Below are 57,671 nucleotides of genomic sequence, written 5' to 3'. Positions count from 1 at the left end.
AGTTGAGAATTCGTCATAGTGAAAAATTTGTAGATAAGCATATCGGCTAATTAAGACTAATAAGCAGATAGTCACGATCCCTACGGCAAAAAAGATACGACCTCGATAAATGCGCTTTTCTTGCTGGATATCTTTTAAAGGAAAGTGCTGCTTCATAAGGATCGACTTAATGACATAGGGGAAGAAAAATAGCTTCTTATTCTAACGCAAGAGCATTTAAAATATTGCATAATTTTCAAAGTTTCATTGCATTTTAATAAGATACTTTTTGACTTTGCAGACAACAAAATTGTAGATACTTGTATATAAGAAGCAAAATAATTCTGTTAAAGTCTCTCATTCAATAGAATAGGGTTGTTCTCACCATACGATTAGGGAAAATGGAGAAAATAATGAGAAAAATTTATCCCTTACTTGCAGTTTTGACAGTAAGTAGTTGGGCACATGCTCAAGACTACTCGTTTCTTCCGGAAGCAAAATTAGCAGGACATAATGCATCTACTTGGAATGTGGGTGCCGGAGTTACTCAAAAATTATTACATCTTAATGGTGAGTGGGTAAATCCGTATGGTATTGCCTATGCCAAAGCCGGCGCATTTTTGAATGGTGATAAAACAGCTGGCGGACAAGTTGGCTTCCGCTATCCTTATTATCTTACCGGCACAGACAAAAATGGTTACTATATCGGTTTCTATGCTGGGCATCTTGATAGTAAAGAGGTTGATGGTGATTTTAAATCCCGTTTAGGTGCGGGTGTTGATTTGGCCTATGTGTGGTTAAATTCAGAAAGAATTAGCACTTTTAGTGTGGGTATTGGTGCGGCTGAAAAATTAACTGACCAGAACGGAAATGTTGCTGCAGATACTAAACCACAAATTCAATTTTCTTATTCTCTAAGTTTTGGTTTATAAAACAAAGCAGTTTATCGTTAACTCGCCATAAGCAGAGCACAAATAAATACGAGAGTCTTACATGTTAGAGTACGTCAGTGGATTGTGGCAGACCTTTTTACACAGACCTGATTTTTGGGCCGTTTTGAGTATTATTCCCGTAACGGCTTTTGTCACATGGGCACATGTGTGGATGGCTTTAAAAATGGTATTTTACCCAATTAAGTTTTGGGGGTTCCATTTAGGACCATTGCCAGTAGGTTGGCAAGGTATCGTGCCACGTAAAGCTGGGCGTATCTCTGGGATTATTACCGATAATACTTTATCTAAATTAGGTTCATTGCGGGAATTCTTAGAAGCAATGGATCCTGAAGATATGGCGCGTATTATTGGCGAACAAGTCGGTTTTGAACTTGAACATCTTATTGATGAAGTCATGATCGACCGTAATGCAGTACTTTGGGAAAATCTCCCTTACTCGATTAAACGCCGTATTTATGCTCAAGCGCATAAGCAATTGCCAGGTGTGCTAAAAGAATTAGTGACTGAGTTGACCATGAATGTAGAGTCACTGGTTAACATGCGTGAAATGGTCGTGAGCCAGATGGAAGGTGATCGCCGTTTAATGGTACGTATGTTCTTAAAGGTGGGTCAAAAAGAAATTAACTTTATTTGGCATATTAGTGCACTGATTGGCATGTTCTTTGGTATTTTCCAAATGGTGGTTTGGTTTGTCGTACCATGGCACTGGACAGTACCATTTTGGGCTGCAATTTGGGGCTTTTTAACCAACTGGATCGCAATCTGGATGGTATTTAACCCAGTTGAACCGCATTATATTCGTTATCCACAGATTTTTAGATTAACAAAAGATCGTAAGTTTCCTTGGATTGTACCAGTTCTTCGAATTGGGACCTATAATGTCCAAGGTGCTTTTATGAAGCGTCAAGAGGAAGTCTCTGATGTGTTTTCGAGCGTAGTCACAGAAGATCTGATCACGTTAAAATCGATTATGACCGAAATGATGTACGGGCCGCGTAAAGATAAAACCCGTCGTATTGTTAAGCGTCATATTAACGAAATCATGGAAACCCCGTTAGTTCGCACCTCTTTACAGCTTTCTTTAGGGCCAAGAGAGTACGCAAGATTAAAGACGGACTTGATTGATCGTTCAATTGAAATTACGATGGGACCCGTATGTGACCCAGCACTGAACGCAAGCCGGGCACAGAAGATTTTTCAAATGTTTAAAGAGCGTATTCGCGAACTGACACCAAAAGAATTTCAGAATTTATTGCGTCCTGCATTTCAGGAGGATGAATGGATTCTTATTGTACTAGGTGGGGTAACCGGATTTATTGCTGGTACAATACATTTGTTTGTGGCTTTCTTATAATTCGATGTCAGGCAGGATCTATTGAAGATTAACGAGACTTTTTCTGCCGGACTTCATATTCATTGTTTTAAATGAGGATGTTTTTTATGCGCATTATTTTACTCGGACCACCTGGAGCAGGCAAAGGGACTCAGGCTCAGTTGATCTGTAAGCGCTACAATGTCCCACAAATTTCAACCGGTGATATGCTCCGTGCTGCGATTCGTGAAGGTACTGAATTAGGTCTAAAAGCTAAAAGTGTAATGGAATCTGGTGGTTTGGTTTCAGATGAACTTATTATCGGTTTAGTAAAAGAACGTATTGCTCAACCTGACTGTGCAAATGGCTGCATTTTCGATGGTTTCCCGCGTACTATTCCACAAGCTGAAGCTCTGGAAAAAGAAGGGATTAGCATCGATCACGTGATTGAAATTGATGTTCCTGATGAAGAAATCGTAAAACGTCTTTCTGGTCGTCGTCAGCATCCAGCTTCTGGCCGTGTTTATCACACTGTATACAATCCACCTAAAGTGGAAGGTAAAGATGATGAAACTGGTGAAGACCTTGTTCAACGTCCAGATGACCAAGAAGAAACTATTCGTAAGCGTTTAGCGTCTTATCACACTGAAACAGAGCAATTAGTTGGTTTCTACCAAGGTCGTGCTGCTTCTGGTGAAAATGCGCCAACTTATGACAAGCTTGATGGCTTGCGTACAATTGAAGATGTACAAAAAGATTTGTTCAACATCTTAGACAAATAATTTAATATTGTTTGTGATAATGAGCCCTCTTTGTGAGGGCTCTTTTCTTTCATTAGGTGCAGGAGAACAATATGAAAATCATATTGATTTTGGTGGTATTGCTTAGTCTAGCACTATTAATATTTTTGGCTTTTCAAAGCTACAAAATGCTAAGACAGGTACAAAAACAAGCAAAAGAAGAGCGTAATGAGAAAAAGCGTCTAAAGTAAGTTTGATTGGGTATGATCCCTATACCCAACCATATTTTTAAGCTTCAATATTTTTAATGGCAATTTGCTTTTGTGCGCCAAATTCAAAGCGATCAGGCCAGTTACAGACATCTGCGACTACACATTCCGCACATTTAGGTTTACGGGCGATACAACAATAACGACCGTGTAATATGAGCCAGTGATGTGAATCTAAAATAAATTCTTTAGGAATGACCTTAATTAAGCGGTGCTCAACCTCAAGAACATTTTTACCTACTGCTAAACCAGTTCGATTTCCTACTCGGAAAATATGAGTATCGACAGCCATGGTGGGTTGTCCGAAAGCCGTATTTAAAACTACATTGGCTGTTTTACGCCCGACACCCGGTAAAGCTTCTAAATCTTTTCTGTTGCTTGGCACTTCGCCGTTAAATTGTTCCATTAAAATCTTACAGGTCTTAATGACATTTTCGGCTTTTGCGTTATAGAGACCAATGGTCTTGATATATTCCTTTAACCCATCTACGCCCAAGTTATAGATTTTTTCAGCTGTATTTGCTACAGGGTAGAGCTTATCTGTTGCTTTATTAACACTTACGTCGGTCGCTTGAGCTGACAACATAACTGCAATAAGTAACTCAAATGGAGAGGAATATTTTAACTCGGTTTGAGGTGAAGGTCGTTGTTCGCGAAGGCGTTCAAAGAAAATTTGAATCTGCTTTTTCGTCATATTCTTGACGGCCATTCAGACCTCCTGTAATTGCATGAGTTGCTGTTGCAGTTCTTCAAGCTGAAGACGCTTTTTAGCATCTTCACGAACACTGAGCTGTTTTTCCAGTTTCTTAATTTGTGTACGAATTTTCGCTAACTCAATTGTAGTTTTCGCATCTGTTGACACAACTTCTTTGGGTTTCTCAATGAGCTCAATTGAAGGTACTTCATCAAGTGCCTGAGAGAACTGTGCAAACAGTTGAGTATCAATTTCAGCGCGTACTACAGGCCCTTTACGGTGAGTACGACGCTTTTCTTCGCGCTGAATGTGAGCGTAATAACGTTGTCTTAAATCATTTTGTTCAGCAAGACGCTGTTGCTCATTTGGTAATGCTTGGTTGTCTTCGACCAAATCAATGCAATCTACCGGACAAGGTGGAATGCATAACTCACAACCCGTACATAAGTCAGTCAAGATGGTATGCATGAGCTTACCACTTCCAATAATAGCATCTACGGGGCAAGCACTAATACATTTGGTGCAGCCAATACATTCATCCTCACGAATAATTGCTTTCATTCGCTGTGGGCGGCCATCGGCTTGTACAGGCCATACGCTAGTTTCAGCGGTTAACACAGGACGATTTAATAGATTTGCGAGTGCATCAGCTACAGGTTGGCCACCTGGAACACATTTATTTGCTTCTTCACCTTCAGCAATCGACTTTGCGTAGGGTAGACATCCATCACGATGTCCACATAGACCACATTGTGTTTGTGGTAATAACGCATCAATCTCGCGTATGAGAGAAATAGATGAATTCATAGTGGGCAAATAGCTTGGTTAAAACGATGCGATAATGAAGAAAAACCTAAGTAAGGTCAATGGATTTTAACGAATTTATCGGGTTTTTAATTGACCTAAAATGTCGCTAATTATGCACAATAATAGATCAATAAAAGTGAAAAGTTAAATGACTATTTCTGATCTTTAAGTAGTTTTCCTAAAAATAAGTTTTTGATAATTAAGGTTAATAAAATAATTTAAAATAACTATTGTTAAAATTGATGGAAAGGGATTTAATATTTTGCTGCTAAATGATGCATTTAATAATGTATTGCACCAATTTAATTCATTACTATGCTGAGGACCGTGCATTGAAATACAACAATCTGAATGAATTCCTGAATTACGTGCAAGCGCGTGATCCGCATCAACCTGAGTTCTTGCAAGCTGTCGAAGAAGTGATGACAAGTTTGTGGCCATTTATTGAAAAAAATCCGGAATATGCAGAGCAGGGTTTGTTAGAACGCTTAGTTGAACCTGAGCGTGTGATTCAATTTCGTGTTTCATGGATGGATGATCAAGGTCAGACTCAAGTTAACCGAGCTTTCCGTGTTCAATACAATTCAGCAATTGGTCCATTCAAAGGGGGAATGCGTTTCCATCCATCGGTCAATCTATCAATTTTAAAATTTTTAGGTTTTGAACAGACTTTTAAAAACTCACTTACCACTTTACCAATGGGTGGAGGAAAAGGTGGTTCAGATTTCGATCCTAAAGGTAAATCTGATGCTGAAATTATGCGATTCTGTCAGGCATTAATCATTGAGCTTTATCGCCATTTAGGACCAAATACGGATATTCCTGCGGGTGATATTGGCGTGGGTGCACGTGAAGTCGGTTATATGGCAGGCATGATGAAAAAGCTGAGTAACGACACCGCTTGTGTCTTTACCGGTAAGGGAATTTCATTTGGTGGTAGCTTGATGCGTCCTGAAGCAACTGGTTATGGTACGGTTTATTTTGCAGAAGAAATGCTAAAAGTCCGTGGACAATCTTTTGCTGGTAAAACTGTTTCAGTTTCAGGTTCTGGTAACGTTGCTCAATATGCAGCAGAGAAAGCCATGTTCTTAGGGGCAAAAGTGGTTACCTTGTCGGACTCAAATGGCACAGTTTATGTAAAAAATGGTTTTACAGATGAGTTACTTGCCGAAGTAATGGAACTGAAAAACGTTAAACGTGGTCGTATTTCCGAGTTTGCTTCTAAACATGGTTTTGAATATTTTGAGGGAAAAACGCCTTGGCATATTCCTGTTGATATTGCTTTGCCATGTGCTACACAAAATGAATTAACAGGTGAAGACGCGAAAATACTTATTTCTAACGGTGTCATTTGTGTAGCTGAAGGCGCTAATATGCCATCTACACTTGAAGCAGTTGAACACTTTATCGAAGCTAAAATTTTGTATGCGCCAGGAAAAGCCTCTAATGCGGGTGGTGTTGCAACATCTGGTTTAGAAATGTCTCAAAATGCAATTCGTTTAAGCTGGACCCATGCTGAAGTCGATGAACGCTTACATGCAATTATGAAAGACATTCATGCCAACTGTGTACGATATGGAACTAAGGAAGACGGGACTGTGAATTATGTAGACGGTGCCAATATTGCAGGCTTCGTAAAAGTTGCTGATGCAATGCTTGCTCAAGGTATTTACTAAAATAGAAACAAAAAATCCGATGCTTATGCATCGGATTTTTTTAGTCTAAAAACTTATTTTTTAGGTTTTTTAACTAACTCTTGCTCTACAACCATATCTAATACATCTGCTTGACTAGATTGGTCTGCAGCTGGGTTTTTCACTTCAAAACGTTTTACACGTAAAATTACGCGTTGGTCTGGCTTATGTTCAAAACCTTCGATTTGGCCGTAATATAATGACCAGTTTTTGTCAGCGTAAGTTTTAACGCCTTTGTCATCATATTTAATTTCACGAACTTGCATACAAGTTTGTGGGGCAACACCAGTACACGATTTAGTTTCTGGAGCTACTTCAAGGAAAACAGTTTTTCCTTCAGATTGATATTTTGCTTCAGGTGTCATTTTACCTGTGAAAGTATATTTCTGGCCTTGAGCATCAGATACTGTCAATGTGGGTTGATCAACATTTGTAGTATTGAGTTCAAACGGAATTGCACGTTTTTGGAAGAGAGTGCTAGAGAACTGTTCCTGTTTCATTAAAGCAGGTTCACATGCCATCATCGTCGACATTACGTCTGCAGTTACGATGGTATTGTTTTCAACTTTCCAAGTTGTTCCTTGGCGGTTACAACCTGTTGCGATAGATAAACGATCATTTGTAAAGTTAAGAACGATTGGTTTTTTAGTATTTTCAGGCTGATATGACCAAGAGTAGTCTGTTAAAGCTTGAGTATTCACTGCTTTTTGGCCTTGGAAAATGTGTTTTTGACCAGTTTTATCTGTCACGGTTAAAATCACCTGACCATTAGTGTTGCTAATTTCGATTGGTAATTTTGCTTCATTAAAGATGCTATTCGACAATTGTTCTTGTTTCATTAAATCATCTTGGCAAGCCATCATAGTTGAAACAAGATTCGAAGTAACAAGTTGGTTGTCTTCAACTTTCCAAGTACCGCCTTGGCCATTACAACCTGTATTAATGGCTAATTTACCATCTGCATTAAAGTTAAGAATAAGTGGTTTAGAAGCTTTTACATTTTGATAAGTCCATGCATATTCACCTAAAGTGGTTGCAAGGTTTTGTTGTTGCTCAGATACAATTGGAGCAGGAGTATTAGTAACTGTTTGACACGCCATCAAAGAAAAAGGTAATAACGCAAGAATTAAATATTTAATTTTCATTTAAAAACTTCAAGTAAAAAAACAACAGTAATAAGCTTAAAACATTCTTAAAAAAAGAAAATGTAAACATTTGATTGTTTCGGTTTTTAAAATGTATAAGTTTGTAAATTATTCTAATTTTCAACAAAAATAATGGTATACCCCGCAAAACGGGGTATTTCCTAATAATCAATCAAAACGATAAATGTCCATTCCTAATGAGCCCATTGTGAAGCTACTGTGAACAATCGTAAAGCGATTGCCCGTACCCATTGCAAAAAACAAAGGTGCAAAATGTTCAAGAGTAGGGTGGTTGCGTTTTACGTAAGGCAGTGATTGCCAGTCTAAAACCCCATCATAATCTTGATGGAAAAGCTTATTCACAACAGTATTTCTAAACGTTGAAGCCCATTCAGGAACTTTAGAGTTGTCTCCTTGCCAAGATAACTCTGCAAGATTATGAGTAATACTTCCCGAACCAATCAGTAAAATTTGTTTATCACGTAAAGGTGCGAGTGTTTGTCCTATCCGATAAATTTCTTGAGCGCTTAAATTTGATGGCAATGAGATTTCAACCACGGGAATGTCTGCATCTGGATACATATGCAATAAAGGCATCCATACACCATGGTCACGAGGACGTGTACTATTGGCATGTGCAACAAAGTGAGCATCGGCCAATAATTTTAAGATTTCTTCTGCGAGTTCTGGTTCGCCAGGCGCACTGTAGCGAATTTCATATAACTCTTTAGGAAATCCACGGAAGTCATGCCACGTTTCAGGACGAGTTGAAATGCTCACTTCAAGTGCTTTGCTTTCCCAGTGCGCAGACATCACAATGATTGCCTTTGGGATAGGCAGATTTGTACCTAGACGGTGTAGAGCAGGTCCCACTTGTTCCGGGTCAAGTGCAAGCATGGGTGAACCATGTGAAATAAACAGTCCGGGAAGGGTTTGTAGTTCCATTTCATTACACCTGAGTTGAAAAGCAGAATAATAAGTATTATGCCAAAATCAGGACATGTTAAAAGTATCCAGATTTCAACGGATTGTTCTTAAAATGAAACGTTTGTTCCTTTTATGCACGGTGATACGGATGATTGTGATTAATACTCATAGCTCGATATAGTTGCTCGATTAATAAAACACGTACCAAAGGATGAGGCATTGTCAGTTTTGAGAGAGACCAATGCCATGCGGCAGCTTTACGTACCTGATCTGATAAACCATCAGGACCGCCAATAGCAAGTGCTACATCATTTCCTTCAAGCATCCATTGTTTCATGGTGTCAGCTAATTTTTCTGTACTTAGTTCTCGACCACCAACTTCTAGTGCAATTAAAGTTTCATTCGGTTTTAAAGCATTTAAAATACTTTCGCCTTCAATTTGACAATATTTTAAAATATCCGCTTCTGAATCATTCTTACCACGTTTGGCCATAGGCAGTTCAATAACTTGGGTTTGAACAAAAGGTTGGATACGTTTGAAATAATCTTCAAAACCAGTAAGAACCCAAGCAGGCATTTTTTGACCAATGGTCAGAATACGAATTTTCATATTATCTATTCATTCAAAAACAGCAGGCGCATTATACCTGAGGAATGAAAGCATCTGATGATCTAAAAGACGGGCATAAAAAACGCAGTCCAAAAAACGGTGTTGGACTGCGATCAAATGATCATCTGTCTGGAGTTCAGATGATCATAGAGAATAAAAACAAGGCTATCTATGAATTAGATAGATAAGAGTACTCATTTATTTAAATACCCTTATTACCTATTATGAGGATGGTTGGATATTTTTCAATCAAATTGTGTAACAAAAAAAAGAGAGCCGAAGCTCTCTCTTTTTTACTTTTTAATTAGTGACGTGCTGCTTTTGAGCCTTCCACCGGTTTTACAATCGGTGTTTTAGGTAAAGGCTTTGGCATCGAAACTAATGCTAAAGGCAAGATGTCATCAATACTTTTCACAGCTTTGATTTCCAAACCTTCTTTAACATTTGCAGGAATTTCTGCTAAGTCTCGAACGTTGTCTTGAGGAATAAAGACAAGCTTGATTCCACCGCGGTGTGCTGCAAGAAGTTTTTCTTTTAAGCCACCAATACGCATTGCACGACCACCTAAGCTTGTTTCACCAGTCATTGCAATATCAGGACGAATTGCAATACCTGTAAATGCTGACACAAGCGCAGTTGTTAACGCTAAACCAGCAGACGGACCATCTTTTGGTGTTGCACCTTCAGGTAAGTGAACATGTACATCAGTTTCTTCAAAACGCGAAGCTTCTATACCCAACTCATCGGCACGTGTACGTACTAAAGTCATTGCTGTGGTAATAGACTCTTTCATAACGTCACCGAGTGAACCGGTCGTAATGAATTTACCTTTACCTTTAACAGCTGCAACTTCGATAGTAAGTAACTCACCACCAACAGATGTCCAAGCTAGACCATTTACACGTCCTACTTGTGCTTCATCTTCTGCAATACCAAAGTCAAACTTATGTGGACCTAAGTATTCTGGAAGATTGGCAGAAGTAATATCAAGCTGTAAGTTTTTAGACTTTTTACTTACTGCTTCTTTTACCACTTTACGTGCAATTTTAGACACTTCACGTTCTAAATTACGTACGCCAGCTTCACGTGTATAACGTTGAACAATGTCACGAATCGCTTCTTCATGAATTGTTAACTCTTTTGCACGTAGACCATTGTTCTTAATTGCTTTCGGAACAAGATAACGTTCAGCAATGTTAACTTTTTCATCTTCGGTATAACCAGGTAGACGAATAACTTCCATACGGTCAAGCAATGCTTCTGGAATATTCATACTGTTTGCAGTACAGATGAACATCACTTCAGATAGGTCAAGATCAAGATCTAAATAGTGATCGTTGAACTTACTATTTTGTGATGGATCTAGTACTTCAAGCAATGCAGAAGCAGGGTCGCCACGGTAGTCTTGCGCCATCTTGTCAATTTCGTCGAGTAAGAACAATGGGTTCTTCACGCCAACTTTTGTTAAAGATTGCACGATTTTACCTGGCATCGCACCAATATAAGTACGACGGTGACCACGAATTTCAGCTTCGTCACGTACACCACCGAGTGCCATACGAACAAATTCACGACCTGTTGCTTTCGCGACAGACTCACCAAGTGAAGTTTTACCTACACCAGGAGGGCCTACTAAACATAGAATCGGACCTTTGAGCTTTTTAACACGTGACTGAACAGCTAAGTATTCAACAATACGGTCTTTAACGTCATCTAAGCCGTAGTGATCTGTATCGAGAATTTCCTGTGCTTTCGCAAGGTTAATACTCACTTTGCTCGCTTTATTCCACGGTGTATCTAAAATTACTTCTAGATAGTTACGTACAACAGCCGCTTCACTAGACGCTGGTTGCATTGCTTTAAGCTTACGGAACTCAGCTTCAGCTTTTTTACGTACGTGTTCAGGTAAATCAGCTTCAGCAAGACGTTTCTCTATTTCAGCAACGTCATCTTCAGCACCGCCATTCATGTCAGAAAGTTCACGTTGAATGACTTTCATTTTTTCATTTAGAAAGTATTCACGTTGGTTTTTTTCCATTTGGCGTTTTACGCTGTCATGCAAAGTTTGTTCAATTTGCTGTTCAGCAGATTGATTTACCAAGTAGCTCATAAGCTCTTGTAAATGTGCTTCAAACTCATCGTGCTCTAAAAACTTCTGTTTAATTTCAATATTTAGAGGCACACGTGTTGCTACGAAAAACATAAGTTGTAGCAAGTCTTCAATTTTATTAGCCGCAGCAACGAGTTCGCGTGCATTACGTAATTTTGCTTCAGCATATTGAGCAAATAAAGTACGTAACTCTTGCAAACGAGTTTCCTGAGTAGCTTTATCTACGTTAATTGTCATTGGACTTAAGCTGTGCTCAGCAGTCAAATGACTATCTTCATCGATAATCTTTTCAAGTTTAGAGCGATGTAAGCCTTCAATAAGTACTTTAATGCAGTTTTCATCATTTTCATGATTTACGACTTGAACAATCTTAGCGACAGTTCCGTACTGATAAAGGTTATCGTGATCAATTTCTTCTGTAAGCGAATCTTTTTGCGCAACTACAAATACTAAATTGTCACTGTTACGAGCCACATCAACTGCATTGATCGATTTTTCACGACCCACGAATAACGCAATTTGCATGTGTGGATAAACCACGACATCACGCAACGCTAAAAGTGGTAATACACTTGGAACCTGAGGCTCTAAGTCAGTTTTTTCATTCATAATAAGTTCAGACATGGGCACTCCTAATGAGTGACAACGAGGTTGCCATGTTTTTTATAGTGATGTGTATTTTAAAAATTACAAGGGCCTTACTAGAGAAAATGTGGAAAAAAGGACTAATTTAGTCAACTTTTTTTTAAAAATGTTATGAATCAAGAGATTAATTCTTAAGAAGAATAAAATTTTGTAGAAAGGATAGGTAATTTAGCTTAATAATTATGAAATATGCATATAGTAGAAAAGACGTTTGGGTGGAAAAATAACCATTTTCTCATGCCATTTATCGGCATTGTATAATTAACAATAATGCAAAACTTATTTAATATTGAACATTAAATAGACGTGTTACTATAAGTTGGTAAATCGGTCTGTCACGTAGAAGTAACCATCCTTAGGGTGGTTACTTTTATGATTTTAGGGGCATTAAAAACTTAAGACTAATTTTAATTTTCATATAAATATTATCTTTTAAAATAATAAATATGTTGAGGGGTGAGTAAAGCATCTAAGGGTTGATCCCAACTTTGGCGTTTTAAAGTATGTTCAATAAATTGAAATTGATGAGCTATTCCCAAGCGATAAGGCTTATATTTTGCACTAGCCAATGTACGGTCATAATAGCCACCTCCCATACCAATACGCGTACCATAGTGATCACAAACTAAAAGTGGCATCAATAGTAAATCAAGTTTTGATACATGTTTTGCTCGGGTTGCCATGGGTTCTTTCATACCTAATGGATGATGAGAAAAACGTCGGTTTATATATTGATTTCTAGATATTTTTACCCAAACTAAACGTTGATTCATAGAACAAATCATCGGTAAATAAACGTGTTTATTTTTTTGAAAACATAACTTTATGAGAAGATCTGTGTGAACTTCTCCAAAGGCATGCAAATATAAACCAATTTTTTTGGAAGATTGGAAAATAGGGAGAGTATTTAGATGATGGAGAACATTAAGCTGAGCTTGTTTTTGCTCAAATGAACTTAGAGAACGTCTTTTAGATCTTAAATTTTTTCTAATAAAGCTGAGTTCATTCATGTATAAATCTAACGAAAATTAGAGATCAGTCGTGCAAAATTATACCTATTTTCGACAGCTTTATGGATATAGGAGAGTAATTTAGAAAAGAAGCCTAAATTTATTGACCAATAGCCATAAAGCGTTCCGATATATTCTATTTAAAGTTAAAAGTTTCTATTTCTTTACGTATTACCAGTACTTCTTTACATTTAATAAGGTTAAGTATATTTAAAAGATTGATACAGCATTCTTAAGCTTATGAAGTTAAAAATTCTAACCCTTACTATCAGTAGTTTAATGCTACTTGGTGGCTGCACAAAACAAGCAGAACCTGAAGCCGCGGAAGTTGATTATAAAGTCCAATTTGAAGAGTCAGATCGTAAAATCGGAGAGTTTTTAGATCAGTTGGATAACCCGAATACACCTCAAGAAGTTAAAGTCAAAATCTTATGTCATGATTATCCTGAAGTTTATAAAACTCAATACATGCCCGCATTAATAAAAATTTCGCCTAAACCGTATACCGAAGAAAAATTACTTTCCGATTTAAAAAGTGCAACTGATTACTATAAGGATGCTTTTGCCATTAGATGCAATCAATAAGTCGATATTGTTTTTAGTCTCAAAAAATCCGATAAATGTGAATTGATTGGCATTATTGAGTTGTGGTAAATTTTCTTTTGTCTTTATAAACCGTAGTTTGGGGATTTGGATATGGAAATCTTAAAGTTCTTACAGAGTTTTAATACAGTCGGTACCTATTTAACGATTGCTTCAACTGTTTTAGTAGGGCTTGTTATTTACTTTTATGTGATTAATCCCGCATAAAATCTTTTAAAAGAAATAGTGACTTGATCACTATTTCTTTTTCGTTAATAAGATTCTCTAATTAATTTAAAGCTATAAAAATAAGGTAGGTATATGAAGTTTAAATTATTTTTTCTTAGTTTTTTAGCTTTTGGCTGTTATGCCGAAGAAAGTGTAAGTGATCCCGAAATTTGTAATGTAGTGAAGAAAGTTTCTTATACTGTCATGGAAGCGCGTCAACAAAAAGTCCCATCTGAAGACTTGCAGCATATAGCGAATAGCCTTGAAGATCCAAAAGCAAAACAACTTTATCAAGATTTAATTAATTCTGCTTACTCAACGAAAGTATTCAAGACCAGTTTCTTTAAAAGAAAAGCGATAGAAGATTTTCAAACAGCTTGGTATCAGGAATGCCTGAGTAGAAAAGAAAAGTAATTTTGAATGCAGAGACTATTCATCTATAAAATAATAATGTCATGCTTGAAAAAAGATCGTAAACGTAGATGTATATTGGAAGGCTAATTAAAATAAATATTTGGAATTTTATTATTAAAAATAAATGCTCCGAAGATGCCGCTGCATGTGTCGTTACCCTGAACCCGATGAGTTCAAGGTGGACGCGACGTATACTTGCTGGGTTTCCTACTCGAAGGTAGGCATACACTCTAAATATACAGAACGCAATCCATAAGTTTAAGTATCGGCAGGGGAATAGACCCGCTGGCGAACATCCCAGAGATAGCTTAAGTATAACCGATATGACCCTGTTGGCAATCACTTGAGCTTATCGAACTGTAAACTTAGTTTGCGTTTGATGAAGCTTTGTACATTAGAGAGCGGAAAATAATATTCAACTGGAGTGTTGCCTTCAATAAAAATGCCCTGCATCTATGTTTTAGAGTACAAGGCATGCTTTTATTAATTGAGGTTTTTTAAACAATTTGTTCCACATCTTCTAAAATCGTTTGCAGTAGGCGTTCACAGTGAGTGTATTCCTGCAAAGATTTATTAAGGCTCAGCACTTCTTGAGTTAACTGTAGAGCGACCATAATGACAAGTTTATTGTGTTCAACACGTGGTGCACTACGGCGCATATCATTAAACTTCTCATTAAGAAGCTGTGCTGCACGTTCAAGTTCATCTTTTTTATCTGCGGTAGTCGCGAGTCTAAAAGTCTGCTCAATCAGCCTAAGCTCTACCATGACTTGTTCACTCATGATTGGGTCTCCTCACCAGTTTCAGCATTAGGATGGGCAAGCTGCTGGATTTCTTGCGCATGTTGGTCTTGAGCTGTACCTAAAATTCCTAAACGTTGAATAATGGCTTCAACTTTTGATTTGGCAAGCTCATTTTTTTGTAACAAACGGTCACGATCTTGTTGTAAATCATGCAGCTCTTGCTGGGTTTGGCGCTGGTGGGCTTGTAACTTTTCTTTTGCAACACGTAATTCATTTCGTTCTGCAAGAATTTCTTGAAAACGATTTTTTAAATCAGTCGTACTTTTTTCTAATCGGCTATAACGTTCTGCAAGTGTGTTAGCATCTTGATTCAATTGTTGAAATTGACCTTTTAACTGAGAAAGTTGCTCAGTTACCGTCTCAATTTCCTCTTGTTTTTTAGTGATAATACTATTTTTTTGCACAACTTGTGCGTGATGCTCTGTTTCAGCCAGTTCTTTAGCTTCTGAGAGTGCCGCATGTTCACTCTCTAAATGATGTAAGCGTGTTTTTAAAACGCTAATATGCGCTTGTAGCCGCTGTAATTGTTCTAACATAACGAGGTCGCACAGAATTGCAATCAAAGGTAATATATACAAAGTATAGAGATTGGATAAACGAATGCAAGACGATATTTCAGGCTGGACAGATTGGAACGCTCATTTTGAAGGAATTGAAGAAATTTCAAGCCCTAGTGAGTTACATGGTCTATTAACAGGTATTGTTTGTGTGACAGAAGCGCCTACGCGTGAAGAATGGTCACAAATTTTAACAACCCTTAATGTGCCAGAGTTAAGTGGCGATGCTTTAACGCTTTTAACTGACGAAGCAGAAGATGTAGTTCATGCTTTATCGGAAGACGAATTAGATTATCTACCAATGCTTCCAGACGATGAACATCTACTTCAAGAACGTGTGCAAGCATTATCTGATTGGTGTGCGGGTGTTGTATTAGGTTTCGGTTTAGCATCTGGTCATGTGCGCGGTGATGAACGTGAACTCATTGAACATCTTCAGGATGTTGCAGCAGTCGAATTTGAAGATTCTGACAATGATGAGGAAGGTGAAAGCAGTTACGAAGAATTGTATGAATTTGTACGCTTAATCCCTGTAAGCTTGTCTATTGGCAGAAAAAAAATCACTGTAGCTGAAAGTTCTTTATTAAAAAACTTTCATGCAAAAAGTAAAACTGCTGCTCTAGGTACAGATCAGAATATTGTAGAAATGTTCACACCACATCGCCCAAGCTAATTGAGGCGATGTGTTATTGGTTGTATTTTATTTTTTGACTTTAAAATTCTAAATCAAGTAGATCATTATGAAATTGCCTCAAGCTGATTTTCAACATCGTAGAGACCGTCTGGCAGAAAAAATGGGTCCGAACAGTATTGCAATTATTGCAACGCGTGAGGAGATGTACCGTAATCGTGATGCGGATTATAAATTTCGTGCCGATAGTAGTTTTTTCTATTTGACGGGCTTTGCTGAGCCTGAAGCAGTTGCAGTTATTGAAACCTTTGAGGATGTAACTGACTATAGTTATAGTCTTTTCTGCCGTGAACGTAACCGCGAGATGGAAATCTGGAATGGTTACCGTGCCGGAATTGACGGTGCAATCGAAGACTATGATGCAGATGAAGCCTATGCAATTGATCTGCTTGATGAAGAAATTATTGAAAAGTTATTAAATAAAGAACGCCTTTATTATCGGATTGGGCAAAATGCTGCGTTTGATGCACGGGTGATCCAGTGGATTAAAAAAGCAGATGCTGAGCACCGACATCAAGGTGCTCCCGCTCAACTGGTACAGCTCGACCGTATTGTTGATGAAATGCGTTTAATCAAGTCACCACAAGAACTTGAGCTTATGCAAACTGCTTCAAAAATTAGTGCTCAGGCACATACCCGTGCAATGCAAATGGTGCGTCCAGGTATGATGGAATATGCGCTTGAAGCCGAACTCAATTATATATTTGGGCAAAACGGTTGTGTACCGTCTTATAACAGTATTGTCGGTGGTGGGGCTAATGCCTGCATTTTGCACTATGTTGAAAATAACCAACCTCTTAAAGACGGTGATTTAGTCTTAATTGATGCTGCATGCGAATATGAGTTCTATGCATCAGATATTACCCGTACTTTTCCAATAAATGGGAAGTTTAGTGCTGAACAAAAAGCATTATATGAAGTTGTATTGGCTTCCCAATACGCTGCCATTGATGCAGTTCGTATCGGTAACTCTTACCGTGAGCCTCATGAAGTAGCTGTTAAAATTTTAACCGAAGGCTTAGTTGATTTAGGTTTGCTCAATGGGGATGTGAGCGAACTTATCGAAACCGAAGCATACCGTCAATTTTATATGCATGGTACAGGTCATTGGTTAGGTATGGATGTACATGATGTCGGGTCTTACAAAAAAGGTGAAGACTGGCGTCAATATGAAGAAGGTATGGTCGTTACCGTTGAACCAGGCCTATATATCGCATCAAACGATGAAACTGTAGATAAAAAATGGCGTGGTATTGGTATTCGTATTGAAGATGATGTAGTCGCAACATCGAAAGGGCCACGAGTTTTAACTGCTGATGTAGTTAAAAGTATTGCAGATATTGAACATTTAATGGCACAAGCTAAATCATAATTAAACGTATTCGCCAAAGGAGCACAACTCGATGCAACAACAAGTGATTATTGTAGGTGGGGGAATGGTTGGACTTAGCCTTTCACTCATGCTGGCGAAGGCTAATATTGCAGTAAAGCTGTTAGAGGCTGTGAAATACCCAAACTATGATGATCAAAATGTTGCCCCTTATCATTCCAGTTTTGATGCGCGTAATACGGCTTTATCGCGTCGTAGCGTCCAGATTTATCAGAAGCTGGGGTTATGGGATGCATTACAGCAACATGCGACTCCAATTCTACAAGTTCACATTACTGAACAAGGCAGTTTTGGTAAGGCGCGCTTAATTGCAGAACAAGAAAAAGTCGAAAGCTTTGGGCAAGTGATTGAAAATGCTTGGCTTGGCCGTGTTCTATTGACTCAAGTACGTCAGCAGCCTTTGATTGAGCTGATTGATGGCGTACAGGTGACTGCTTTAACTCAAGATGCTGAACAAGTACATATTGAAGCCAAGCGTGGTGAAGAAGTCTTAAAACTTGAGTCAAAACTACTAATCGCAGCAGATGGACGTGACTCTTTTTGTCGTCAGGCAATTGGCGTCGGTGTTGATGTTCATGATTATGATCAGGTTGCAATTGTCACGACCGTACAGACCTCAAAACCTCATGAACAAGTAGGTTTTGAGCGTTTTAGTGCATTAGGCCCTTTAGCTTTATTGCCTTTACCGGGTGAATATCGCCGTTCGGTTGTATGGCCTGTAAAAAAAGGCACTGAAGATGAATGGTTAGGCGATGAAAATGATCAGCACTTCTTAAATGCTTTACAACAAACTTACGGTGACCGAGCGGGTAAATTTGAAAAAACCGGCAAACGTTTTAGTTATCCACTTTCGCAAGTGCTTGCACATAAACAAGCTGTAGGTCGCGTTATTTTAATGGGTAATGCAGCGCATACTATCCATCCTGTTGCTGGACAGGGCTTTAACCTATGCCTACGTGATGCGGATGTTTTGGTGCGTTATTTAGTGAACCAGCTAACCGCTTCTGATGATATTGGTAATCCTGATAATTTACTTGCCTATGAACAAGCTCGTTTGTCAGACCAACAGCGAGTGATTAAGTTCTGTGATACTGTCGTTCGTGGTTTTAGTAACCAAAATCCATTATTAAAATTAATTCGTAATACCGGATTAATTGCATTTGATGTCATTCCAGGTGTTAAGCCACTAGTAGCGAACTATGCAATGGGGCTAAAAGCATGAGTGAAATATTAGATGTTGTCATTATTGGTGGTGGACTGGTTGGTGGTTTAACAGCTTTATTGCTTGCCCAAGGCGGTGTACAGCCTACTGTGCTTGATGCTGCTCCTGTACTGGATGTTGAAAAGACACTGGGTGTGATGAACCCACGTGTTTTAGCACTCAGCCAAGCGACCATTCATTTACTTAAAACTGTCAATGTTTGGGATGATCTAGCACGTCAAATGCCATATACAGGCATGCAAGTGTGGAATCTGAATGGCTATGGTGAAATTAATTTCGGCCATGAGTCCATACAAAGACCAATGCCAGAACAGTCCTTAGGTTCTATGGTTGAGCCAAGTGTATTGAATGTTGCTATTCAACAAAAAATGCTTGAGCAGTTAACAGATTATCGCACTCAAGTTCGCGTGACTCGCATTGAGCAGGGAGTTGGGTGTTGGCATATTCAATTGGCAGATGGTACGACACTTAAAACAAAACTGCTGATTGGGGCAGATGGTGCCAATTCATTTGTACGAGAACAGGCTTTTATTGATCTAGACGTATTAGATTACAAGCAAGCAGCGATTAGCTGTGCCATTAAAACATCTAAACCCCACAATTATGTGGCTCGGCAAATTTTCTTACCTACAGGGCCTTTAGCTTATTTGCCGATGGCTAGTCTTGAAGAAGGTGAAAATGGCTACTGGCAGTCAATTGTCTGGACACTACCTGATGATTATACCGATGAATATTCTGCTTTAACCGATCATGAGTTTATGCAGCTTTTAACCCGAGAAAGCCAACATATGTTGGGTGAAGTGTTAGATGTACGCTCAAGAGCACAATTCCCGCTCAAAGCGCGCGCCGCAAAACAATACGTTAAAGCTGGTTTAGCTTTAATTGGAGATGCAGCACATGTTATTCATCCACTTGCTGGACAAGGGGTAAATATTGGCTGTCTAGATGCAGCTGTACTCTGTGATGCACTGTTACATGACTTAGCACGTGGTATATGGGCAAATGAACAGACATTGTTGCGTTATGAACATCGCCGTAAAGGCCAGAATGATGCAATGATGCATAGCATGTCAGCAATTGGCTGGTTGGAAAGTAGTGAGCTATTTCCATTTATTTGGGTTCGAAATATGGGACTCAAGCAAGTTGAACAAATTTCGTTCCTAAAAGAGCGTTTTATGCAACAAGCAAATGGTTTAGGGGCTTTACAAAACACCCAGTATAGTCGTTAAAATAATTATGTAGTTTATGCTCTACTGGTCTAAAAAAATATCAGTAGATATTTTTTAAACAATCATTTATATATCATTACCAATTCGGTCAAAAAAACTACGGATTTGACCATTTTGGCTCTTTGCTAAATGCAAAGAGATTGCTAAATTTCTGAGGTCTTGGGACCATAGCGATGATGCAATAAAAGTCATTGTGGGGAGTGTGAAATGTCAGATATCAATGATTATGAAGATGCAGAAGATTCTGCTGTAGATGAAGATGAAGCGAAAGCGGCCGAAAGCGGTGCAGCTGATGAAGAAGCAAGCAGTATTAATGATACTGACATTGCGGAGGCAGAAACGCTGACTGTGACTGCTAAACAAAAACAGCGCCAAGCGTTGGAAGATGAAGTTGCCGCATTTCTAGCTCGAGGGGGGAGAATTACCGAAGTTCCCCCAGATGAACATAGCGACCATTAATTCTAAAAAGCATCACAAGAGTGATGCTTTTTTTATTTTTAAGGGGCGCTTTGAAGTTCTTTCAAAATCCCGCACTCATCTACTGTTCGATTGGTAGAGCAGTGCAGTTTTAAATCAATTAAAGATTCTTTTAAAAGTAATAATCGTTCGATTTTTTCAGATACTTCAATCAAGTATTTATTCACCAAATTATCAACTTCCGTACACGCCTGTTTCGGCTGAGCTTTCATTCCTTTTAGCGTTTTAATGTCATTGAGAGAAATATCTAACTCACGGCAATGTTTAATAAACAAAAGGTCTGCAAGAGTTTGCTCTGTATAAACACGATAATTATTTTCTGAGCGCTGAATACGGTCCAGCACACCTACTTTTTCGTAATAACGGATCGTATCAATTGGAATATTCGCTTTTTTTGATAATTGACCAATAGAAAGACTCATAAGACTTGACTCTGGAGTTACTCAAGGGTTTTTAATCACTATAAAAGAGTTTTTGAGGAAATAAAATGGCTGGATGTGGTTGTGCTTCAACATGCTCTCCTACCAAGAAAGTAAGCCCGCGCTTTAGAAAAGCGTTATGGATTGCACTTGTGATCAATGCCTTAATGTTCGTAGTAGAAATATTGGGAGGTTATAAAGCCCAATCTGTTTCACTTTGGGCCGATGCATTAGATTTTGCCGGAGATGCAGCAAACTATGCATTATCTTTAGTCGTTCTTTCGATGAGTTTATATTGGCGTGCAACAGCTGCATTACTTAAAGGAATAACGATGGCGGCTTTCGGTGTTTTTGTCATTGCGAAAGTGGTCTGGTCGTATTTCTATGGAGTTCCACCGGAACCAATGGTCATGGGGGCAATTGGCGTAATAGCCTTAATTGCTAACGTTTCAGTCGCGCTTATGCTTTATGCATTTCGTGATGGTGATGCCAATATGCGTTCTGTTTGGTTGTGTAGTCGAAATGACTCGATTGCCAATATTGCTGTAATTTTAGCGGCGGTTGGAGTATTTGGAACAGGCAGCGTATTTCCCGATTTATTGGTTGCCTTTGTCATTGCTTACTTAGGTGTATCTTCTGGCTACGTTGTTATAAAACAGTCACAGCAAGAAAGAAAACAGGCAAGAGTTGTGCTTGGAAGTGAGGCCTAATATTAATGAGTAATAAAAAAGGATCTTTTAGATGATCCTTTTTTAGTTTTTAAGCCGTTAAAACAAGAGCGTTATAGCAATACTCCACATAACGCAACCAATAATGAAATCTAAAATTTTCCAAGCTTTAGGATTGGTAAATAGTGGCTTTAATAATCTTGCACCATAGCCCAGACTAAAAAAGAAAACCCAAGAGGCAAGAATGCTGCCCAAAGCAAAACTCACTTTATCTTCAAGCTGAGTTGCAACTGAACCAATCAGAACAATAGTGTCTAAATAGACATGAGGATTAAGCCAAGTAAAGGCAAGACAGGTCACTAATGCTTGAGTTAATGTTTGTTTTTGACTGCTATCAAGGTCCATACTTTGGGTAGTCTTAAATGCAGCATAAAATGCTTTGGCACCATAAATGAATAAAAACGTTGCCCCTAAATATTTAGCCACGGTAATTAAGATAGGTGATGCCGTCATGATTTCTGCAAAACCTAATACACCACATGCAATTAAAATTGAGTCGGACAGTGCGCAGATTAAACACAACCAGAATACATATTGCTGTTTAAGCCCTTGTTTGAGGACAAAAGCATTTTGAGCTCCAATTGCTACGATAAGCCCGCTACCAATACCGAAACCTTTAAAAAATATACTAAGAGAGAACATAACAATAAGGTGAAAAAAATCAGATATGGGAATTATCTGACTTTTTATTAAGAAATAAGTAAAATTAAGAATATTTAGGTTTGGCTAAAAAAAAATTAGGTTTGATATGTTAGATAGCAAACAATGTGAAGCCTTTCTTGCAGTCGCAGAATTGGGAAGTTTTGATGCGGCAGGGGAGCATTTATATATTACACCCTCGGCAGTGTCCTTACGCATACAGGCTTTAGAAAAGTATTTAGGACAAATTCTAATTATACGAGGTCGCCCTTGTGTGCTCACTCAAGCGGGGCAAACTTTATTGCAACATTTACGTCATACGAGATTAATGGAGCAAAATTTATTACAAGGTTTGATGGGAAAATCATCTGAATCCGAATTTTATAAAATTGCTCTAGCTTCAAATGCAGATTCATTAGCTACTTGGCTTTTACCAAATATTCAGCAAACACTTTTTAAAGAAAAAATAGTATTAGAACTAAAAATTGATGATCAATCTCACACGCACACTTTATTGGAGACAGGACAAGTCAATGCCTGTATTTCGGCAGAAGAGCAGGTCATGTCAGGTTGTTTAGCTCAACCACTAGGAAAAATGCGTTATAAAATGTTGGCCTCTGCTGAATTTGTAAACCGGTGGTTTAGTTGTGGAATTAACCGAGAAGCTTTAAGAAATGCACCAGCTGTAATTTTTAACCATAAAGATCTCATGCATTCAGAGGTATTGCTGAAATATTATGGTTTACCTTTACAAAGTTATCCCTATAGTTTTGTTCCTGCTACAGATGCTTTCGTCAAAGCAATTCAATTAGGTTTAGGTTATGGCATGGTGCCCGAGCTACAGGTTCAACCATTACTCGAAAATGGAACACTTGTTGATATTATGCCTGAGGCTCAACTTGATATTCCTTTATATTGGCATCATTGGAAAAGGCAGTCGAAGCAACTTGATGCACTGACTGAAACAATTGTTCAGTCAGCAAAACAGATATTGAGATAAGTTTAAGATTGGGTTAACTCAAGCGCACGTTGATAAGCAGTTTTCTTCTTAATACCTGTTAGATCTGCAGCAAGTTGAGATGCTGCTTTAACTGATAAGTCTTGAAGTAAGCGTTTTAAAAGCTCATCTAGTTTTTCTTGTTCCAAATCTGTTTTTTCTGGTGCGCCGCCAACTACAAGAACAATTTCGCCTTTTTCTTGGTTATGGTCGTTTTCAATAAAACTGACCAAGTCTTTTAAGGTCATTTTTTTTATGGTTTCAAAGGTTTTAGTGATTTCACGTGCGAAACCAACTGGGCGATTTTCACCAAATACCTCTGCCATATTTTTTACACATTCTAAAATACGGTGTGGTGCTTCATAGAAAATTAAGGTTTGAGTTTCATTTTTGAGTTTTTCTAATTGAGAAATACGTTGAGAAGCTTTTGATGGTAAAAAGCCTTCAAAACTAAAACGGTCACTTGGTAAACCAACTGCACTTAAAGCAGCAATTGCCGCACAGGCACCAGGCACAGGCACAACTCTAATGCCATGTTCTTGAGCAGCGCGAACTAATTTGAAACCAGGGTCGCTAATAAGCGGCGTACCTGCATCACTAATTAAAGCAATGTTATCGCCCGCAAGTAATCTTTGAACTAACTGCTCAATTTTATTGCTTTCGTTATGATCATGACATGCAGTAAGTTGAGTCGATATATTATAGTGCTTAAATAGTTGGGCTGATTGACGCGTATCTTCTGCAGCTACAATAGAAACTGATTTTAAAATATCAATTGCACGGAAAGTCATATCATCTAAGTGCCCGATTGGGGTGGCTACAACGAATAACTGAGCACTCATTTGGTTTTACTCCGTACAGATAAACAATTTTAATCGGGTAGTTTACCCGAAATTATGTTTTGGGCGTGAACAATGTCTGTCAACCTTTGCTTTTATAAATGATCTGATTTTCATTTGTTCAATTTAAATTAGAAATACGGTTGGATTGAACGAAATAATTTAAGCATAAAAAATGTAGTGCTACTTTTAATTTGGGGAAGGTAATAATGATATTAGCGCAGCAATTGGGTAAATGGGCAGAGCAAACGGCTTTAAACCTGTTACAAAAGCAAAACTATGTATGGGTGACCAGTAATTACCATTCACGCCGTGGTGAAGTGGATTTGATTGTTAAAAGAGGGCAAGAGCTGGTTTTTGTTGAGGTAAAGGCGCGTACTATAGGAAATTATGGACAGGCTTGCGAAATGGTAACAAGAATAAAGCAGAAGAAAATTATCAAAACCGCGATGCGTTTTTTACAGCGCTACCCATCTTATCAGGATTTTTATTGTCGTTTTGATGTGATTTGTTTTGATTTTCCACAGAAAATTGCAAAAACAGTACAGCAAGACTTTTCAAATTTCCATTATGATCTGCAATGGATCGAAAATGCATTTACTTTGGATTAAGAGTTCATTACTCTTTTGAGCAAATTTAAGTCTGATGCTTTATGATCAAGCCAAGAAGAGATTGATAGGAGTCTGGTGGAGTGTTGAAACGTATTGCTGTAACAGCGCTTTGTGTCGCAAGTTTGTCAGGTTGCGCAAGTTTTATTTCTGGTGGAACAGGTACAGCTCCAGTCGGAACAGATAGTGGTGTACGTAGCTTAGGTCAGGTATTCATTGATTCCTCAATTAAACGTACAGCGAATATTAACCTCTATAAGCTTGATCAGCGTTTTAAACAATCACGTATTAATATCGAAAGCTTCCATAGTACTGTTTTATTAACAGGACAAGTGCCAGATCCATACTTGAAACAATTGGCAGAAGACAATCTTAAAGCCATGAGCGATGTTAAAGCTGTACATAACTACATTACTGTAGGTAACAAGGTCAGCTACAACACGATTATGCAAGATGCGGGTGTAACAGCCAATACACGTGCGCTTTTAATGAAGGCACCTGTAGTTTCTGATAGTAAGGTTCTAGTACATACTGAAGACGGCGTACTTTATGTCATGGGACGTTTAAATACTGCTGAAATTAATGATTTGAATAGCGTCTTACAAAATGTGGGTAACGTGACCAAAATTGTTACTTTAATCGATAATGTTGATTTAGCGCCTGCACCAGCAGCAAGTACTGCGAGTGCAACGACTACACCGATGATTAATAACGTCATAGCTCAACCAACAGTTCAAACTCCTGTTGCAATTGATCCTGACCAAACAGATCCAGCTTCGAATGCACAGTAATATATGAATCTGATTGAACAACTACAAAGTAAAATTGAACAGGCGCGAACTCTTTATAAAGAGTTCCGCCTTTATGATTTGGGGAGTTTTGCTTTAAACCGTTTTACGCCAAAAGATGGTTTTGAACAGGTCGCAAATGTACGTTATGGTTTAAAGCCACGTCACCGTTTGGATGTTTATCGATCTGTTAAAAAACTAGCACATGAGCCGCTTATTGTTTTTGTACATGGTGGTGCTTGGCAACATGGTAATAAGCGAGATTATCTTTTTATTGGTGAAACATTTGCTAAAGAAGGTTATGACGTTGCGGTTATTAACTATCAATTAGCACCTAAAAATATTTTTCCAAGTTTTGTTGATGACCTGACTCAGGCATTGAATTATTTACATCAAAACCAAGAAAAACTGGAAATCTCTACAGAAAATGTTGTGCTTATGGGACATTCGGCAGGGGCATTTAATGTCATGTCTGCTGTTTATCATCCAAAACCAAACCCTATTCAGTGTTTAGGCAATATTAAGGCAATTTTTGGTTTAGCTGGACCTTATCATTTTGACTACAAAGGTGATCCACTTGCTGAAGATGCTTTTGACCAAAGTATTTCTTACCAAGAGGTGATGCCATACTATTTCGTCAATCAAAATAGTATTAAACATTACTTGCTCATGGCTGAAAATGATCAGCTTGTTGGCAAAGAGAATACGTTGGATTTGGATCGGGCTTTAAGACAGAGTGGAAATCACAGTCATATCGCTGTGATTCCCAAAACAGGACATATTACAATTTTGGCCAGTCTTTCTAGCTTTATTAGCCACTATTTCAGAACGAAAAGAACGATCTTACATTTTCTTGAAGAAGTGTTTTAAACGATACTCTCGTTTAAAACACGGCAGATTACCCAGCTTGGGTAATCTGCATAATCATTGAATGCGCAATACTTCCTTTAAATGGAATTTCAGGTAATTGATCAATTTTGAAGAATTGTGCATCTGCAATTTCTTCTTCTTGCAGCTTAATTTCACCCGACTCATATTCTGCCCGAAATGCAACCATAAGGTTGCTTGGGAATGGCCAAGGCTGACTTGACATATATTGAATATTTTTGAGTTTTAAGCCTACTTCTTCAAAGGCCTCTCGTTGTACTGCCTCTTCAAGTGTTTCGCCCACCTCAACAAAACCTGCAATTAAACCATACATATTGGTTTTATTGTGAACTGACTTCGCTAGCAAAATTTCATCATCCCCTCGAGTAATGACGGTAATAATACAAGGGTTTACACGAGGATATTGGTGGTAGCGACAAGAAGGGCATACCATTGCATATTCGGTTGGATGAACTTCTGTCGGATGTCCACAGTGGCTACAAAACTTATGGTTACGTCGCCATTCAAGTAATTGAACAGCACGACTCGCTTGCAAAAACTGTTCTTTCGACCAGCTGGTAATAAGCTGCCGAATTGGGACAAGTTGTAAGCCTTCGGGAATAGGTTCTTCAGCAAGCAAGTCACGTGCAATGACTTGCTCATCATGAGTGAAAAGTAAATCACTTGCTAACTTTTCGACTTTAGGTAGTTGGAGATTCTGGTCAACCAGTAATTGTTGATGATGGAAAATATAAGCAAGTGATAATTCAGACATTAAGCTGCCTTTTTTTGAAGTTGTTGACTACTCGACAATGCTACATTAAACATGGATTGTAGAACAGGTTGTTTATTTTTTAAATTGTCAACTAACATGTCAATGCCTGCCAATACGTTAAAAATACAGTGAATTTGGTCTGTATTAAAAGGCTGGTTTTGCTCAAGTTGCTCTTGAACAAATTGGGCAGTTTGGAGTAAAGCATGTTGTTGAATCGTACTTCCTAAAAATTCGGCTGCACCCGCTAACTCTTTTAATGAACCTGCAATAGCTTCAATATTTTGTGTCTGGTCATTGGCATACAAAGTAAGACTCTGACAGATAAAATCAATTAAATTTTTTGTTTCGGTAAGCAAAGCTTGATGAGCTTCATCAAGACGATCTAAAGAAATAGCCGTATTATTCACGCTAAGTTGTAGACGATTTGACGTGTAATTGCGTACCAAAATACCAATTGAATTCATTGCAGATAAAATGCTGTTCATCAGTTGTTGAGCATAGTTTTCATCACTTAAAATGTTAAGTTGACTTAAACTGCTGGCTTGTTGAGAAAGAGCAGATGCGGCTTCTTCAAGATTAAGAAGTTTAAAAGTATAAGCTAACTGTAAAAGGCTTGTTTGTAGCTGCTGTGCTTTTTCAGGCGACATATTTTGGTAGTTGTATTCAATATCGTTGCGTACCTTATTCATTTCATCCAAGATTAATTGGCTGACGGTGTGCATCGTGTCAAAGTCAGGACCAAAGAGATGGCGACTTAAAACGAGTAATTGAGTATCAGTTGGTGTTTCATCACCAATATGAAGTTGGTTACGAATATGGTGAGCAATCTCATCTTCTTGAGCGATGACAATACTTAAAATATCTGCGAATGCTGCTAAATTAGGTTCAAAACTTTCAGGTGCTGCCAAGAATAGAGCAATATAACTTTCAATATTGATGAGTACACGTAAGCGTGAGTCATTTAAAAGTAGGTCGTCAATATGGTTAAAAGCGTAATTGACGAGCTGCCAATATTTTTGGCTTGGCTGAGTGTTCGCCATACTGACCAAATAGGTTGCAATAAGTTTAAAGGCTTGAAAATTCTGAGCTGATGCTGTCTTTTTTAAAAATTGGTGTAGAGATAGTTTGTAGAGTTGATGGATAAACTGAGTTTTTTCACTCATTAATATTTCAGGCAAGGGCAGTTCAAGTGAAGTATTCGCAAGTAAAGGAACAATAGCTTGTCCGGATGTAGTCAGTGGCTTATTTAAAGCTAATTCTAAATTATTTAATGTCGTAAGAAGAAATTGTGGAACTTGTATTTCACGCAAACAGATAAATTCAATATAACGCTTTACCATGGTCGTGCCTTCGCTTAGGGCAACCACATCATCAGTATTAATTTGGGCTGGATTGGCAATAATTTTTTGCATCAACTCAGTTGAATATTGAGTTATTTTTGCAAGATAGGGGATATCAATTAAGCGTAGAACTTGAGTGCATTGTTTAAATTGCTCTAATGCATCATCAATACCAAAAGGGAGAGTTTGTTCTTCAATTAAGGTACTTACCGCACCTTCAACCAGTTTTATTGAACGATCAATTTCATGTTTAATGATGAGTAAAGCTGTTGGATCGAAATGAATCGACGTATGCTCAGACATAAACGTTCCCCTTTGCAAAAAATCAATTGTTATATTCGTAGTGCTCAATAATTTGAGCTAAAAATCTATGCGACTAATATAACTTAACTTACAAAGGGGAAAAGCTAAAAACACTAAAGAATCAAAAATTTATTTTGCAAAAAGGCAAGGTTCTCCGTGTTTTTCTTCATATTCTTTGACCCAAGTCTCATGTGTATTTAACTCTTCAACTGAAGGTTCAATTACAGGAAGGTCAATTTGAACTCTACTTCGATTAGTTGTTTGTTGGCTATTTTCACTCTGAGATAAGGCATCTATATCAAAAGAAACCTGTCCACCAGTCATTGCCAAGTAGACATCAGCAAGAATTTCAGCATCGAGTAATGCGCCGTGGAAAGTACGGTCACGAGCTGGAATTTCATAACGTCTTACAAGCGCATCAAGGGAGTTTTTTTGTCCCGGATGTTTGTTTTTCGCTAAAGCTAAAGTATCCGTTACCTCACATACTTCTGAAAGTGCAGGAAGCCCTACGCGTTTAAACTCCATATCAAGGAAGTTCATATCGAAGGTTGCGTTGTGGGCAATAATCTCTGCACCTTTGAGATAGTCAAATAAGGTGTCAGCAATGTCTGCATAAAGCGGTTTATCTTTTAAGAAATCATCACTGATACCGTGGATGTTTTCTGAATCTCCCACTGGTTTTTGTGGGTTAATATAAATATGAATCGAGCTACCCGTAAGCTTACGGTTAATCATCTCAATCGCACCCACCTCAATAATGCGGTCGCCATCTTGGAAATAAAAACCAGTGGTTTCCGTATCGAGAATCAGTTGTCGAGGACCTTGTAATTTTAATTTGGCTTCGGTTACAACAATTTGAGGGTGAATGTTATTGGTTGGCTGCTTACTTTCTTGTTCGGCAGTTTCAACTTCAATGATTTCTTCGTCCACAATAATCATCTCGACTTCTTCAGGTGCTTCAAGATGAATATTTTCTTCTTCACTTGTGTCAGCCAGATCAAACCCGAAAGGGTCATCTAGCAACCAGTCCTGTTCAGGCTTTTTTATATCTTGCGATACAGCGGCAGACTGTGGTTGCTTGAGTTCTTTAGCAGTTTTGTCTGCACCTAAATTCGCCAGCTGGTCTGCCATTTCATTGCCAGGTTGTCCTGCATGGCCTTTAATCCAGTTCCATTCAATATTTCTACCTGCACAGACAGCATCTAATTTCTGCCAAAGGTCAGGATTTTTTACATCTTTCCAGTTTTTCTTTTTCCAGCCATGAATCCACTCAGTAATACCTTGCTTCACATAATTTGAATCTGTCCAGATAATCAAATGTGCTTCGGCTGGGCAAAATGAAACACCTTCAATGGCAGCAGTGAGTTCCATACGGTTATTAGTCGTATCAGGTTCACCGCCAAATAATTTATGTTCACCCTGCTCAGTAATGACATATGCGCCCCAACCACCTAAACCCGGATTGCCACGACATGCACCATCAACATACAGTGTGATTGTTTGAGACATAAATCGAAACCTAAACTAAAAGAAAAAGAACTGAATATGGTGTATTGTATACGCAAAAAGTTCGGTTCCATCGTATCAAAGCAAGGTTTTTTTAATTTCTTGTAACATTTCCATGCAAATGACATTAAATTATTGCCTTGTCTATCTTGCATGCTTTACTACAATGGCATCGAAGACCTAGGGTTTGTGGGCAGACCCCAAAAAAATATTACGCGAGTTGTTTGGAAGTTTTTATGTATAAACCAACCACATTTGTGTGGCAGCCATCTGCAGCATCATTGTTTAAAATTACCGTACTTAGCTCTGCGTTAGCTGCGTTGGGTATTACAACAGGCTGTTCATCGACTCCGCAATCTGTAAAAACCTCAAAATCAAAACAGGTCAGTGGTGCAGGTTATTTAGATGCGAGTAGTCTTGATTCGTTAGAAGACTTACTTTCAGCAACTGATATGCGAGCTGTAGAAGGTGACCGTCTGCTTATTTTAAAGCACGGTGATGTCTGGAAGCGTATGTCCGTTGGTTTCAAAATGGATTTAAACCATTGGGATTCACGTATTGAAGCTCAGCGTAGTTGGTTTATTTCTCGTCAACCTTATCTTGATCGTTTAAGTGCCCGTGCAAGTCGTTATTTGTACCATACAGTTAAAGAAGCTGAACGCCGTGGTTTGCCGACAGAACTTGCGTTATTACCTGTGATTGAAAGTTCATATGACCCAGCTGCAACAAGTAGTGCAGCCGCAGCAGGTTTATGGCAGTTTATTCCGAGTACTGGCCGTATTTATGGCTTAAAACAAACAGGCATGTATGATGGCCGTCGAGATGTTGTTGAGTCGACTCGTGCTGCCTATGAGTTTTTAGGAAGCTTATATAACCAATTCGGTTCGTGGGAGCTTGCTTTAGCAGCCTATAACGCTGGACCAGGACGTATTCAACAAGCGATTAACCGAAATCAGGCAGCAGGTCTACCAACTGATTATTGGTCTTTAAAATTACCTCAAGAAACCATGAACTATGTTCCACGTTTCTTGGCCGTTGCCCAAATTATTAAAAATCCAAAAGCTTACGGTATCTCTTTACCTCCTATTGCAAATAGACCCCATTTCCGTGAAGTGACTTTATCTGCACCTTTATCTTTAAATGAAATTGCTTCTGTGGCGGGATTAAGCCGTTCGGAACTCTATGCATTGAACCCGGGATATCGTGGTGAAATGGTAGATCCTGCAAGTCCAATGCGTATCTTGATTCCGGCAGATTTAAGTCCTTCAATTGATAATAAATTGAAAGGTATGAAGTCTGGTGGTGGTTCAGGTTGGTGGGCAAGTGTAACTTCACCATCTAAGCCAGATGCAAGTGCTTCAACATCGGTGACAATTAAAACAACACCTGCAAATCAGGTTCAACCAGTTAAACCGTCAACTCCTGCTAAAACAACCAGTAGCTCTAGCACGGTAAAAGGTTCAACACCTCGTGGATCTGACGCTTTAGCTGCGTTTGCTGCTTCGGCTGATGTACCAAGTGCTCCACGTATTCCTGTCGCTGTGACACCTGCGGCAAATATTAAGCAAGTGAAGACAGAGCCGCCAATCTCTGCTGCAGAGCGTGAAAAGATTTTAGCGGCAGTTCGAGCTGAAGGTCAGAAAGAAACAGTTCAACAAGCTTTAGAGCCACAACCAACACAGGCTGAAAAAGATCAGGTGGTTGCTGAGTTGAAAGCTCTTGCCCCACAAGGAACGGAAATTGTTGATCCTTATGACGGCAAAATTAAGTTAACTGCGATTCAAACGAGCCAATCGGTTGCAGAGCAACAAGGTAAAGAAGTAAGTAAAGGTTTTGCATATCCAAAAACTTTAGCTGAAGACGTGACTGTAGCTAACTCTGAAGATGGGCAGCGTAATAAAGACAAGCCTTACATTAAAACTGATACAGATGTAGTGGTTGTACAGCCTAAAGGTAAACGTAGTACTTATACGGTTTTACCGGGTGATACTTTAGCCGTTATTGCGATGAAAAACGGCGTAAACTGGCGCGATGTTGCTAAGTGGAACCAGATTGACCCAGAAAAGACGTTATATGTTGGTTCAACGCTTTACCTTTATGATGCTAAGCCTCAAGAAACTCAAACGGCTTCAAAAAGCACAGCTAAACCAGATGTATATGTCGTTCAGGCTAACGATAGCTTAAGCGGTGTGGCAAACCAGTTTAATTTGTCAGTAAGACAATTGGCTGAATATAACGATTTATCAGTGACTGATGGCCTATTTGTTGGGCAAAAACTTCAGTTAAAAGAACCAAAGAATAGTCGCTCAAGTGCTAAAGCAGAACCGAAAGCAGTTCAGGCAAGTGCAAAGCGTATAGCAACTAAAAGCTATACTGTGAAGCGCGGTGAATACCTTAAATTAATTGCAGATCGTTACGCCCTATCTAATCAGGAACTTGCTGAATTAACTCCGGGGTTAACTGCGGCTAGTAACTTGATGGTAGGCCAAAAAATTAATGTGCCTACACAAGATATTTCTGTAGATGAAGTTGCAGAAACTAAGGTTTCTACTAAATCTGAGAAGGCGTCAGCAAATGTTTCTTATAAAACAGAAGGCTATAAAGTACAACGTGGTGATACTTTATCGAGTATTGCAACCAAATCAAAAATTAGCCTAGCTGAGTTAGCCGAGTTAAATAACTTAAAAGCAAATAGCCATGTACAGCTTGGTCAAACTTTAAAAGTACCGGCAGGGTTAAGTGTTCCAGAACAATACGTTGTACAGTCGGGCGATAGTTTAAATGCTATTGCGAGTAAATATAACCTGCAAACAAGTTATTTGGCTGACCTAAACGGTTTGTCTCGTACAGCTGGCTTACGTGCTGGTCAACGCTTAAAACTCACAGGTACAGTTGAGGAAACTTCAACTAAATCTTCTAAAAATACGAAAGAAGAAACACCAGAAACTTATACGGTTAAGTCTGGTGATAGCTTAGGTAATATCGCTAACCGTTACCACTTACAATTGGACTATCTTGCTTCACTAAATGGCCTTTCACGCAGCAGTAGTGTTCGTGTAGGTCAGCGCTTAAAACTAACGGGTGATGTACCTACCGTTGAAACAGCTAAAGTAGATACCAAGACTTCAACTAAAACAGTTGCTGCTGGTAAAAACACTGAAAGATATACTGTGAAATCTGGTGAGTCTTTAAATAGTATTGCGAGCCGTGCGGGTATTTCAGTGCGTGAACTGGCTGAAATGAATGCATTAAAAGCAAATGCTAATTTACAGCGCGGTCAGAATATTGTGATTCCAAAAACTGTGGTGGAATACAAAGTGAAGCGTGGTGATACTTTAATTGGCCTTGCGAGTAAATATGGTTTAGAAACCAATTTCTTGGCTGAGCTGAATAATTTGACACCTTCTACTCAGCTTCGCATTGGTGATGTGATTAAAGTGCCTAATTTGTAAAATAATTAGTCACTTATGCATAAATTAAATTTTCAACTGAGCCTGCTAGTCGGGCTCAGTGTCATTTCCCATAGTACTTTTTCTGCACAGCAAACTACTTCATATATAGCGATTCATTCTAAGCCTAAGTATTTAGAAATGCTGGCTATGCCATATGCAAACCCTAATGCCCTTAAAGGTGGTCTATTAAGTCAGGCAGCTCAAGGGACTTTTGATAACCTCAATAGTATGAATGGGAAAGGGAATGCGACAGAAGGCGTTAATTATCTTTTTGATACCTTAATGACCCACTCACTTGATGAGGTCGGGGTTTTATATCCGCTTTTGGCACAGAAAGTGAGTTTTGATCCAGAAAAAACACAATCAGTGACTTTCTATTTAAACCCTAAAGCGCATTTTAGTAATGGACAGCCAGTCACTGCGTCGGATGTTAAATTTAGTTTTGATGCTTATCAGACGAAGTCTAATTTAGGTTTGCAAATGTATCTTGCCGATTTGGCAAAAACAGAAGTAATAAATGCTCATCAAGTAAAGTTTAGTTTTAAGTCTACCCATAGTCCTAAAATGCCATTCATTTTGGCAACCTTACCCATTTATTCAAAAGCAGATTGGCAAAAAAGAGATTTTAGCCGAATTACCTTACAACCGATTATTGGTTCGGGACCTTACGTGGTTGAACGAATTGATCCGGGCAGAAGCGTTAGTTATAAAAGGAACCCAAATTATTGGGCAAAAGATTTGCCTATTAACAAGGGGCGTTATAATTTTGATCGCTTGAGGTATGTCTATTATCGAAATTGGGATATTGCTTTTGAAGGATTTAAATCTGGGCAATACACTTTGCATGAAGAGACTAATCCAAAAAAATGGGTAACAGATTATCGATTTCCAGCCGTAAAAACAGGGCTAGTTACTCAATATAAGTTTCGTCACCATAATCCCATCGCCACTGAGAGCTATGTGTTTAACACACGAAGAAAACCTTTAAATGATATTCGTTTTAGACAAGCCTTAACTTATGCCTATGACTTTGAATGGCAGAATAAAGCTTTGTTTTATGGACAATATCAACGTCTACAAAGTTATTTTGAAAATAGTGAATTAGCTGCAACGGGTCGACCTTCAACAACTGAATTAGAGTTATTAAAGCCGTTATTGCCTAAGTTATCTCCACTCATGCAGCAAGGTGTTTTAGCAAACTGGAAATACCCAGTTTCAGATGCGAGTGGGTTTAACCGTCAGAATTTGTTAACTGCACGGCAATTACTGATACAAGCTGGCTACAAAGTTAAAGAAGGACAGCTATTTACACCTGAAGGGAAAAAAGTTCAGCTTGAGTTTTTGATTCAGCAAGATGGTAAACAACGAACACTCATGCCTTTTATTCGTAACTTAAAAAAGTTAGGTATTGCGGTTAATTTGCGTCAGGTTGATGCACCGCAATATTTAGAACGGACTCGTCGTTACGATTTTGATATGACTACGATGAACTTGCCGCAATCTCTCAATCCGGGCAATGAACAATCTCAATTTTGGGGAAGTGTAGCCGCAGCTCAGGATGGAAATTACAATTATGCGGGAATTCGCAATCCAGTAATTGATCAAGTGATTTCAAAACTCGTTGCGAGTAAGAGCCGTGAACAACAGATTATTTATACTCGCATTCTCGATCGATTGCTTAGGGCCGGTTATTATCAAATCCCGACTTATGGTAAAGGTGAAAACTGGTATGCTTATTGGAATATGTATCAACAACCTAAAGTTAAACCAGCGCTTTCTTCTGGGATAGAATATTGGTGGAGTGATGCAAACAAAGCCAAAAAAGTTGCCAAGTATTTACATCAACAATAAAAAGCACCTGCCATAAAGGAAATCCTGTTATATGGGTTCATATATTCTCAAGCGACTTCTTTTAATGATTCCCACATTGTTTGTCATTTTATTGATTAATTTTGTGGTTGTGCAAATTGCACCGGGTGGACCAGTTGAGCAAGCAATAGATCAGGCACAAAGCGATTTGGGAATTGGCCGTGCATTAAGTGCAGAAACTTATTATCAAGGTGCTCAGGGGTTAAGCCCTGAAATGGTTGAACAAATTAAGGCACAATATGGTTTTGATCGTTCTGCTCCTGAACGGTTTTTCTTCATGTTAAAAGACTATTTAACTTTAGATTTCGGACAAAGTTTCTTTAAAGATAAACCTGTCGTGCAATTGTTATGGGAAAAAATGCCTGTTTCCATTTCACTTGGGCTGGTGAGTACATTACTCATTTATCTCATTTCTATTCCGCTAGGAATTAAAAAGGCAAAACAGCAGGGCTCTTGGTTTGATCGCTCCACTTCTTTAATCCTTGTAGTGGGATATGCTGTACCGAGTTTTGTATTTGCCATTTTGTTAGTTGTTTTTTTTGCAGGTGGCTCTTATTTTCAATGGTTTCCCTTACAAAATTTAGTATCAGATAACTTTCATCAACTGAGTCTTTGGGGCAAAGTTACCGATTACTTATGGCATATGACTTTACCACTGATTACCATGGTATTAGGCGGTTTTGCCAGTTTAACTTATTTAACTAAATACTCATTTTTAGAAGAACTCAATAAACCCTATGTTTTGGCAGCCTATGCAAAAGGTCTGAATAGCCAACAGGTCTTATATAAGCATGTCTTTCGTAATGCCATTTTAGTGGTGCTGGCCGGGTTGCCAGAAGCGTTAGCGGGTATTTTCTTTGTAGGTAACCTGTTTGTAGAAATTATCTTTCATTTAGATGGGGTGGGATTGTTGGGCTTTGAAGCGATTGTCCAGCGCGACTATCCTGTTATTTTTGGTGTCTTATTTTTCTTTACTTTATTTAGCCTAATTTTACGTCTCATTTGTGATGTGTTGTATCAATGGATTGATCCTCGAATTCACTTTGACGCACAAGGGGACAAATAATGTCTTTAATTGTGCGGACTCGATTACAGCGTTTTAGACAGCATAAATTGGGCTGGGCCAGCTTTATTTTATTTAGTCTGATTTTGGTTTTGTCCTTAGCTGCAGAGTTGATCGCTAACGATAAACCACTGTTAGTTAAGTATGAAGATTCTTACTATTTACCTGTGTTTAAAACATATTCAGAAACAACGTTTGGTGGCGTATTTGAAACAGAAGCTGATTATAAAGACCCCGCCGTACAAGCGCTTATTGAGGCTAAAGGTTGGGCAGTTTGGCCACTCGTTAAGTTTTCATATCAAACGCCCAATTTAGACTTGGCTGTTCCTGTGCCATCACCACCTTCCAAGCAAAACTGGTTAGGAACAGATGATCAGGGCAGAGATGTTTTTGCCCGTATTCTTTATGGCTTAAGAGTGTCGTTGCTTTTTGGTTTAGCCTTAACCTTTTGTTCTGCTTTATTTGGAATTACTGTAGGCGCCATTCAAGGTTACTACGGTGGCTGGGTCGATTTATTAGGACAAAGATTGATTGAAGTCTGGAATGGCTTACCTATGCTTTTTATGGTCATGATTTTAGTCAGTATGTTTGTACCAAACGTATATTGGCTATTTTTTATTATGCTATTTTTTGGCTGGACCGTTTTGGTGGGCATCGTTAGAGCAGAGTTTTTGAAAGCTCGCCAGCTAGATTATGTTCGTGCAGCCCAAGTATTGGGAGTGACCGATCGCGCTATTATTTTTAGGCATATTTTGCCAAATGCGATGAGCTCGAGTTTGTCTCAATTGCCATTTATTTTAACAACTAATATTAGTGCCTTAACCGCTCTTGATTTTTTAGGATATGGTCTGCCACCAGATGCAGCCTCATTAGGTGAATTATTGCTGCAAGGTAAAAATAATTTAGATGCACCATGGCTGGCAATTTCAGGATTTTTTAGTCTGGCCATTGTTCTTTCACTTTTAATTTATATTGGGGAGGCGGCCCGCGATGCGTTTGACCCAAGAAAATAATTTAAAGACCATTTCAACTTTATTAAAGGTAGAGCATCTTTCGGTTCAAACCAAAGCCCAAAAGGTTTTATTGGATGACCTGAATTTCCACTTAAGTGAAGGGGAAACACTTGCTATTGTTGGCGAGAGCGGTTCAGGTAAATCGATGAGCTGCTTAGCGATAATGGGCTTGCTACAAGAAAAATTAGAAATAACAGGTCAGGTCTGGATTGGCTCACAAAACATGCTTGAGTTAAATGAGAGAGCTCAATCAAATTTACGTGGTCGACAAATTGCTATGATTTTTCAGGAGCCTGCTACAGCATTAAATCCGCTCCATCGGGTTGAAAAAATTATAGGGGAAAACCTTCTATTATCAGGTTTCTCAAAACTTGAAGTTCGACAAAAAATAGTTGAACTGCTTAAAGATGTGGGAATTGTTGAACCAGAGCAAATTTTAAAACGCTATCCGCATGAGCTTTCTGGTGGACAAAGACAACGTGTCATGATCGCGATGACATTGGCGCTTCGGCCTAAAATTTTGATTGCCGATGAACCTACTACTGCATTGGATGTGGTTTTACAGATACAGATTTTAGAGCTATTAAAATCTTTGCAAAGCAAATATGGAATGGCACTTATTTTAATTAGCCATGACCTAAATTTAGTACATCGCTATGCTGAGAAACTTATTGTATTGCAAAGTGGGCGTGTAATAGAGCAAGGTGAACTGAGCCAAATCTTTGCAAATCCTAAAACAAGTTATACAGCACAGTTATTAGATCATGATTTTGGAAAAGTAGAATCTAGACCCACTCAACAGAATGTTTTATCAGTACAGCACCTCAGCGTGCAGTTTCCGATAAGAAAAGGAATTTTAAATCGTATTCAAGGATATTTCACCGCTATAGAAGATTTGAGTTTTGATCTTGCTCAAGGTGAATCGCTTGGGGTGGTTGGTGAAAGTGGTGCGGGTAAGTCATCTTTAGCCCTCGCTTTGGTTCAGCTTATTCAGAGTAAAGGGCAGATTGTTTTTTTAGGTCAAGATTTGAATCAGCTACAGCCAAAAGTGCTACGGTTGATGAGATCAGATTTTCAACTTGTATTCCAAGACCCATTTGGCAGTTTAAACCCGCGTATGACAGTAGGGCAGATTATTGCTGAAGGGTTAAAGTTAAAAGCTGTGAATGATAAAGAGATAAAGCAGCAAGTTGAATCTGTATTGGTAAAGGTTGAATTGGCTGAAGATTTTCAACATCGTTATCCTCATGAACTTTCAGGCGGACAACGTCAACGCGTGGCCTTAGCTAGAGCCTTGGTGGTTCAGCCTAAACTTTTAATTTTGGATGAACCTACCTCTGCCTTAGATCGGACCACGCAAAAAGCCATGATCAAGTTGTTGAGACAATTACAGCAAACCGAGCAGTTAAGTTATATTTTTATTAGTCATGATCTCAATATAGTGAAAGCACTGTGCCATAAAGTAATGGTATTACGTCATGCAAAAGTTGTGGAATATCAGGAAACTGAACTCCTATTTTCTAAGCCTCAAACTAAATATACCAGACAATTAATTAAAGCATCTCTTTAAAAAAAGACTTTAATTGATTGTTTTTAAATAAAATAATTAAAATTTGTATTTTATGCAAAAAGTTGCATATTTTTATATTCTTTAAAATTGACATGTGCTATTGTCAGTTAACGATTATGCCTTGACATGCCCAATAACTCATTTAAATTAGAGTAATTGCTCTAAAAATCAAAAAAGAGGTTACCATGAACCAGATTGCTCAACCCATCACGATACGCAATACCACCTTTAAAAACCGAATTATTAAAGGCGCAATGAGTGAAGCGCTTGCAAATTATGAAGGCCAACCAAATAACTTACATTTGGGTCTATATGGTGCATGGGCAAAAGGTGAGCTTGGCTGTGCAATTACGGGTAATGTCATGGTAAATGCCGGAGCAAAAAATGAACCGGGTGTTGTAGTTATTGAAACTGAACGTGACCTAGAGCGCTTAAAAGAGTGGGCGGCATTAGGTAAAAAATATGGCATGGTTCAGTTGATTCAATTATCGCACCCAGGTCGCCAGTGTCCAAAAGGTTTAAATAAAGAAACCGTAGCGCCTTCAGCCGTACCTTTTAGCCCAGCTTTAGCAACCATGTTTGGAACGCCACGTGAATTAACTCATGATGAAATTCTAGATATTATTAAACGTTTTGCCACAGCAGCTCAAATCTGTGAAAAAGCAGGTTTTGAAGGAGTGCAATTACATGGTGCACATGGATATTTAATCAGTCAGTTTTTATCGCCATTAACCAATAAGCGCACAGATCAATGGGGTGGTTCAGTTGAAAATCGTAGCCGTTTTTTATTAGAGGTTTATAAAGCGGTACGTGAAGCAACCTCAGAAAATTTTATTATTTCAGTGAAGCTTAACTCGGCCGACTTCCAGCGCGGTGGTATTAGCGAAGAAGATGTAATTTCAGTATTTAAAGCAGTGGATGAAGCTGGTATCGATTTAATTGAAATTTCAGGTGGTACTTACGAGGCCCCAGCAATGGCTGGAGCTAAGGCGGATAAACGTAAAGCAAGCACGATTGCACGTGAAGCATACTTTTTAGATTTTGCAGAGAAAATCCGTCAACATGTTAAGTGTAAACTCATGGTAACAGGTGGTTTCCGTACCGTAGAGGGCATGAATGCTGCACTTGAAAGTGGTGCTTGTGACTTTATTGGTATTGCTCGTCCATTTGCAGTAGAAACTGATTTAACAGAACGTTTAATTGCAGGACAAGATGTTCGCTATGCTGTAAAACCAATTAAAACAGGCTTACCATTTGTCGATAAAATGGCAATTATGGAAATTATTTGGTATGCAGCTCAATTTAAAACGATTGGCAAAGGGAAAAAGCCAAATCCAAAACTTTCACCACTTGTGGTGTTTTTAAATTATGCCAAAGGCAATATTAAAGCGGTGATTCAAGGACAAGTGAATTCGCGTAAGTCTGCATAAACCAAATGCGCCATTTCAATAACTGAAATGGCGCATTTTTTTTAGAATGTATAGTTCATACCCAATTGAACAGTACGTGTTTCACCCGGATAAGCATATAAATTGAAAGCACTTTCATCATAAACTTTATCAAAAATGTTCTTCACATCTAAGTTAAGACGAAGTTTTGGTGTTGCCTGATAATAAGAAACCAAATCTGTAACTGCATAACCTTTCATGGTGTAAGTACTATTGGCTGTTTGACCTGCACGCTTATCAATATATTTCTGATTAATTCCTAGACCTAAGCCTTGTAAGGGGCCATCTTGAAATTCATAGATATTTAAAAGATTAAAACTATTCTTTGGAATATTGGCTAAAGCGGTTCCTTTTTGCAGAGTGTTGTCTTTAGTCACTTCTGCATCTGTATAGGCATATCCACCAATAATTTTCCAAGCTGGAGTAATTTGACCTGCAATATTTAGCTCAATACCTTGGCTGCGAACTTCACCAGCAGCAACTTTATAGGCTGAATCTACAGGATCTAGAGTTAAGACATTTTCTTTTTTTGCGTAAAAAATGGCAGAGTCGACCGATAACATATTGTCGAGTCCTTGCCATTTAAAGCCTAACTCGTAAGCTATGCCTTCTTCTGGGTCAAAACCTTCTCCATTACGGCTAGCACCAGTGTTTGGTTTAAATGATTTTGCAGCATTGCTATAGAATGAAAGGTCATCACGTGCTTTAAAAACCAAACCTAAACGCGGAATAAATGCATCATGACTGGTATTCCAGTTTGCCGTATTGGGTAATAGGTTTTTGTAATCATGCTCATAGTGTTCAAATCGCAAACCTAACAGTGCACTTAAACGCTGATTTAAATCAATTTGATCTTGTACAAAAAGAGCAGTTGTTTTTAAATTTTCGCGATCATGGGTGGTAACACGATTAAGCTCAGGTAAAGGTTGCCCTAAAACTGGATTATAAATATTAATAGGGTAGCTACCGACATCTCCACTTGAGCGAATAATATATGACTTATAATCATAATTTTCATATTCAAGCCCAGTCCCTAAAGTATGTGCTAAACCTAAAAGTTGGAAATTACCTGTTAGATTAATTTGGGCATCTGTATCTTGCCATTTTAATTCTCGATAGTTGTAATTTCGGTCTAAAGTTTCTCCATCGGCCTGTATGCCATTTGCCTCTACCGCATAGCCATATAATTTGCCATGTAGATATTGCACACCCGCATTAAGTTTCCAGTCATTTCCTAAGTCATGCTCAACTCGTAATTGAGTCATGTCATTATCATTGTAAAGGCGGTTGTTATATTTGCCTGTTTCCCATAAATAGGTTTCGGGTGAACTGTTAAATGATTTCTGACCTGCATAGCGCGTATGCCCACGATCAAGTGGATGCTGATTTCGTAAGATATCTGCTTCAAAAGTAACTTTGGTTGCATCAGAAGCTTGCCATTGGATGACTGGTGCAATTCCATATCGTTTGGATTCGACATGATCGCGATAACTATCGCCGCCTTCTGCTATCACATTGAGGCGATAGCCAACGTTTTCTGCATTTGGAATAGTACCTGTAGTGTCTATAGTAGTGCGGTATAAACCTTCACTGCTAAACTGAGCACCTAAAGTGGTTTGTTGCTCAGACTTTGGTGTTTTTGAAATTAGATTAAACGTACCACCTGGATCACCACGGCCATATAAACTAGAAGAGGGGCCACGTAAAACGTCTACACGTTCAATAGTGTTGCTATCGGGAGCGTTTGGATAACCACGATTAATCGGGAATCCGTTTCGGTAAAACTCACCACTAGTGAAACCACGCAGGTTAAACCCTGTTAAGCCTTGACCACCAAAGTTATTAGCGCGAGTAACGCCGCCAGCCAAATCAAGCGCTTCGATTAAACGTGTCGCACCAATATCCTCAATTACTTTTTGAGTCACTACACTGACAGATTGTGGCGTATCTTTTAATGCGACTTCGCTACGTGTTGCGCTACTTGAGCTATCGACTTTATAGGCTTGGTCAGCAGCTTGCTGGGCTTTAATCTTAATCGTAGCAAGAGTCGTTGAGGAACCATTGGTTTCTGCGAAAGCACTTGAAATACAGCATAGTTGAGCGATGCTCAGGGAGAGAAGGCGAAGCTTAAGATCCATTTAAAACCTTGTTGATAATAAATATCAGTATAAAAATAGGAATTATTATATTGTAAATCTATGTAAAGGAAATACTGGATTGGTGATATATGTGTACAAGTGTATTTTATTACGAAATACAGAAAATTAGAAAAATAAACAGAATGTTTAAAAGCAAAAGAGAAAAGGATTTTATAAGGAGAAAGTATGGCGTCCCTACGGGGATTCGAACCCCGGTTACCGCCGTGAAAGGGCGATGTCCTAGGCCTCTAGACGATAGGGACGTTGAGGATGGCGGTATCTTAAGAAGCCGCCACCAAACTGTCAAGGAGGTAAGGCGACAGTTTGTTCAAAATATAGCAAAACAGTTCAGCAGTCTTCTGAGTATCGTACAAAGCAGAGTGCGCTTCTTTGCCGTCAAAATCAATTCCAGCTTGAATACAGGCTTTCGCAAGCACAGTTTGTCCAAACATTACAGCACTTAAAGTCACCGTATCCATCACTGAAAAACTATGGAATGGATTTTGGTTTTTTGTGCTTGTGCGTGCAATTGCTGCTTGTACAAAGCCAAGATCAAAATGCGCATTATGACCAACTAGCACTGCATGCGTACAATGCTGCTGTTTACGGACTTCATTCACCGATTTAAAGATACGGCGTAATGCGGTGCGCTCATCTTCAGCCATTGCCATACGCATTGGATTGAATGGGTCAATACCAATAAAGTCTAGCGAACGGCGATCGAGATTAGCCCCTTCAAACGGGTTAATATGCGCATGAAATGCTGGACCAGGGACAAATTGTCCCTGAGCATCATACACAATTGGAATGCACGCAATTTCTAGCAATGCATCTGTCTGGGCATTAAAACCTGCCGTTTCAACGTCAACAACAACAGGTAAGAAGCCACGAAAACGTTGGCCAATGACCGGGACAGAGGTTTCTTGTGTCACACTTTTCTCCATTGCAGCGTTTTCCCGGCATGCAGCGGGATAATTTTTTGATCATCTAAATAATCAAAAGATTCTGGAACGAGGTTATCTTCTTTTACCAATGTAATAGTAGAAGTATTACGTGGTAGACCATAGAAGTCTGCACCAAAGTGGCTAGCAAAACCTTCTAGGCGCTCTAATTTACCCACTTGATCAAATGCTTGAGCATAAAGTTCAATTGCATTAGGTGCACTATAACAGCCAGCACAGCCGCACGCATTTTCTTTTGCATTTTGCGAGTGAGGTGCGCTATCTGTACCCAAGAAAAATTTAGGGTTACCGCTCGTTGCAACTTCAAGCAAAGTGGTCTGGTGAGTTTGACGCTTTAAAATTGGTAAACAATAGAAATGCGGTTTAATACCACCTACCAACATATCATTACGGTTAAATAATAAATGTTGAGGCGTGATTGTTGCAGCGACATTGCGGTCTTGTTCTAAAACAAAGTGCGCAGCATCGCTTGTTGTGATGTGCTCAAGTACCACTTTAAGTTTTGGAAATTGCTTTAATAACGGTGATAAAACTTCATCTAAGAAGCGTTTTTCACGGTCAAAAATATCAACGTGGTTATGAGTCACTTCACCATGAAGTAATAACGGAACTTGGTGTTCTTCTAATTGCTCAATGACTGCATAAACTTTACGAATGTCACTTACACCATTATCAGAGTTGGTGGTCGCGCCTGCTGGGTAAAGTTTAATAGCATTTACATGTCCAGATTCTTTAATTTTACGAACTTCGTCTGGTGAAGTGAAATCAGTAAAATAAAGCACCATACGCGGGTCAAAATTAAGACCTTCTGGAACATGAGCAAGAATACGTTCACGGTAAGCCAATGCTTCTTCCACAGTTTTTACAGGTGGAACAAGGTTTGGCATACAGATCGCACGAGCAAATTGTTTGGCCAAATCAGGTACAGTACGTTTTAATGCTAAACCATCACGTAAATGTGCATGCCAATCATCTGGCTGGAGCAGGGTAATAGAGTCCAAGGCAGTTCAAACTTCGAAATAAAACAAATGATAATCGATAAAGTGTGAAAATGGTAACGAGAATTACGGACAAATGGCAAAATAAAGCGGAAGAGGCCTTAAAAAATAATGTTATATTTTGTTAATGTGTAAGAGACAGGAATCAAGTAGTGGCGAATAGGGGAAATGTACATGAATTACTCAAAGCAAAAGAAGAAATAGAATATTTAGTAACTCTACATACCCACCGTTATGCCAATACACCTTTGCCACATCAATTAGAAAAAAAGTTCTGGTGCCTAAATCTTGAGCGAACTAAACAAAATATCTCTAAATTCTTAACAAGCGGCATTTTAACTTATCTCATTTTTATTTTACTGGCTTTACCCACTGACTATTTAGTGATCGGTGTTCCGTATATTACTTGGGACTTCGTGTACTGCTTACTGAGTGCAATTAATATTGCTTGTGCATTGCTACTATTTTGGATCTTTGCAAAGTTTAAAAGTCTTACTGAATATTTTTATATCGCAGCCTGTGGCATTGTATTTTTGACCATTATTATTAATGCAATATTGCTTCTTAGCGTGGGAAATGTCGCCCTTAAAAATCAGTCTATGTTGCTACTTTCTTTTTTATATATGCTTGGTTTTATTTTAAGCGGAATAAAGCCTCTGCATATGCTTTATGTAGGTTTGACAGCAGCTATTTTTGTTTTTTCTCTATTGATTTTATTGCAAACGAATTGTGATTATATTGCTTTGGGAAGAGCGCTGTTTGGTAGTTGTATTTTAGGTTTTTCAATTAGTACGATGCTCACGTCTAGAGAAAGAAGCCTTTTTTTAAATAATCAACTTGCTGAACTTAATGAACAGATTTTACGTATTGAGGCTTCTGAGTTACTTCATTTAAGCCAGCAGGATGCACTGACCAATATCTCCAATCGACGTACTTTTGACGAGATGTTCGACTTTTTTTACTATCGTGCAAAGCAAGAAAAGCGTCCCTTGGCTGTTTTATTTATAGATATCGATTTTTTTAAAAATTATAACGATTTTTATGGGCACCAAATGGGGGATAAGGTGATTTCATCTATTGCCTCTGCAATTAAAAATTCGATTCGCCATGTTGACTTTGTTGCCCGTTATGGCGGAGAGGAATTTGTGGTGCTGTTGCCGAAAACACCTGCTCAAGGTGCCTATGCAGTAGCTGCAAATATTTATAAAGCAATTGAGCGCCAAGCAATTCCTCATGCCGCATCTTTAGTTTCTAAGCATGTCACGATTAGTTTAGGTTTTACTGTTTATACAGAAGGTTTTAAAGTAAATCAGGAAAAATTAATTCACGCTGCGGATCAAGCTTTGTATCGGGCTAAGCAGCTTGGTCGTAACCAAATTTATTATCAACCTTTGGAAGTAGTAGAACTTGTTTAAACTTTAAGGCTTGAAATAAAAAAGCCACCTTTGTCGGTGGCTTTTTTATTAAGTAAGAAAATTATTTTTTCTTGCTATCGAGTTGTGGTACAGCAGAACCTTGACCGATTGAAAGCAAACCAGCATCAGTATAGATACCAAGTTTCGCACGTGTATCGGTAATGTCGAGGTTACGCATAGTCAACTGACCAATACGGTCCATTGGCGTAAACATTGAATCACCTTTTTCCATTGTTAAACGTTCAGCTTCATACGTTAAGTTTGGAGATTCAGTGTTCATAATGGTGTAGTCATTACCACGACGAAGTTCAAGCGTCACTTCACCAGTAATTGCTTTAGCCACCCAACGCTGTGCAGTTTCACGCAACATAAGCGCTTGAGAGTCGAACCAGCGGCCTTGGTAAAGTAAACGACCTAAACGTAAACCGTTAATACGGTATTGTTCGATCGTATCTTCGTTATGAATACCAGTAACTAAACGCTCGTAAGCAATATGAAGAAGGGCCATACCCGGTGCTTCATAAATACCGCGAGATTTCGCTTCGATAATACGGTTTTCGATTTGGTCAGACATACCTAAACCATGACGACCACCAATACGGTTTGCTTCAAGAATAAGCTCAACCGGATTGTCAAAAGTTTGACCGTTTAATGCAACAGGTACACCTTCTTCAAAACGTACAGTCACTTCTTCTGGCGTAATTTCAACTTCTTCTTTCCAGAAAGCAACGCCCATAATTGGGTCAACGATTTTGATACCAGCGTTTAGGTATTCAAGATCTTTTGCTTCGTGAGTTGCGCCTAACATGTTTGAGTCAGTTGAGTACGCTTTTTCTTTTGACATTTTATAGTCAAAGCCGTTGTCGATCAGGAACTGTGACATTTCAGCACGGCCACCGAGTTCGTCGATGAAGTTTTGATCTAACCAAGGCTTGTAAATTTTAAGATTTGGGTTGGTCAACAAACCATAACGATAGAAACGTTCAATATCGTTACCTTTATAAGTTGAACCGTCACCCCAGATGTTTACGTCATCTTCTTTCATTGCAGTAACTAACATAGTACCTGTTACTGCACGACCAAGTGGAGTCGTATTGAAATATGGAACGCCACCTGTACTGATATGGAATGCACCACACTGAATTGCAGCAATACCTTCAAGCGCAAGTTGTAAGCGGCAGTCAATTAAGCGAGCTTTTACAGCGCCGTATTGTTCTGCTTTCTTTGGAATTGCGTCATAGTCATCTTCATCAGGCTGACCTAAGTTTGCAGTATATGCATAAGGTTCTGCGCCTTTTTGTTTCATCCACAATAAGGCAGCTGAAGTGTCTAGGCCTCCGGAGAAGGCAATCCCAACTTTTTTGCCTACTGGTACATGCTGCAAGATAGTTGCATTATCAGTCATTGCTAATCCTAACATTTATGAAAAAGACCCCATATAGGCGGTCTTGAGAATTCTGAATGGCGGCTATTGTAGCACTATTCATGGTGCTTTTTTTCGCAAAAAAAGCATTAATTCACGTGATCTGATTTGAAGTTTTAATTTGATAAAAAATATAAGGCTATTTATAGAATAAGAAGAGTTAAATGAAGTATCGTTCTTAAATTAATGGATTGACCATAAGCTCCGATAAATTTCTTTGCATGGTCATCCAAAATTATTAAAAAAGTATTAAAGTACTATGCAACAAGTTGCAAAAACTATTGGGACGCAGCATGACAAGTTACGCCAATTTATTAAAACCATTACATTTAGGCTTTACCACCATTAAAAACCGTGTGGTGATGGGATCCATGCATACGGGACTTGAAGACCGTTTTTACAATTACCCAAAACTGGCAGCTTATTTTGAAGAGCGTGCAAAAGGTGGGGTTGGCCTGATTGTGACTGGGGGGATTTCTCCAAACCGTCAAGGTTGGCTACTACCCATGGGTGGAACCATGAATGGTTTAACCGATATTCCACAGCACCGTCTGGTTACACATGCTGTGCATAAGCATGGTTCAAAAATTTTAATGCAAATTTTGCATGCTGGCCGTTATGGTTATCAACCTTTTGCAGTGTCTTCTAGTCCGATCAAATCGCCAATTTCACCATTTAAACCGCGTGAACTATCTGATAAAAATATATTAAGTACGATTGATGACTATGCACATTGTGCTGATATTGCCAAAAAAGCGGGCTATGACGGCGTTGAAATTATGGGCTCGGAAGGTTATCTCATTAACCAGTTTTTAAGTAGCCATGTGAACCAGCGTACTGACCGTTGGGGCGGTAATATTGAAAACCGTATGCGCTTTCCGGTCGAAGTCGTAAAGGCGATTCGTGCCAAAGTCGGCGAAAAATTTATTATCTGTTTCCGTTTGTCGTTGCTCGATTTAGTTCATGACGGCAACACTATGCAAGAAGTGGTGACTGTTGCAAAAGCTTTAGAAAAAGCGGGTGTCACTTTATTAAATACCGGCATTGGTTGGCATGAAGCTCGTGTTCCGACCATTGTAACCTCTGTGCCTCGTGCAGCTTTTGTCGATTACACGGCTCATGTAAAACAGCATATTTCTATACCGATTATTGCGTCAAACCGAATTAACATGCCTGAAACTGCCGAAGAAATTTTGGCAACTGGCAAAGCAGATATGGTTCAAATGGCGCGTCCTTTATTGGCCGATGCATTTTGGGTAAATAAAACTGCGACTAACCGCGTTGATGAAATTAATACCTGTATTGCGTGTAACCAAGCTTGTTTAGACCATGCTTTTAAAAATAAGCGTGTGTCCTGTTTGGTTAACCCACGTGCAGGCCATGAAACGGAACTGGTCTATTTAAAAACCAAACAGCCTAAACGAATTGCAGTTGTAGGTGGTGGTGTAGCGGGAATGTCCGCAGCAACCGTTGCGGCAAGCCGAGGTCATGCGGTTACTTTATTTGAAGCAACGGCGGAAGTAGGTGGTCAATTTAACTTTGCCAAGGTCGTCCCGGGTAAAGAAGAATTCCACGAAACAATTCGCTACTTTAAAGTCCAACTCGAAAAAACAGGGGTAGATGTACGTTTAAATACTCGCGTGAACCGTGAGCAGCTTGAACGTGAAGGTTTTGATGAGGTGATTGTTGCAACGGGTGTAATTCCTCGTGCATTAAAAATTGAAGGAAGTAATGCACCACAAGTCCTTTCTTATGCTCAAGTTTTAAAAGGGGCAGAAGTTGGACAAAAAGTTGCAGTGATTGGTGCGGGTGGTATTGGTTTTGATGTGTCTGAGTTTTTACTTAAACCGCCACATCAACCACAGCCTCAACCTTTAGCCGAGTGGCAACGTGAATGGGGTGTGGACCCAGACCCAAACTACATTTCTGAAGGTGGAATGCAGCCGCCAGTCGTTGAACCAGCAATCCGTGAAATTTATTTATTGCAACGTAAAACAACACCACTCGGTATTGGCCTTGGCAAAACTTCGGGTTGGGTCCATCGTGCACAGCTTAAAAAACATGGTGTCCGTATGTTGCGTGGTGTGCAATATAAAGCAGTTACCGACGAAGGGCTTTGGATTGAGCACAATGGTCAAGATCAGCTTTTACGTGTAGACACGGTAGTGGTGTGTGCAGGCCAAGCGTCGGTAAAAGACTTGATGCCAAAAGAAGGTGAGTCGACGATCGCGAACTATCATATTATTGGTGGTGCAAAGCTCGCAGCAGAGCTAGATGCTAAGCGTGCGATCAAAGAAGGAGCAGAATTGGCTGCCCAACTGTAAAATTGATGAAACAATATGCACTTGAACACAAAGCGGTGATTTTTTTCTTGAATAAAATGAATAAGCTTTGTATTCTTACGCACATGGAAGCGTGGCAGAGCGGTTTAATGCACCGGTCTTGAAAACCGACGAGGGTGTGAGTCCTCCGTGAGTTCGAATCTCACCGCTTCCGCCAAATTTCTGAATAAGCCCTTGTTTTTACAAGGGCTTATTTTTTATCAATTGTTTTACCCCTCATCTTACCCCACATTAAAACTTGGATTGGAATAGTCAAAATAAGAATAATTTAGATGGCTTTAGATAATCGATAAATTGAGTTTAAATTGTTTCATAGATAATAAATTCATATGTAATTGTACTGCACACTTATTTTTTGATCTTATTCTTAGTGTTCATAGTCATGATGTTTTTTTTATTGAGGTCATTTTGATCTGTATATTGATATAGTTGCTGCATTAGAAGACCACTCGTTGTTAAAACACATGCTTTCTAGATTGCGTACATTAGGATTTTTGGAACATCATAAAAGTATCTTGATGGTGATTTCTAAATGAGTGCTCGAACTGGTAAACCAGTTGTACAAAAAACAATAACTGAAAAAATGGATATTAATAAGAGGTAAGCATAGGTCAACTAGTCATTATTTACATCCTCTTAGCTTTGACTGGTAGATATGGAAGGCTGTAACAGGACTTAATTATCTTGAGTAACTTATATGATTTTTACTCATTTGTTTGGTTGATAATAAAACGTTTGGCAATTTCTTTAGCAATATTTAAAGTTGACTCGTTTCTATCTTCTGCTGATTTAAGCGCCATTTCATTTATCTGACCGCTCTCTAAATGAGATGGAATACCTGCTATAGGCTGCTCGCTAATTGAGTCTGCTTTTAAGACAATTCTCTCGATTGAACTTAGTTTTTCATTTAAAACATTACGATAATAGGTAAGTTCATCATTCAAATTTTTTTCATGCTCTTTTGCTCTCTCTAACTGCTCTTGGAGAGAGATATTTTGTGAAATAAGTAAGTTTAAAATCTGTTTAAAATTAACTTCATTATCTTTATTTGTTTTTTTATCGAGTAACTCAATAATAGCTGGCATGGCATCATTTAAATCTATTTTTCCATTGATTATATTAATTTTATTATTTTTTTCTAAATAATAAATCTGTGTTCTGGAGAGCCCAGTTCGTTTGCTTAGCTGAAGTACAGTTAATTTTTCCATGTTTAAATCTGTTTAAAATTAGCACCTACGATGAGTGATTATACTCATAAAGCGATCCAACTTTTAGCTAAAAATATAGAAAATGTGTTTTGAAAGGCAATTTTTATAATTATAGGTCTTGAAAAAGTATGCTATTTTTTATTTGTGTATTTTGGGGGCCTTATATAACAGGGCTTTTGAGGGGGGAATCTTATAATGAAAGTATCGGAAATAGAGGAAGCGCAACGTCTTCAAGAGTTCAGAACATTGTTAAGTTTTTACAGGACGCAAGTTAGACCTTCTAAAATGGAATCCGGATATGGGCAGGATGAGTTTACCACTCTGGTTGCTTATTTCAGAATTATGGACAGGTTTGAAAAATTAACCTTAAGACTAGTCTATAGCGGAAAATTAGAATATGAAGAAGAACAGGAGTTGATCAGCTTATTAAAAGACATATATGAAGTTGGGGTGGGAATATTTGAATTAGATGGAGGAGGTTTTGCTGGAAATCAGAATGGAGCTGAGTGGCCTATTCTAAGATTAATTGGTCAACTTGGTGGCTATGGTCAGATATTACTGTGTCCAGATTTTACCCAGGCACTTTTTCAGCTCAGCAAAATCATTGTTAAAAATTCTGACTTTTTTTCCGTATATAGCGAAGACGTCGCTCAGGGTCTGCTTGAGAGAAGGGAAACGTATCTTGTACAGCATAGTCTGGGTATTTTACAGTATTTTCATTTTGAGCATTGGCAAGCACGTGATCAACGTATAGAGAGATTACGAACCGTCTTTGACCAAATGCTGGGGACAAAAAACAGTGTTAAAGTACTCTGTGTGAATTTATCTGTATCCATGCACCCTGAGATAAGTTCCTTCCCATTCTTAAATCGGTCCTTTGAAAAATTCAGAAAAGAAATACAAGATAGTGAACATTATTTAGGAATGTTTTATAAACTTGAATACGGTATTGATGGGCAATTTTTTTACTTTTGTGTATTCATTTTTGAAAATTTAAAAAGTTTGTCGATTGATGAATTACATAAAAACTTGGCTATTGTTTGGGACGAAATATGTACTGGGGGACTTGAATCTTTAGATAATTCGGTAGAACTTCTCAATCTTAAGCTGTATCGTACCGGGACCTTACAAGCAGGTGTTATTTCTAAAAAGACACAAAGTTATGCACAATTTGTGAGAACATCACTTGCTTATATTGCCAACATACCTTATCTCTTACAAATATTTTCTGGGCAAGTCTTCTGGGTTGAAAATGAGCCATATGACTTTGTCAAAAAGTCTATAGAAATTCCTAAAAAAGCTGTTACTCCGAGAAAACAAAGAAAGTTGGAGCATCATCAGAAAGGCTCGTCTCTACTACAAATATTAGATTTAAAAAATGTTCTAAAGCCTTTGCAAAAAGATATTAAGGATATTGGATTGTGTTATGAATACATTCCATATATTGACCAGCCATACAGCCAGAATGTTCGAGATTTTGCGCAGGCAATGGTGCGAATGGAAATTTCGGTGACTTTAGCGCCTGTCTGGAAAAGAGATCCAGTGAGGATTGAGGGACGGGAAATCATCGAAAATGATTGGGGTAGATTAATTCGGGACTACGCACAGGAACAAAAAAATATCGAAATTTTACTTGGGTATTCTGAGTTTGTTGGCCCACGAGTTCTATGTTTCATTGCCGCTTTTTTAATGGCCTCAAAGCAACATTTCAATGTCTATGCTTTTAACTTATATAAAAATGAATTGCATCAGAAGATCCGGGAACTCATGACTTTACCTCTTAGAAGGTTTCTGGAACAAATAAAAGGGTTGGTAGATAGAGATTTGATGCCCAATGCTGCCTTTACCAAATTAAGTACACTGCTGACTAGCCAGCAGCTTGATACAGAATCATTACAAGACTGGTTAAAGGTACAGGAGCGAGTCAAAAAAAGGTCATTTCTAGCGGTTGAGAGCTATGTTAAAAAAATTGAAAAAAAGCCAAACCTTCACCGAGATGTACAATTTACAATTACCGTTTTAACGTCTCAATCTTTAAAACCAATAGATACTCTTTTGAAAAACATCATTGATTATTTTAACCAAACTCATCAAGAACTCATGGGGTATATTGGATATTGGAGTTTTCAGCAGGTAGATGAGCAAAAGATTAAATACATCGCAACCATTACATTTTATCTGGATGAAAATTATATAGAATCAACGGGGCCAGAAAGCTGGTTTGACGAGCTCATGCATCAGGTAGAATTGCGTCTGGATAAAAAGAAGGATGTTATGAAAATTGATGAGATCAAGGTTGAGCAAATTTCCTTTCAGGACGGAATTATTGATTTCGCTGAGTCTTTTGGAGCAGGACCTTTTCAAAAGCTTAAAACGCATCATTCTCAACGTTATGCATCAAGTCATTTATTTGCCTTGGTTCATCGTAATTTATACTGGATGCATACAGCCATACTTCAGAAACAAAGCTTGATTCGCGGGCGAACTGGCTACAAAAAAAGAACCAGAAAAAAGACAAAAAAACAGGCTTAACTTCCGCTTGAGGCTTATCGATAAAAATTCACGGTATAGAAGGGTTTTTTATCGATAGGCTTCTCGTAAATACGATGAGATTTTTTAGCTGGTTTAGTGGGTAAAAGATATTATTAATATATATCTATTACTACTACAAACTTATATCTCTTTTACTACGGCAATTGCTATCTCTATTGCTACAGACACTTCCATATCTAGATTCACCAAGCCTATGATTCATATGATAGGTTCATTACCTAGAGAGAATCAGTTGGATCTTCTATCAAGTAGTGCCCAGGCTACTTGATAGTACGTTGATTACAGTCAAATATAAAAAATAATTGAGCTGACTTACCTATGAAGCTTAACTGAATAGGTAGACCAGCATGTTGAATGAAACAGAGATACTCATGGCTATAGAACGCCTGATCATAGAGGTGAGTCAGGTATTAGAGAAAGGTGATCAAACGAAACGAAGTACTATACAAAAACTTCGGGCATATACACGGCAAGGATGTGATTTGATCCCTGCATTTAAACAGATCCTCACACGTAATCTTCAACTGATGTTTCCAGTCAATCAATTTATTCGAGTCATTGAGGTTGTAGATCGCCTGTACCAGCAATATGGCTGGCCACACACTGAAATTCCATATACGGATGAATATATCCAAATTTGTAGAGCTTTGTATGTACCACAAGTAGCATGGCGTCGTGATCAGAATCGTTTCTACAAACAGGAATATGAAAATCGTTTCAAACTAGAACAATACCTGAGAAACATCATCCAAAAGCATCGTCAAACTTTATGGGTTCGGGAAGAACTTAAATACTATACAGAGTCTTTGGATGAGCTTTCTATTGCAGATGTTGAATGTCATTTAAAAACTTTACGGAAACGGATTTCAGATAAGGATACCTGCTTTAAAGATTTGGTTGGCTATGCATGGGCTTTAGAGCAGGGCGGTGAAACGGGAGCCTACCATATCCATTTACTCCTGATTTATAACGGCTCAATAAGAGAAGGTGATTGGTGGCATGCGGACTTAGTCGGTGATTTATGGGAGAAAATTACGGGTGTTTTTGGGAAGGGGTTCAACAAGCATACTGCGAAGGAGAGAAAGTCTTATAAAGAAAAGGGCTTAGATGGATTGGGAATGGTGAAACGAAAAGATATAGCGAAAGTGAACAATGCGATTCGACTCGGTTTGTATCTCGCTGATCCAACCAAATATGAACAACGTTTACGAGTAAAAGTGTTTGGGATGAAAACATTTAGTCATGGTCAGTTCACACCGAGTTTGTACATGCTCCGTCAATCCCGAGAGGCAGATGACGATATCAAATTACCGTTTTGAAGTACTGATATATTCGTAGAGAAGAGAGCCATTGAGCTCTCTTCTATATTTGCTTGTTTAATTTTCTGGGTTTGTTTCTATGTTTCCTATTTATTTTTTATTGGGGCGGCTATGGTATGTGCACAAACGCACGCATCATTTAAAAGGAAACCCCATGAATGCGTCTTTTACTCAAACCATCTTTGTGATGAACAAAATCATCAACATCCATCAGGTCATCGAATTTACAGGCTTAAGCCGTGCCACGATCTACAGTTTATTAGACCCTAAATCAGAATATTATGATTCTACTTTCCCAAAACAGGTTCGACTCACTACAAAACGAGTCGGTTGGTCCGCCTTTGAAATTAATGAATGGATTGAGTCTAAACTGGCCCAACGTTAAAGGGCCAGAAGATTATTTCTGCAGTGATTTAAAGATAAGCACAATAAAAAAATATTGATCAGTACTTCCTATGAACTTAAATACAGGAAGTCAAAACATGCACCCAATTACTTTAACTCACTATGAACATCAGGTTGCTCCGCGTTTGGAACAGGATATTCATAAACTCTATTTGAGTGTTTGCTTTAAACGCGGTGGTGAGTATGATGCCCCGTTCTGGCGTTCCCATTTATTAGAGTACTTCTCAGACTGGTCGCAGATTTGCCTGATGCCTACAATAGAATGTGGACTATGGTTAAATTATTTCAGAATGTGCTTCCACGCGAGTCAAAGAGAGCTAAATCTGGTTGGTTTAAATCTCACTCTGAATCAGCAAGAAGCTGAACAGTTAATCGATCTGATTTTAGTTAAATTACGAAAAATATTTTCTGCACCATCCTTTCTGGAAATGATTGAAGATAAAAATGTTAAGTATACCAAGAGAGTTGAGCATTACCAAAAGGCATACCAACAAGCGACCAAGCATCATCATGCGTTAAACAAGATTAATCTGTTTCTAGGGTACTTGCCGGGTTATACCTCTGTAACCTCTATTTTTAATGTGGCCAAAGATATGCGCCAGTTTGAACTATTGTTGGGTCAATATGGCTATTTCCCATTTGATTATCTCTTCCAGTATCAGCGCGTTGTTCAGCTTGCTGAAAGTGGGGAGTACGGGATGCTATTCTCATTAACTCTAAATGGCTATATTTATCAGGAGAATTCTGCGCTATTGATGCAAATCGCCCGATTATGGAACTTTGTAACGAAGTACCGAGGGATGGTGGTGAACTTGAACGAAGCGATTACAGAGCATAGCCATCCGTTTACTGAGATGTTTGCAGCATTTAATGATGTGAGTGATTTTGATCGACTCTTACATCAAGATTTTTTAAATGTAGATGCAGACTCAATGAATGTCAGAATCTGGCCGCATGGTTTCAGACGTTTCCATGGAAAGGGATCACGTCAACCTTATTAGGTTATTTAGTTTAGGAGAGGGGCTGCTTAATAGCCCTAACCAATCTTGTTCGAATGGCATAAAAAAGTTCCTTGGAGGAGAGTTCAGAGGGCTTGTATAGTCACTTCTTAACGCTCACCTGCATATACTGATTTAATACCAGGGTGATCTTTACGCATATCTACATTTTTTCTTACTGTTGGATTAGGAAGAATAGATCGACCACAAGAAAAAGCTCGGTTCTCAAGCTCTATAACGATATTCTTGTAGTCTTGGCTATTGCGTATTTGTGTGAACCTTGTCATATATTCTCGCTCAGATGCGATCATCTAGATTATCTGCATTTACTTTTGAGAGATAGTCAAAATAAGAAATAGATTCATACACATACTTGGTTGATAATGTTGAGTATGCAGAAGACAATACAAAGAAAATCATTGAGAGAGGTAAAATGTATTTAGCAGCCAGAAACGCCTTTCTATAAAATTTATCATTTTCTTCGGCATCTTTAATTGAGTTTTCGATTCTTTGTTTAAGATCCTCTTCAGTTATGTCATCTTCTTTCGCTGCTGTACCAAAAACTTTTTCTTTGAAATCATATAGTTTATTTTTGGAATTTTCATACTCTTCTCTGTAGTGGAGCATAGCGTAGTAAAATGCAGAAAACAGTATTATATATGCACTGACGAAGCCAACAGCTAATGTCATGTAAGTAGATTGCTGCAGAGCAACTAAGTCATGATAAGAAACATTAATAAAAACTTTATTATTAAAAGAGCTGGAAAATTTGATAGCTTGAGCAGTAATTGCTGGATAGATGTAGTTAGTCAAGATCGCCCAGACGATACTGCCTGCCACAGTATAAATAATTGATACACCCAAACTTCTATAGATAGATTTTTTCATTTATTAGCCTGAAAATAAAATTCTGCATTAGATTAGTTTACAGACACGGAATGTTAGAATAAATGGATCATACAAGTCTGTTTAATAGTTAATCATAGAGACTATGAGAAATTTTTATAATTCAATACGAGTGCAGTAGGAGGGTGGTCAATGCTTCCTACGAGGGTAAAAGAAATATTTTACGGTTTTTCTTCTCATCTAAAAAAATTTAATATAATGTATCTAAACTAAAAAGTGAGTTATCGCCTTGAAGAAAATGTAAAATACTACTTTGATAGAATCAACTAAATTTTGGTATAAGGCATAGATT

53 protein-coding genes, 2 tRNA genes and 1 other RNA gene (1 of these 56 cut by a window edge) are annotated in these 57,671 nt (G+C 38.5%); 31 read left to right on the top strand and 25 right to left on the bottom strand.

Features of this window, described 5'->3' with window-relative positions:
- Positions 1–156, bottom strand: partial view of a penicillin-binding protein 2 gene (gene mrdA, locus AWW73_RS06240; RefSeq protein WP_062849112.1) — the 5' portion only. The gene continues 1,857 nt to the left of window position 1, outside the view; only the first 156 of its 2,013 coding nucleotides appear in the window; its start codon is at positions 154–156; its stop codon lies beyond the left edge, outside the window.
- Positions 157–392: 236 nt separating this feature from the next.
- Here mrdA and AWW73_RS06235 point away from each other — a divergent pair, with 236 nt between their 5' ends.
- From AWW73_RS06235 to AWW73_RS18440, 4 genes are all read left to right on the top strand, one after another.
- Positions 393–911, top strand: coding sequence for a hypothetical protein (locus AWW73_RS06235; RefSeq protein ID WP_002117557.1), 519 nt, complete (start codon positions 393–395; stop codon positions 909–911).
- A 61-nt stretch (positions 912–972) separates the two neighbouring features.
- The gene (locus tag AWW73_RS06230) at positions 973–2,286 is read left to right on the top strand and encodes a DUF445 domain-containing protein (protein WP_062849111.1); all 1,314 of its coding nucleotides are present in this window, start codon (positions 973–975) and stop codon (positions 2,284–2,286) included.
- A gap of 86 nt (positions 2,287–2,372) precedes the next feature.
- Complete coding sequence (gene adk, locus AWW73_RS06225; protein ID WP_002117671.1) at positions 2,373–3,026, top strand: adenylate kinase; 654 nt, start codon at positions 2,373–2,375, stop codon at positions 3,024–3,026.
- Positions 3,027–3,097: 71 nt separating this feature from the next.
- Positions 3,098–3,235 (top strand): hypothetical protein, encoded by a 138-nt coding sequence (locus AWW73_RS18440; protein ID WP_335340275.1) that lies wholly within the window; start codon positions 3,098–3,100, stop codon positions 3,233–3,235.
- Between the two features lie 37 nt (positions 3,236–3,272).
- Here the strand turns inward: AWW73_RS18440 and nth are convergent, their stop codons facing one another.
- Positions 3,273–3,962 (bottom strand): endonuclease III, encoded by a 690-nt coding sequence (gene nth, locus AWW73_RS06220; protein ID WP_002117539.1) that lies wholly within the window; start codon positions 3,960–3,962, stop codon positions 3,273–3,275.
- Positions 3,963–4,754, bottom strand: coding sequence for an RnfABCDGE type electron transport complex subunit B (locus AWW73_RS06215; protein ID WP_062849110.1), 792 nt, complete (start codon positions 4,752–4,754; stop codon positions 3,963–3,965). It lies immediately after the preceding gene.
- 272 nt (positions 4,755–5,026) lie between these two features.
- On the opposite strand from AWW73_RS06215, the gene gdhA reads away from it, so the two are divergent.
- Entirely contained in the window at positions 5,027–6,430 is a 1,404-nt protein-coding gene (gdhA, locus tag AWW73_RS06210; RefSeq protein WP_081409513.1) for an NADP-specific glutamate dehydrogenase, read from the top strand.
- A 53-nt stretch (positions 6,431–6,483) separates the two neighbouring features.
- On the opposite strand, the gene AWW73_RS06205 is transcribed toward gdhA, so the two are convergent.
- The 5 genes from AWW73_RS06205 to AWW73_RS06185 all read right to left on the bottom strand — a co-directional run bounded on the left by AWW73_RS06205 (position 6,484) and on the right by AWW73_RS06185 (position 12,895).
- Entirely contained in the window at positions 6,484–7,593 is a 1,110-nt protein-coding gene (locus AWW73_RS06205) for an META and DUF4377 domain-containing protein (protein WP_062849108.1), read from the bottom strand.
- Positions 7,594–7,761: 168 nt separating this feature from the next.
- A complete protein-coding gene (locus AWW73_RS06200) occupies positions 7,762–8,538 on the bottom strand; it encodes a DODA-type extradiol aromatic ring-opening family dioxygenase (protein WP_062849107.1) in 777 nt (258 codons plus the stop codon).
- A 112-nt stretch (positions 8,539–8,650) separates the two neighbouring features.
- Positions 8,651–9,130, bottom strand: a complete 480-nt coding sequence (gene rlmH / locus AWW73_RS06195; RefSeq protein ID WP_002054393.1) for a 23S rRNA (pseudouridine(1915)-N(3))-methyltransferase RlmH — start codon at positions 9,128–9,130, stop codon at positions 8,651–8,653.
- A gap of 304 nt (positions 9,131–9,434) precedes the next feature.
- Positions 9,435–11,864 carry an endopeptidase La gene (lon, locus tag AWW73_RS06190; protein ID WP_016144657.1) on the bottom strand — a complete coding sequence of 810 codons (2,430 nt, stop codon included), beginning with the start codon at positions 11,862–11,864 and terminating at the stop codon, positions 9,435–9,437.
- A gap of 446 nt (positions 11,865–12,310) precedes the next feature.
- Positions 12,311–12,895, bottom strand: coding sequence for a 5-formyltetrahydrofolate cyclo-ligase (locus AWW73_RS06185; protein ID WP_062849106.1), 585 nt, complete (start codon positions 12,893–12,895; stop codon positions 12,311–12,313).
- A gap of 240 nt (positions 12,896–13,135) precedes the next feature.
- Between AWW73_RS06185 and AWW73_RS06180 the strand changes: the two genes are divergently transcribed.
- From AWW73_RS06180 to AWW73_RS06175, 3 genes are all read left to right on the top strand, one after another.
- Entirely contained in the window at positions 13,136–13,480 is a 345-nt protein-coding gene (locus AWW73_RS06180) for a hypothetical protein (protein ID WP_062849105.1), read from the top strand.
- 111 nt (positions 13,481–13,591) lie between these two features.
- A complete protein-coding gene (locus tag AWW73_RS18435) occupies positions 13,592–13,705 on the top strand; it encodes a hypothetical protein (protein ID WP_079284308.1) in 114 nt (37 codons plus the stop codon).
- Positions 13,706–13,798: 93 nt separating this feature from the next.
- The gene (locus AWW73_RS06175) at positions 13,799–14,119 is read left to right on the top strand and encodes a hypothetical protein (RefSeq protein ID WP_061875569.1); all 321 of its coding nucleotides are present in this window, start codon (positions 13,799–13,801) and stop codon (positions 14,117–14,119) included.
- A gap of 122 nt (positions 14,120–14,241) precedes the next feature.
- On the opposite strand, the gene ssrS is transcribed toward AWW73_RS06175, so the two are convergent.
- From ssrS to AWW73_RS06160, 3 genes are all read right to left on the bottom strand, one after another.
- Positions 14,242–14,426, bottom strand: a non-coding RNA gene (gene ssrS, locus AWW73_RS06170) — 6S RNA.
- 190 nt (positions 14,427–14,616) lie between these two features.
- The gene (locus tag AWW73_RS06165; protein WP_016144662.1) at positions 14,617–14,901 is read right to left on the bottom strand and encodes a cell division protein ZapA; all 285 of its coding nucleotides are present in this window, start codon (positions 14,899–14,901) and stop codon (positions 14,617–14,619) included.
- Positions 14,898–15,458 carry a hypothetical protein gene (locus AWW73_RS06160; RefSeq protein ID WP_016144663.1) on the bottom strand — a complete coding sequence of 187 codons (561 nt, stop codon included), beginning with the start codon at positions 15,456–15,458 and terminating at the stop codon, positions 14,898–14,900. Before AWW73_RS06160 ends, AWW73_RS06165 begins: the two co-directional genes overlap by 4 nt.
- Positions 15,459–15,522: 64 nt before the next feature.
- Here AWW73_RS06160 and AWW73_RS06155 point away from each other — a divergent pair, with 64 nt between their 5' ends.
- From AWW73_RS06155 to AWW73_RS06135, 5 genes are all read left to right on the top strand, one after another.
- Positions 15,523–16,152, top strand: a complete 630-nt coding sequence (locus AWW73_RS06155; RefSeq protein ID WP_016144664.1) for a UPF0149 family protein — start codon at positions 15,523–15,525, stop codon at positions 16,150–16,152.
- Positions 16,153–16,219: 67 nt separating this feature from the next.
- Entirely contained in the window at positions 16,220–17,542 is a 1,323-nt protein-coding gene (pepP, locus tag AWW73_RS06150; RefSeq protein ID WP_062849104.1) for a Xaa-Pro aminopeptidase, read from the top strand.
- A 31-nt stretch (positions 17,543–17,573) separates the two neighbouring features.
- A complete protein-coding gene (gene ubiH, locus AWW73_RS06145; RefSeq protein WP_016141860.1) occupies positions 17,574–18,782 on the top strand; it encodes a 2-octaprenyl-6-methoxyphenyl hydroxylase in 1,209 nt (402 codons plus the stop codon).
- The gene (locus AWW73_RS06140) at positions 18,779–20,011 is read left to right on the top strand and encodes an FAD-dependent monooxygenase (RefSeq protein ID WP_062849103.1); all 1,233 of its coding nucleotides are present in this window, start codon (positions 18,779–18,781) and stop codon (positions 20,009–20,011) included. The genes ubiH and AWW73_RS06140 overlap by 4 nt, the downstream gene beginning before the upstream one ends.
- Before the next feature lie 207 nt (positions 20,012–20,218).
- Entirely contained in the window at positions 20,219–20,470 is a 252-nt protein-coding gene (locus AWW73_RS06135; protein ID WP_002117665.1) for a hypothetical protein, read from the top strand.
- 38 nt (positions 20,471–20,508) lie between these two features.
- Here the strand turns inward: AWW73_RS06135 and AWW73_RS06130 are convergent, their stop codons facing one another.
- Positions 20,509–20,910, bottom strand: coding sequence for a MerR family transcriptional regulator (locus tag AWW73_RS06130; protein ID WP_062849102.1), 402 nt, complete (start codon positions 20,908–20,910; stop codon positions 20,509–20,511).
- 65 nt (positions 20,911–20,975) lie between these two features.
- Between AWW73_RS06130 and AWW73_RS06125 the strand changes: the two genes are divergently transcribed.
- The gene (locus AWW73_RS06125) at positions 20,976–21,617 is read left to right on the top strand and encodes a cation efflux transmembrane domain-containing protein (RefSeq protein ID WP_062849101.1); all 642 of its coding nucleotides are present in this window, start codon (positions 20,976–20,978) and stop codon (positions 21,615–21,617) included.
- Between the two features lie 57 nt (positions 21,618–21,674).
- Here AWW73_RS06125 and AWW73_RS06120 read toward each other — a convergent pair whose 3' ends face one another.
- Positions 21,675–22,277: a LysE/ArgO family amino acid transporter gene (locus AWW73_RS06120; protein ID WP_062849100.1), complete on the bottom strand. Its 603-nt coding sequence runs from the start codon at positions 22,275–22,277 to the stop codon at positions 21,675–21,677.
- A 106-nt stretch (positions 22,278–22,383) separates the two neighbouring features.
- Between AWW73_RS06120 and AWW73_RS06115 the strand changes: the two genes are divergently transcribed.
- Positions 22,384–23,274, top strand: a complete 891-nt coding sequence (locus tag AWW73_RS06115; RefSeq protein WP_062849099.1) for a LysR family transcriptional regulator ArgP — start codon at positions 22,384–22,386, stop codon at positions 23,272–23,274.
- Between the two features lie 2 nt (positions 23,275–23,276).
- Here AWW73_RS06115 and rsmI read toward each other — a convergent pair whose 3' ends face one another.
- Complete coding sequence (gene rsmI / locus AWW73_RS06110) at positions 23,277–24,113, bottom strand: 16S rRNA (cytidine(1402)-2'-O)-methyltransferase (RefSeq protein WP_062849098.1); 837 nt, start codon at positions 24,111–24,113, stop codon at positions 23,277–23,279.
- A 206-nt stretch (positions 24,114–24,319) separates the two neighbouring features.
- Between rsmI and AWW73_RS06105 the strand changes: the two genes are divergently transcribed.
- From AWW73_RS06105 to AWW73_RS06095, 3 genes are all read left to right on the top strand, one after another.
- Positions 24,320–24,721: a YraN family protein gene (locus tag AWW73_RS06105; RefSeq protein WP_062849097.1), complete on the top strand. Its 402-nt coding sequence runs from the start codon at positions 24,320–24,322 to the stop codon at positions 24,719–24,721.
- A gap of 80 nt (positions 24,722–24,801) precedes the next feature.
- The gene (locus AWW73_RS06100) at positions 24,802–25,509 is read left to right on the top strand and encodes a BON domain-containing protein (RefSeq protein WP_016144674.1); all 708 of its coding nucleotides are present in this window, start codon (positions 24,802–24,804) and stop codon (positions 25,507–25,509) included.
- Between the two features lie 3 nt (positions 25,510–25,512).
- Positions 25,513–26,376 carry an alpha/beta hydrolase gene (locus AWW73_RS06095; RefSeq protein ID WP_062849096.1) on the top strand — a complete coding sequence of 288 codons (864 nt, stop codon included), beginning with the start codon at positions 25,513–25,515 and terminating at the stop codon, positions 26,374–26,376.
- Between the two features lie 28 nt (positions 26,377–26,404).
- Here AWW73_RS06095 and nudC read toward each other — a convergent pair whose 3' ends face one another.
- The 3 genes from nudC to dnaQ all read right to left on the bottom strand — a co-directional run bounded on the left by nudC (position 26,405) and on the right by dnaQ (position 30,300).
- On the bottom strand, positions 26,405–27,148 hold the full coding sequence (gene nudC / locus AWW73_RS06090; protein WP_005070517.1) for an NAD(+) diphosphatase: 744 nt from the start codon (positions 27,146–27,148) through the stop codon (positions 26,405–26,407).
- The gene (locus tag AWW73_RS06085; protein WP_062849095.1) at positions 27,148–28,791 is read right to left on the bottom strand and encodes a hypothetical protein; all 1,644 of its coding nucleotides are present in this window, start codon (positions 28,789–28,791) and stop codon (positions 27,148–27,150) included. Before AWW73_RS06085 ends, nudC begins: the two co-directional genes overlap by 1 nt.
- A 129-nt stretch (positions 28,792–28,920) precedes the next feature.
- The gene (gene dnaQ, locus AWW73_RS06080) at positions 28,921–30,300 is read right to left on the bottom strand and encodes a DNA polymerase III subunit epsilon (RefSeq protein ID WP_062849094.1); all 1,380 of its coding nucleotides are present in this window, start codon (positions 30,298–30,300) and stop codon (positions 28,921–28,923) included.
- Between the two features lie 233 nt (positions 30,301–30,533).
- On the opposite strand from dnaQ, the gene AWW73_RS06075 reads away from it, so the two are divergent.
- From AWW73_RS06075 to AWW73_RS06050, 6 genes are all read left to right on the top strand, one after another.
- Complete coding sequence (locus tag AWW73_RS06075) at positions 30,534–33,749, top strand: LysM peptidoglycan-binding domain-containing protein (RefSeq protein ID WP_062849093.1); 3,216 nt, start codon at positions 30,534–30,536, stop codon at positions 33,747–33,749.
- A 15-nt stretch (positions 33,750–33,764) separates the two neighbouring features.
- Positions 33,765–35,600, top strand: coding sequence for an extracellular solute-binding protein (locus tag AWW73_RS06070; protein ID WP_062849092.1), 1,836 nt, complete (start codon positions 33,765–33,767; stop codon positions 35,598–35,600).
- Between the two features lie 31 nt (positions 35,601–35,631).
- Positions 35,632–36,684: a microcin C ABC transporter permease YejB gene (locus tag AWW73_RS06065; protein ID WP_062849091.1), complete on the top strand. Its 1,053-nt coding sequence runs from the start codon at positions 35,632–35,634 to the stop codon at positions 36,682–36,684.
- Positions 36,684–37,694 carry an ABC transporter permease gene (locus tag AWW73_RS06060; protein WP_062849090.1) on the top strand — a complete coding sequence of 337 codons (1,011 nt, stop codon included), beginning with the start codon at positions 36,684–36,686 and terminating at the stop codon, positions 37,692–37,694. The genes AWW73_RS06065 and AWW73_RS06060 overlap by 1 nt, the downstream gene beginning before the upstream one ends.
- A complete protein-coding gene (locus AWW73_RS06055; RefSeq protein ID WP_062849089.1) occupies positions 37,672–39,264 on the top strand; it encodes an ABC transporter ATP-binding protein in 1,593 nt (530 codons plus the stop codon). The genes AWW73_RS06060 and AWW73_RS06055 overlap by 23 nt, the downstream gene beginning before the upstream one ends.
- A gap of 185 nt (positions 39,265–39,449) precedes the next feature.
- The gene (locus AWW73_RS06050; protein WP_061875554.1) at positions 39,450–40,694 is read left to right on the top strand and encodes an NADH:flavin oxidoreductase/NADH oxidase family protein; all 1,245 of its coding nucleotides are present in this window, start codon (positions 39,450–39,452) and stop codon (positions 40,692–40,694) included.
- A 41-nt stretch (positions 40,695–40,735) separates the two neighbouring features.
- Here AWW73_RS06050 and AWW73_RS06045 read toward each other — a convergent pair whose 3' ends face one another.
- From AWW73_RS06045 to pyrC, 4 genes are all read right to left on the bottom strand, one after another.
- The gene (locus AWW73_RS06045; RefSeq protein ID WP_062849088.1) at positions 40,736–42,850 is read right to left on the bottom strand and encodes a TonB-dependent siderophore receptor; all 2,115 of its coding nucleotides are present in this window, start codon (positions 42,848–42,850) and stop codon (positions 40,736–40,738) included.
- Between the two features lie 187 nt (positions 42,851–43,037).
- Positions 43,038–43,113: transfer RNA gene (locus tag AWW73_RS06040), tRNA-Glu, on the bottom strand.
- Positions 43,114–43,131: 18 nt separating this feature from the next.
- Entirely contained in the window at positions 43,132–43,794 is a 663-nt protein-coding gene (rnt, locus tag AWW73_RS06035) for a ribonuclease T (protein ID WP_016144685.1), read from the bottom strand.
- Positions 43,779–44,813: a dihydroorotase gene (gene pyrC / locus AWW73_RS06030; protein WP_005070491.1), complete on the bottom strand. Its 1,035-nt coding sequence runs from the start codon at positions 44,811–44,813 to the stop codon at positions 43,779–43,781. The genes rnt and pyrC overlap by 16 nt, the downstream gene beginning before the upstream one ends.
- Before the next feature lie 149 nt (positions 44,814–44,962).
- On the opposite strand from pyrC, the gene AWW73_RS06025 reads away from it, so the two are divergent.
- The gene (locus AWW73_RS06025; RefSeq protein ID WP_062849087.1) at positions 44,963–46,225 is read left to right on the top strand and encodes a GGDEF domain-containing protein; all 1,263 of its coding nucleotides are present in this window, start codon (positions 44,963–44,965) and stop codon (positions 46,223–46,225) included.
- A 61-nt stretch (positions 46,226–46,286) separates the two neighbouring features.
- On the opposite strand, the gene argG is transcribed toward AWW73_RS06025, so the two are convergent.
- Positions 46,287–47,645, bottom strand: coding sequence for an argininosuccinate synthase (gene argG, locus AWW73_RS06020; RefSeq protein WP_079748292.1), 1,359 nt, complete (start codon positions 47,643–47,645; stop codon positions 46,287–46,289).
- A 296-nt stretch (positions 47,646–47,941) separates the two neighbouring features.
- On the opposite strand from argG, the gene AWW73_RS06015 reads away from it, so the two are divergent.
- Positions 47,942–49,972: an NADPH-dependent 2,4-dienoyl-CoA reductase gene (locus tag AWW73_RS06015; protein ID WP_062849086.1), complete on the top strand. Its 2,031-nt coding sequence runs from the start codon at positions 47,942–47,944 to the stop codon at positions 49,970–49,972.
- Positions 49,973–50,057: 85 nt separating this feature from the next.
- Positions 50,058–50,147, top strand: a tRNA-Ser gene (locus AWW73_RS06010).
- 547 nt (positions 50,148–50,694) lie between these two features.
- On the opposite strand, the gene AWW73_RS19150 is transcribed toward AWW73_RS06010, so the two are convergent.
- A complete protein-coding gene (locus AWW73_RS19150) occupies positions 50,695–51,198 on the bottom strand; it encodes a hypothetical protein (protein ID WP_240491651.1) in 504 nt (167 codons plus the stop codon).
- A gap of 195 nt (positions 51,199–51,393) precedes the next feature.
- Between AWW73_RS19150 and AWW73_RS06000 the strand changes: the two genes are divergently transcribed.
- The 4 genes from AWW73_RS06000 to AWW73_RS05985 all read left to right on the top strand — a co-directional run bounded on the left by AWW73_RS06000 (position 51,394) and on the right by AWW73_RS05985 (position 56,476).
- Positions 51,394–53,730, top strand: a complete 2,337-nt coding sequence (locus AWW73_RS06000) for a hypothetical protein (RefSeq protein WP_062849085.1) — start codon at positions 51,394–51,396, stop codon at positions 53,728–53,730.
- Positions 53,731–54,098: 368 nt separating this feature from the next.
- Entirely contained in the window at positions 54,099–55,070 is a 972-nt protein-coding gene (locus AWW73_RS05995) for an inovirus-type Gp2 protein (protein ID WP_062849084.1), read from the top strand.
- 154 nt (positions 55,071–55,224) lie between these two features.
- Positions 55,225–55,455 carry a helix-turn-helix transcriptional regulator gene (locus AWW73_RS05990; protein ID WP_062849083.1) on the top strand — a complete coding sequence of 77 codons (231 nt, stop codon included), beginning with the start codon at positions 55,225–55,227 and terminating at the stop codon, positions 55,453–55,455.
- A 97-nt stretch (positions 55,456–55,552) separates the two neighbouring features.
- On the top strand, positions 55,553–56,476 hold the full coding sequence (locus AWW73_RS05985) for a hypothetical protein (protein WP_062849082.1): 924 nt from the start codon (positions 55,553–55,555) through the stop codon (positions 56,474–56,476).
- Positions 56,477–56,583: 107 nt separating this feature from the next.
- Here AWW73_RS05985 and AWW73_RS19020 read toward each other — a convergent pair whose 3' ends face one another.
- Positions 56,584–56,760: a hypothetical protein gene (locus tag AWW73_RS19020; protein WP_171254639.1), complete on the bottom strand. Its 177-nt coding sequence runs from the start codon at positions 56,758–56,760 to the stop codon at positions 56,584–56,586.
- A 10-nt stretch (positions 56,761–56,770) separates the two neighbouring features.
- The gene (locus AWW73_RS05980; protein WP_062849081.1) at positions 56,771–57,361 is read right to left on the bottom strand and encodes a hypothetical protein; all 591 of its coding nucleotides are present in this window, start codon (positions 57,359–57,361) and stop codon (positions 56,771–56,773) included.
- Positions 57,362–57,671: the final 310 nt, after the last annotated feature.

Origin of the sequence: Acinetobacter lactucae (assembly GCF_001605885.1) — a bacterium.
Lineage (GTDB): Bacteria > Pseudomonadota > Gammaproteobacteria > Pseudomonadales > Moraxellaceae > Acinetobacter > Acinetobacter lactucae.
The sequence above is the reverse complement of the archived record's forward strand: the minus strand, read 5'-3'. Positions and strand labels throughout refer to the sequence as shown.

Bases quoted from the DNA above. Each gene is read 5' to 3' on its own strand.
- AWW73_RS06235 (WP_002117557.1), top strand. From the start codon at position 393: ATGAGAAAAATTTATCCCTTACTTGCAGTTTTGACAGTAAGTAGTTGG.
- AWW73_RS06230 (WP_062849111.1), top strand. From the start codon at position 973: ATGTTAGAGTACGTCAGTGGATTGTGGCAGACCTTTTTACACAGACCT.
- adk (WP_002117671.1), top strand. From the start codon at position 2,373: ATGCGCATTATTTTACTCGGACCACCTGGAGCAGGCAAAGGGACTCAG.
- AWW73_RS18440 (WP_335340275.1), top strand. From the start codon at position 3,098: ATGAAAATCATATTGATTTTGGTGGTATTGCTTAGTCTAGCACTATTA.
- nth (WP_002117539.1), bottom strand. From the start codon at position 3,962: ATGGCCGTCAAGAATATGACGAAAAAGCAGATTCAAATTTTCTTTGAA.
- AWW73_RS06215 (WP_062849110.1), bottom strand. From the start codon at position 4,754: ATGAATTCATCTATTTCTCTCATACGCGAGATTGATGCGTTATTACCA.
- gdhA (WP_081409513.1), top strand. From the start codon at position 5,027: ATGATGCATTTAATAATGTATTGCACCAATTTAATTCATTACTATGCT.
- AWW73_RS06205 (WP_062849108.1), bottom strand. From the start codon at position 7,593: ATGAAAATTAAATATTTAATTCTTGCGTTATTACCTTTTTCTTTGATG.
- AWW73_RS06200 (WP_062849107.1), bottom strand. From the start codon at position 8,538: ATGGAACTACAAACCCTTCCCGGACTGTTTATTTCACATGGTTCACCC.
- rlmH (WP_002054393.1), bottom strand. From the start codon at position 9,130: ATGAAAATTCGTATTCTGACCATTGGTCAAAAAATGCCTGCTTGGGTT.
- lon (WP_016144657.1), bottom strand. From the start codon at position 11,864: ATGTCTGAACTTATTATGAATGAAAAAACTGACTTAGAGCCTCAGGTT.
- AWW73_RS06185 (WP_062849106.1), bottom strand. From the start codon at position 12,895: ATGAATGAACTCAGCTTTATTAGAAAAAATTTAAGATCTAAAAGACGT.
- AWW73_RS06180 (WP_062849105.1), top strand. From the start codon at position 13,136: ATGAAGTTAAAAATTCTAACCCTTACTATCAGTAGTTTAATGCTACTT.
- AWW73_RS18435 (WP_079284308.1), top strand. From the start codon at position 13,592: ATGGAAATCTTAAAGTTCTTACAGAGTTTTAATACAGTCGGTACCTAT.
- AWW73_RS06175 (WP_061875569.1), top strand. From the start codon at position 13,799: ATGAAGTTTAAATTATTTTTTCTTAGTTTTTTAGCTTTTGGCTGTTAT.
- AWW73_RS06165 (WP_016144662.1), bottom strand. From the start codon at position 14,901: ATGAGTGAACAAGTCATGGTAGAGCTTAGGCTGATTGAGCAGACTTTT.
- AWW73_RS06160 (WP_016144663.1), bottom strand. From the start codon at position 15,458: ATGTTAGAACAATTACAGCGGCTACAAGCGCATATTAGCGTTTTAAAA.
- AWW73_RS06155 (WP_016144664.1), top strand. From the start codon at position 15,523: ATGCAAGACGATATTTCAGGCTGGACAGATTGGAACGCTCATTTTGAA.
- pepP (WP_062849104.1), top strand. From the start codon at position 16,220: ATGAAATTGCCTCAAGCTGATTTTCAACATCGTAGAGACCGTCTGGCA.
- ubiH (WP_016141860.1), top strand. From the start codon at position 17,574: ATGCAACAACAAGTGATTATTGTAGGTGGGGGAATGGTTGGACTTAGC.
- AWW73_RS06140 (WP_062849103.1), top strand. From the start codon at position 18,779: ATGAGTGAAATATTAGATGTTGTCATTATTGGTGGTGGACTGGTTGGT.
- AWW73_RS06135 (WP_002117665.1), top strand. From the start codon at position 20,219: ATGTCAGATATCAATGATTATGAAGATGCAGAAGATTCTGCTGTAGAT.
- AWW73_RS06130 (WP_062849102.1), bottom strand. From the start codon at position 20,910: ATGAGTCTTTCTATTGGTCAATTATCAAAAAAAGCGAATATTCCAATT.
- AWW73_RS06125 (WP_062849101.1), top strand. From the start codon at position 20,976: ATGGCTGGATGTGGTTGTGCTTCAACATGCTCTCCTACCAAGAAAGTA.
- AWW73_RS06120 (WP_062849100.1), bottom strand. From the start codon at position 22,277: ATGTTCTCTCTTAGTATATTTTTTAAAGGTTTCGGTATTGGTAGCGGG.
- AWW73_RS06115 (WP_062849099.1), top strand. From the start codon at position 22,384: ATGTTAGATAGCAAACAATGTGAAGCCTTTCTTGCAGTCGCAGAATTG.
- rsmI (WP_062849098.1), bottom strand. From the start codon at position 24,113: ATGAGTGCTCAGTTATTCGTTGTAGCCACCCCAATCGGGCACTTAGAT.
- AWW73_RS06105 (WP_062849097.1), top strand. From the start codon at position 24,320: ATGATATTAGCGCAGCAATTGGGTAAATGGGCAGAGCAAACGGCTTTA.
- AWW73_RS06095 (WP_062849096.1), top strand. From the start codon at position 25,513: ATGAATCTGATTGAACAACTACAAAGTAAAATTGAACAGGCGCGAACT.
- nudC (WP_005070517.1), bottom strand. From the start codon at position 27,148: ATGTCTGAATTATCACTTGCTTATATTTTCCATCATCAACAATTACTG.
- AWW73_RS06085 (WP_062849095.1), bottom strand. From the start codon at position 28,791: ATGTCTGAGCATACGTCGATTCATTTCGATCCAACAGCTTTACTCATC.
- dnaQ (WP_062849094.1), bottom strand. From the start codon at position 30,300: ATGTCTCAAACAATCACACTGTATGTTGATGGTGCATGTCGTGGCAAT.
- AWW73_RS06075 (WP_062849093.1), top strand. From the start codon at position 30,534: ATGTATAAACCAACCACATTTGTGTGGCAGCCATCTGCAGCATCATTG.
- AWW73_RS06070 (WP_062849092.1), top strand. From the start codon at position 33,765: ATGCATAAATTAAATTTTCAACTGAGCCTGCTAGTCGGGCTCAGTGTC.
- AWW73_RS06065 (WP_062849091.1), top strand. From the start codon at position 35,632: ATGGGTTCATATATTCTCAAGCGACTTCTTTTAATGATTCCCACATTG.
- AWW73_RS06060 (WP_062849090.1), top strand. From the start codon at position 36,684: ATGTCTTTAATTGTGCGGACTCGATTACAGCGTTTTAGACAGCATAAA.
- AWW73_RS06055 (WP_062849089.1), top strand. From the start codon at position 37,672: ATGCGTTTGACCCAAGAAAATAATTTAAAGACCATTTCAACTTTATTA.
- AWW73_RS06050 (WP_061875554.1), top strand. From the start codon at position 39,450: ATGAACCAGATTGCTCAACCCATCACGATACGCAATACCACCTTTAAA.
- AWW73_RS06045 (WP_062849088.1), bottom strand. From the start codon at position 42,850: ATGGATCTTAAGCTTCGCCTTCTCTCCCTGAGCATCGCTCAACTATGC.
- rnt (WP_016144685.1), bottom strand. From the start codon at position 43,794: ATGGAGAAAAGTGTGACACAAGAAACCTCTGTCCCGGTCATTGGCCAA.
- argG (WP_079748292.1), bottom strand. From the start codon at position 47,645: ATGTTAGGATTAGCAATGACTGATAATGCAACTATCTTGCAGCATGTA.
- AWW73_RS06015 (WP_062849086.1), top strand. From the start codon at position 47,942: ATGACAAGTTACGCCAATTTATTAAAACCATTACATTTAGGCTTTACC.
- AWW73_RS19150 (WP_240491651.1), bottom strand. From the start codon at position 51,198: ATGGAAAAATTAACTGTACTTCAGCTAAGCAAACGAACTGGGCTCTCC.
- AWW73_RS06000 (WP_062849085.1), top strand. From the start codon at position 51,394: ATGAAAGTATCGGAAATAGAGGAAGCGCAACGTCTTCAAGAGTTCAGA.
- AWW73_RS05995 (WP_062849084.1), top strand. From the start codon at position 54,099: ATGTTGAATGAAACAGAGATACTCATGGCTATAGAACGCCTGATCATA.
- AWW73_RS05990 (WP_062849083.1), top strand. From the start codon at position 55,225: ATGAATGCGTCTTTTACTCAAACCATCTTTGTGATGAACAAAATCATC.
- AWW73_RS05985 (WP_062849082.1), top strand. From the start codon at position 55,553: ATGCACCCAATTACTTTAACTCACTATGAACATCAGGTTGCTCCGCGT.
- AWW73_RS19020 (WP_171254639.1), bottom strand. From the start codon at position 56,760: ATGACAAGGTTCACACAAATACGCAATAGCCAAGACTACAAGAATATC.
- AWW73_RS05980 (WP_062849081.1), bottom strand. From the start codon at position 57,361: ATGAAAAAATCTATCTATAGAAGTTTGGGTGTATCAATTATTTATACT.